The organism is Methylocystis sp. B8, from assembly GCF_005771425.1.
Lineage (GTDB): Bacteria > Pseudomonadota > Alphaproteobacteria > Rhizobiales > Beijerinckiaceae > Methylocystis.
This window is the reverse complement of the sequence record NZ_VBTZ01000007.1, coordinates 110,714-166,232: the sequence shown is the minus strand read 5'-3', so window position 1 is coordinate 166,232 and position 55,519 is coordinate 110,714. Positions and strand designations below refer to the sequence as shown.

Below are 55,519 nucleotides of genomic sequence, written 5' to 3'. Positions count from 1 at the left end.
TTTCGTTTTGATGCGGACGAAACCGTTACGGATTGACCAACGCAGGCACTTCAGCGACCACCAGTGGAAACGCCGCGACAGCCTGTGAGCGCCGGGCGAGTGCGGAGCGAGGATTGCGAGGCCGACAGGAAACATCCAGACCCCGAAGATGGGAAGCGGCGCAAGAATGGTTCCCCCAAGGATTAAGCCTACGCCGACTGGAATGCTCACGTAGCGGGGCGCGCTATGCATACGACGGATAAGCCCTTTCCTGCGGCCGTTGTCAGAATTCCCATTCGTGGCCATCTCGCCTGCGTCTCCTCTGCTTCGCGCCGGCCGTTCCGCTCCCGCAAGGGGTGGTTTATATGGAAGATGCAAGTTTAGCGAGGCAGATAATGGCGACACAGGCGGCTCCCACCAAGTTCATCAAGGGCGCGACCGGCGACTGGGAAGTCGTCATCGGGATGGAGATTCACGCCCAGGTGACGAGCAACGCCAAGCTCTTCTCCGGCGCTTCGGCCGAGTTTGGCGGCGCTCCCAACGATCACGTCTCGCTCGTCGACGCCGCCATGCCGGGCATGCTGCCGGTGATCAATGAGGAGTGCGTCAAACAGGCCATCCGCACGGGTCTCGGTCTTGAGGCCAAGATCAACCTGCGTTCGGTCTTTGATCGTAAGAACTATTTCTATCCGGACCTGCCGCAGGGTTATCAGATCTCCCAGTATAAGTATCCGATCGTCGGTGAGGGCGAGGTCATCGTCGATGTGTCGCCAACCGAGCGCATCATGGTCGGCATCGAGCGTCTGCATCTCGAGCAGGACGCGGGCAAATCGCTGCATGATCTTTCGGCGACTGAGAGCCACGTCGATCTCAATCGCAGCGGCGTCGCGCTGATGGAAATCGTCTCGAAGCCTGACATGCGTTCGGCCGAGGAGGCGCGCGCCTATGTTTCAAAGCTGCGGACGATCTTGCGTTACATCGGCTCCTGTGACGGCAACATGGAGCAGGGCTCGCTGCGCGCCGACGTTAACGTTTCGGTGCGCAAGCCCGGCGACCCGCTCGGCACGCGTTGTGAAATCAAGAATGTGAACTCCATTCGCTTCATCGGCCAGGCGATCGAGGTTGAAGCGCGCCGTCAGATCGGCATTCTGGAAGATGGCGGCTCGATCGAGCAGGAGACCCGTCTTTTCGATCCGAGCAAGGGAGAGACGCGGTCGATGCGCTCCAAGGAGGAGGCGCATGATTACCGCTACTTCCCCGACCCTGATCTGTTGCCGCTCGAGTTCGATCAGCCTTATGTCGACGCCTTGAAGGCGCAATTGCCAGAATTGCCGGACGCAAAGCGCGCGCGCTTCATCGAGCAGTACGGCTTGCCGCCTTATGACGCGGGCGTGCTCGTGATGGAGCGGGCCGCGGCCGATTATTTCGAGGAAACAGCGAAGGGCCGCGACGCCAAGCTTGCGGCGAATTGGGTGATCAACGAGTTGTTCGGCCGCCTGAATAAGGAAGGACTCGACGTTGCGAGCTCGCCCGTGTCTTCGAAGGCCTTGGGCGCGATCGTCGATCTCATTTCGCAGAGCGTCATTTCGGGCAAGATCGCCAAGGATCTTTTCGAGATCGTCTGGACTGAAGGCGGCGACCCGAAGGAGATTGTCGAAGCGCGCGGCATGAAGCAGGTGACCGATACGGGCGCCATCGAAGCCGCCGTCGACGCCGTCATCGCGGCCAATCCCGACAAGGTGGACCAGGCGAAGGCGAAGCCGACCATGCTCGGCTGGTTCGTCGGACAGGTGATGAAGCAGACCGGCGGAAAGGCGAATCCGCAGGCGGTAAACGAGCTGCTCAAGCACAAATTGGGCGTCTGACGTCGCGCATTTCGGCACGAAAACGAATCAGTTTGCGACGCGCGTTGCGCGATTCTTCTCCAAATGGAGGCGTCGCGCGTCGATTTTCTTCGATTCAGCGGCGCTGACCACAATTTTTTTTTCTCCTCCTGCACGCCTTCGTTACGCTCCTGCTCGCGCACGCGGCCTCATGCGGCGCGCGACGCCTTCAGCCGCTCCGCCAGCGCCAATTTGCCTATCTGCCGCAAGCCCATTCCGCAAAATTCTATCGTGCCACGATATGACTCGGATGATCCATCGCGCATGGCGCAAACGCAATGCAACTGTTCGAGGATACAAAGGCAAATCAAGTAATTGAACCTCATTAGCGCCTCCGTCGGCGCATGCGCTAGCACGTCCGAAAACGACTTTGAAGCGGACATCGTCAGCCAATTTCGATCACAGATCGGCGCCAGTAAAAGCGCGCGCGCAAACCTCTCGAGATAGTCTCGTCGAAGCGTTCGCAAAGCAGCTTCATGGTCGTTTTGCTTGTCTCGCGACGGCGCTCAACATGGCTTGCCATGCGTTGCGTTGATCACTTCTGCGCGCGCAGCACTTGAACGAGTGATTAACCGCGTTACGCTATTTGAGCGTATTGTCGGTCGAACATTGCTCCGGCAATTCGGATAAGGGGACTTATTATGGCGAGAGCTACAATGAAGCGTAAGCCGGCCAAGAAGGCTGCGGCGAAGAAGGGTGCGCGTAAAGCCGCGAGGAAGGCTGCGACGAAGAAGTCGACGGCCAAGAAGGGCGCCCGCAAGGCTACGCGAAAGTCCGCTGCGAAGAAGACGGCCCGCAAGGGCGTCCGTAAGGCGGCGACGAAAAAGCGCGGCGGCGCCAGGAAAGCCGGCGCTAAGAAAGGCGCGCGCAAGGGTGCGGCGAAGAAGCGTGCCCCACGAAAGATGAAGGCGCCAACGCCGGCGGCTCCATCGGAAAGCATGTAAGTCGAAGCGCTTGCGCCTGCGCGATTGATCGTTTCGCGTCATCGCAAGCCCGCTTCACGCACTCATCGCCCGGGGGCCGCGCGTCTATGTAAGGCGCGTCCCGGGCGATAGTATTTTCAGCTCACTGCATTTTGGGCGCGGCCGTCGCTTTGCTCGCTTCAGGCGATTAGCGCGTCAAGCATTCCGTCGCGAAATCGCGCCACATCGGCAAGCCTTCTTTTGATTCGCGCTTCATCCTGTCCCATTCCTCGGCGCAGGCGCGCATCTTGGCGCGCGGCGCGCGAGGCAGAGAAGGCGGCGGCTGACTCGTATCGACCGGAGGCGGCGTTTGCGGTGGCGGGAGCGTGCTGACTCCCGGCGGTTGAGCCGGCTGCGGAGCAGGCTTTGCAGTTGGCGGCGGCGGAGCGGCGTCTTGGGGACTAGGCTGACGCGCTGGCTGCCGCATCTCCTGCTGAGGCGAGGGCGTTCCTTGCCTTTGCTGCGCGGGAGCCGATCGTGTCGGCGGAGTCGGCGCCGCGGGCTTGACCTGCGCCAGCGACGCGCTTGCAGTGAGGAAGGCGCCGGCGGCGATCGCCACCTCACGCGCGAAGCGGTTCGAGGAAGGGTTGCGCGAGCCGATTTTCAATGGTTTTTCCTCGCGCAAGCGCAACGGCCGTTATCCCTCTATAGCCTGAAGCCCGTCCGCCTCGGAAGCGGGTCACGGCGATCGGCGGAAGAAAAAGCGCACACATTAGCGAGTGGAGGCAGCGAAGGCGCCATGAACGATGCAGAAAGGCCTGTTGAAGCAGCAGCGCGGCTGAGCTTGCTTCAGCGCCCGCGCAGGAATCGCAAGAGCGAATGGGCGCGCCGCCTCGTCAGAGAAAGCTCGCTCGAGGTTTCGGATCTCATCTGGCCGATCTTCTTGATCGACGGCGCCGCTCGGCGCGAGCCGGTGTCCTCGATGCCCGGCGTGTTCCGTTACTCGGTCGATGCGGCGGTTGAAGCTGTGGCGCAGGCGGCCGCGCTTGGCATTCCTGCTGTTGCGCTCTTTCCCTATACCGACCCCGACTTGCGCGACGAGAGCGCGAGCGCGGCTCTCGATCCAGAAAATCTCGTCTGCCGCGCATGCTGCGCGATCAAGCGCGCTGTTCCTGACATCGGCCTGATTACAGACGTCGCTCTCGATCCCTACACGAGCCATGGGCATGACGGCCTTCTCGTCGGCGACGAGATAGTCAATGACGCGACCGTCGCCGTGCTTGCGCGACAGGCGGTGACCCAGGCGCGCGCCGGCGCGGACATTATCGCGCCCTCGGACATGATGGACGGCAGAGTCGAGGCGATCCGCAAGGCGCTCGACGCCGAGGGTTTTGAGAATGTCCAGATCATGAGCTACGCGGCGAAATATGCATCCGCGTTCTACGGACCCTTCCGCGACGCGATCGGAACAAGCAAGACGCTGCGAGGCGATAAGCGAACCTATCAGATGGATCCCGCCAATTCAGACGAGGCGCTGCGGGAAGTTGGGCTCGATCTAGAGCAGGGCGCCGATATGGTGATGGTGAAACCTGGAATGCCTTATCTCGATATTGTGCGGCGCGTCGTCGACGTCTACCGAGCGCCGACATTCGCCTATCAGGTGTCGGGTGAATACGCGATGCTGACCGCGGCCGCGCAGAACGGCTGGATCGACGGTGAGCGCGCCATGCTTGAAAGCCTGCTTGGCTTTAAGCGTGCAGGCGCTTCGGGCGTTCTGACCTATTTTGCCCTTCGCGCCGCACAGCTTCTGCAGGAGAAGAAGTGACGCGCGAAGCGCCACTTCTTTATAGAGGCGTCACGCCGCGTCGCGCAGGCTGCGCACGCGATCGTGATTTTCCTTCACGCCCTGGTACTGGCGGTGGACTATGGATCTGATCTCGGGCGGGAGAGGCTGCGCGATCGCCTGCTGATAGGCGTCCTTGGCCGCATCCTCGCCGCGTTCGACCTCCTCAAGCACCGCGCGTTCCGATCGGCCGGCCAGCGCGGCCCGCAGATTCGTCCAGGCGCGGTGCATCGCGCCGGTCATGGAGCCGCCTCGCGATGGCTCGCCGCCTAAGCTGACGATCTTCGATTCAAGCTCACGGGCGCCTTCCGCGCAGCGCGCGGCCGCCGTCCGAAACACAGCCTTCAGCGTCGGGTTTTGGACGTCTTCGGCCGCAGCCAGAAACCCTTGCTCGCCGTCGCGGCTGATTTCAGCAAGTTCGTTCAAGGTGGAGATGACTTCAGTTTTATCCATGTCCTGCCTCCCGGGAACGCAAGCGCACACGCGTCCTAAAACAACAGGCGTCTTGCTTTGTTCCGACGGTTGTGGCGTGCAGCTCCGCGGCGGGCAGGGCGCCAAGCTTCGACGTCGCGGGGTGGACAAAGACCACCAAGCATGGTTTGCAGAACCGCCTGCAGCGTCGCGTTGCCGACGCCTTGTCTTCAGCCCCTTCCAGGCCACGCTAAAGATATGATTCGACGCGCCATTCTTGTTGCCGCTCTTACGTTTAGCGCCGCTGGGTCGGCGCGCGCAGACTTTCGTCTGTGCAACAACACGAGCGGGCGAGTGAGCGTCGCCATCGCCTACACCGACGGGCGTAACTGGTTATCGGAAGGCTGGTGGAACCTTCGTCCGAGCGTTTGCGAGACGCTTCTGCGGGGTCCGCTCGCGGCGCAATATTACTATGTCTATGCGATGGACGAACGCGGCGGCGAGTGGAAGGGCAAAGCCTTCATGTGCACGCGCGATCGGGAATTCCGCATTGACGGTAGAGAGGACTGTTTCGCGCGCGGTTTTGATCGAACCGGATTCTTCGAGATCGATACGGGACGGGACGCAAAGAGCTGGACGGTTCAGCTCACCGACCCCAACGCCACGCCGGCGCAATAACCCAGTTCAGGAACGTTTTGATCATGAGAAGGTCGCGGCGCGTCAAGATCATCGCAACGCTTGGACCGGCGACGGTCGACAAGGCGGTCATAGCGGGACTCGTGCGCGCCGGCGCCGATGTCTTCCGCATCAATATGAGCCACACGGATCATGCCGGGCTTGCCAGCTATGTCCGGATGATCCGTGAAATCGAAAACGACATGTCGCGGGCGATCGCCGTGCTTGTCGATCTCCAGGGCCCCAAGCTGCGCATCGGAGCCTTTGAGGAAGGCTCCGTGCATCTGCGCAAGGGCGACGTATTTGTCTTCGACAGTGATCCGAAACCCGGCGACGCAACCCGCGTGCGGCTGCCGCATCCAGAGATCCTAGCCGCGCTCAAGGTCAATGATTCGATCCTCATCGACGATGGGCGGGTGCGGCTTCATGTCGTTGAAACGTCTCCGGAGCGGGCGCACGCCGTCGTCGACGTCGCCGGGCGGCTTTCGAACCGGAAGGGCGTAAGTCTGCCCGACACGGAAATCCCCATTACGTCGATGACGAACAAGGATCGCGCCGATCTCGACGCCGCGCTGAAAGAGGGCGTCGACTGGGTGGCGATTTCCTTCGTCCAGCGTCCTGAAGACGTCCTCGAGGTGAAGCAAATCACCCAAGGCCGAGCGCTGGTCATGGCGAAGATCGAGAAGCCTCAGGCGATTTCGCGGCTTGAAGAAGTGATCGAAGTTTCCGACGCGCTGATGGTGGCGCGCGGCGATCTCGGCGTTGAAGTGCCTCTTGAGCGCGTGCCTGGACTTCAAAAGCGCATCAATCGGTCGGCGCGACGGCTGGGTAAGCCCGTCGTGATCGCGACGCAGATGCTCGAATCCATGATCCTCTCGCCGCTGCCGACGCGCGCCGAAGTGTCCGACGTCGCGACAGCAGTCTTTGAAGGGGCTGACGCCGTCATGCTTTCGGCCGAAAGCGCGGCGGGGCAATATCCTCACGAAGCTGTCGCGACCATGAGCCGGATCGCGGAAGAGGTTGAGACTGACGCGATCTACCGCTCGATCATCAACGCCCAGCGCGGCGAATTGCCTAATCCGACATCAGCCGACGCCATCGCCGTCGCGGCGCGCGACGTCGCGCAGACGCTTCATTCGAAAGCGATCATCGCCTGGACGTCGTCTGGCTCGACGGCATTGCGCATTGCGCGCGAACGGCCGCAGTCGCCGATTCTTGCGCTGACGCCCAAGCGCGACACCGCCCGCCGCTTAGCGCTTGTCTGGGGCGTGCATGCGCTCCAAACGCGCGACGCCACCGACATCGAAGACATGGTCGGGCGCGCCTGCGAATATTCGGAGAGCGAAGGTTTTGGCGTCGCCGGCGACCGTGTGATCATCGTCGCCGGCATGCCTTTCGGCACGCCCGGCGCGACGAACATGATCCGTATTGCGCATCTCGGCGAGCAGGGCTACGCGCCGAAAGGCTAATCCTGCAGTTGCAGCTGATCAGCTGAAGATCTGCCGCTACGCTTATCCACGACGAGTTCGTAAGCAACCTTCTGGCCTTCAGCGAGGCCGTCGAGACCAGCCCGCTCGACAGCGCTGATGTGCACGAAGACATCCTGCCCGCCCGCGTCCGGCTGGATGAATCCGAAGCCCTTTTGTGCGTTGAACCATTTAACCGCGCCTGTAGGCATGGCCTTTTCCTTCTAAATCGTGCGGAACGCTGCGGAATTGCTGCGTTCTCAGTCAGTCGAAGCTTTGGGGAAGGTCAGGCGCCGCGCGTCTTGAGACGAGAGAGCAAGATCGTTCGGCCGAAACTCGATTGCGCAGCCATATTATAGGGCAAGACATTCAATTGAAACCCTGCGCCGCGAGATTGTCATTCTCCCCGCGGGCGCCATTCCATCATGATGGTTTCGCGTCCGGACAACGTGTTGGCGCCCCGCCCGACGCGCAAGAATCCGTTGCTTTCGTAAAAGCGGATGGCGCGAGCGTTGTCGGCGTTGACATCAAGCCGAATAAGATTCGGCGAGACATTTCGCGCTGCGGACAGGAGCGACGCCCCAAAGCCGGCGCCAAATCGATCGGGAGCGACGCAAATCTGATCGAGCCAGCCATCGGTCGGGTTAATCACGACGAAGCCGACAAGCGCCGACTGTGCGTCGAACATGCAGAGCGTCGCCGCCCCCGCCGCTTCGAGTTCTTGAATGTGGCGCACGAGCCAGTCACGGCGCAGATCGAAGTCGATGTCTGGATAAGTGGCCCGCCAGGAAGCGACCCAGACATCGAGAATCGAGGTCCAGTCGTCGTCAACGCGCAAGCGCAGCTTAGGCGGCGTATGTGCGGGCAGGGCGTTCACGCCTTCCTCATTAGGTCGAGCAACTGACGGTGGATCGTCTCGTTGCCCGCACATATCTCGCCCTTCGCAAGCATGTCGGCGCCTCCCGAAAAATCGCTCACGAAGCCGCCGGCTTCGCGCACGAGCACGATTCCTGCCGCCACGTCCCAAGAGTTGATGCCGCGCTCCCAGTAGCCGTCGAAACGGCCGCAGGCGACCATCGCGAGATCGAGCGCGGCGGCGCCCATGCGCCGGATGTTGGCGATTTTCCCCATGCCGGCCGCGAGCTCGCGTTTGAAGGACTCATGATCGCGCGCGCGCGCAAGCGGCGGTATTCCACAGGCGATCATGGACTCGCCTAGCGAGCGTCGCGCCGCGACGCGCATGCGGCGATTGTTGTAATAAGCGCCCTGGCCGAGCTCGGCGACGAACATGTCGTCAGTAGCGGGATTGTAGACAAGGCCGGCGACGAGACGGTCTTCACGCTCCAAGCCGACGGAGATGGCGAAGACCGGTAGGCCATGGAGAAAGTTGGAGGTGCCGTCGAGCGGATCGATCAGCCAGCGATGGCTCTTGTCCGACCCTTCGACAATGCCGCCTTCCTCCATAACAAAGCCGTAGCCGGGGCGCGCCTTTGACAGCTCTTCAAACAGGGTTTTTTCGGCCCGCTTGTCGGCCGCTGTGACGAAATCGCCTGGACCTTTCACCGAGACTTGCAGGTTCTCCACCTCTCCGAAGTCGCGTTTGAGGCCGCGGCCCGCTTTCAGAGCGGCGGCGGTCATCACATTCATCAAGGCGGAGCGAATCATTCGGAAAGAGCCTAGGAGGATGATTGCGGGAGGTTCCGCGCTCTTGAGCGCGGCGGGACGTTCCGGAGGAACGCTAAGGCTTTGTTCAAATGCGCCAGATTTCGCCGCAGGGCCAGTCTCTTTTTTTGCTTCGCGACGGAGGCAAAAACATTTGGAAAAGTCACGATTTCAAGCGGGTGTTAACCCTATATTAATAATTTGTCTTTTAGTTTCGATGTATCCCTTCAGTGGGATGTCCGAGTGGCTTCTTCTCCACTCGTCCTTGATGCCTCCCTGTCAAGAAGCCTTGAGAGCCGCTTTGCGGCTCTCTTTTTGCGCCACTGGGCGAGGCCCAATCCCAATTAAGGTTAAGGAAAGGCTAAGCGCGCGCCGCTCGGTCGCCTGCGCTACTGTCCGCGCATCGAAGGCGCTGTCGCGCCGAACTTGCGTGAGCGTCGTATGGCTAGAGTCACAGGCAGCGCCGGAGAAAAACAGCAGCCGGTCTCTTTCATTGAAAAGCTTGCGGGATCCGAAGGGTTTTGCGCTCTATTCCGCGAGAGCATGACTCTTGTGGAGGAGGCGGCCTTTTATCTCGATGGCGACGGGCGCTTGGAGTCCAAAGCTCTGGCGCGAGTGGAAGCTCTCGCCTATGCGGCCGAGAGCATGCGGCTGACGACCCGGCTGATGCAGATCGCATCCTGGCTCTTGCTACAGAGGGCGGTAAATCAGGGGGAACTGACGCGCCATCAGGCGGCGAGCAATCGCCATCGCGTAAAGCTTCGTGAGCAGGAGCTGGCCTCCGCTCCAGACGTCTTCCAGCGGCTGCCTGAGCGCCTGCGCGAGCTCTCATTGCACTCGCTGCGTCTGCAGGCGCGGATCATTCATCTCGACCGGCTGATCTATGCGCCTCAGCCTGCGTCCGCCGGGCCCGCATCGGCGCTGCGCCCGGTTGAGGCGCAGATCGCAAGGCTGCGAGAAGCCTTCGCCCGCTAATATTCTGACTGGCGATTGGGGCTGCGGTTCATCCGCCGCCCTGTTACTTCTTGCCCTTGTTTCCGCCGAACGAAATATTTCCGAACCGGGAGTTAAAGCGCGACAGCCGGCCGCCGCGGTCGAGGAGCTGGGTCGATCCGCCTGTCCAGGCGGGGTGTGTCTTGGGGTCGATGTCGAGATGCATCGTGTCCCCCTCCTTACCCCATGTGGAGCGGGTCATATATTCCGTGCCGTCGGTCATGACGACCTTGATCGAATGATAATTGGGGTGGATGTCCTTTTTCATGGCGACGCATCCTTACTGCGATAGAAACGGCTGAAAGCCCCGCGCCGCTGCGGCGCGAGGTAGGCCGGTCGAAACAAGCGAATTTGACGGCGCTGATAACGCAATGCGGGCAAATGGGCAAGTTGCCCCTTGGGCGGCGCGCCGAAGCGCCGAAAGCGAGGAACAGAGAAAATGGCCAAATACCGGGCCGATCTACCGCAACTGGAACCCGCTCTCTTTATCAGCGATGGCGGCCTGGAAACGACGCTTATTTTCCATGAGGGCGTCGACCTGCCGCATTTCGCATCTTTCGTTCTGCTCGACAGCGAGGAGGGGCGGACGCGGCTGCGCGACTATTACGAGCGTTACCTGGCCATCGCGCGCCGCCACGGCCTCGGGCTCATCTTGGATACGCCGACTTGGCGGGCCAACCGCGACTGGGGCGCAAAGCTCGGCTACGGCGCGGAAGATTTGAAGCGCATCAACACGTTCTCGATCATGCTGTTGGAAGAACTTCGCGAAGCCTGGGAAACGACGGAAACGCCGATCGTCATTGCCGGGGTCATGGGTCCTCGCGGAGACGGCTACGCCGCAGGGCGCATGAGCGCGAAAGAAGCGGAGGACTACCACGCGCCGCAGATCGCGGCCTTCGCCGAAACAGAGGCCGATATGGTGGCCTCCTATACATTAAATGATGTCGAGGAAGCGATCGGCGTCGCGCGCGCGGCCCGCGCGCTCGGCATGCCATGCTCAATTTCCTTCACCGTGGAGACTGATGGCAAGCTCATCGGCGGCCTTAGCTTGCGCGACGCCATCGAGGCGGTAGACCGCGAGACCCAAACGGCGCCCGCCTATTACATGATCAATTGCGCCCATCCGACGCATTTCGAGCAGGCGCTGTCGGCAGACGAGCCATGGATGAAGCGGCTCTTCGGGGCCAAGGCCAACGCCTCGACAAAGAGTCACGCCGAGCTCGATCGATCGGACACGCTCGATTCCGGCGATCCGCTCGATCTCGGCCGCAGGTGTTCCAAGCTGCGCCAGCATTATCCGGGGTTGCGCATCCTCGGCGGCTGTTGCGGGACAGATGACCGCCACGTCGCGGCGATCTGCGAAGCCTGCGGCTAGCCTAAGCGGCGAGCATCCTCTGCACCTCGGTGACCAGATCCCGCAGATGAAACGGCTTGGAGAGGATTTTTGCCTGTCGCGGCGCGCGACTGTCCGGATTGAGCGCGACGGCGGCGAAGCCGGTGATGAACATGACTTTTATGTCCGGATCGAGCTCAGTCGCGCGGCGGGCGAGTTCGATTCCATCCATCTCAGGCATGACGATGTCGGTCAGGAGAAGTTCGAAGGGCTCGACCCGAAGCTGATCATAGGCGGAAAGCCCATTATCGAACGAGGTGACCGAAAACCCGGCCTGTTGCAAAGCCTTTACTAGAAAACGCCGCATGTCGTTGTCGTCTTCAGCAAGCAGAATTCGTGTAGCCAGCCTATCGTTCATCGCCATCCTCGCGGGTTTTTTGCCATATCGCCTGATATTTCTAAATTTCAGATGAAACCGAGGTGGCGGCGCGTTAACTTAGCGCCCAATATAGCGTGAAGCGCCATCCTTTATCGAGGCCCATCCGCCAGGCCGGCGCTTGATTGAATAAGGCTGTTGCGACGCGGGACCGGGACGAGCGAATGAACGATCGCATGCGCGAATCGCGCGAAACGAAGATGGTGGCGAGTTCTTGCTGTGAGCCGGAGTTCGAGCGCGCCTTCGACACCATCGAGCCAGACGAGCTGACTTCGCCCCTGGTTTTTTCCTCGCCGCATTCGGGCCGGATCTATCCAGCGCATTTTCTCGCCTCATCGCCGCTCGATACGGCGACCTTGCGCCGTTCCGAAGACGCCTATGTCGACGATCTCTTCGCTGCGGCCTCGTCCATCGGGGCGCCTTTGCTGCGGGCGCGCTTTCCTCGCGCTTACCTTGATCTCAATCGCGAACCTTACGAACTCGATCCCAAGCTCTTCGACGGGGCCTTGCCGGCTTTCGCCAACACGCGTTCGCTGCGCGTTGCCGCGGGACTAGGCACGATTCCCCGCGTGGTCGCCGACGCGCGCGAAATCTATGAAAGCCGCCTCACGCTCGACGAGGGGTTGCGGAGGATCGATAGCCTCTACAAGCCATATCATTCCGCCCTGCGTGAATTGATGGAGCGCGCCGCATCTCGTTTTGGCCTCGCCGTGCTGATCGACTGCCATTCGATGCCGTCGACGGGGGCGCGCGATCCGCTGCTGGCGGCGCGAGGCGACAAGCGGCGTATGGATTTCGTTATCGGCGATCGTTACGGCGCGAGCGCCTCCACCGGACTGGTCGACGTTATAGAAGATCGGTTGCGCGCCCGCGGCTATCATGTCATGCGCAACCGTCCTTACGCGGGCGGCTTTATCACCGAGCACTATGGCAAGCCCGCCGCCGGTTGGCACGCGCTGCAGATCGAAGTGTCGCGCGGTCTTTACATGGACGAGTCTACGCTCCAGAAGAACGAGCGCTTCGACACTGTGGCCCGCGATCTCGGAGACGTTCTGGCGGCGGTGGCGCGGCGCGAAGACTTGGGCGAGATTTTGGGCGGCGAACGGCGGGCGGCGGCCGAGTAGCTGGACGCTCGAGGGGCCCGCCTGGAGCTGGCATGACCGCCGTCGATTTTGAGAAATTCGTTGAGCATCTCGCCGATGTTTCGGCGGAAGCGATCATGCCCTTCTTTCGGACGGCGCTCGCCGCCGACGACAAGGCGCATGGCGGGGCTTTCGATCCCGTGACGGAAGCCGATCGCGCCGCAGAACTCGCCATGCGGCGCTTAATCGAAACGACCTTTCCCGGCCACGGCATTTATGGCGAGGAATTCGGCCAGTTACGCGAAGACGCCGAATATGTCTGGGTGCTCGATCCGATCGACGGCACCAAGAGCTTCATCTGCGGCTTGCCGCTCTGGGGCACGCTGATTGGCCTCACCCATGGCGGCCGGCCCTGCTATGGCCTAATGAGCCAGCCGTTCACCCGTGAGCGTTTCTTCGGCGACGGGGAGGCTGCGCATTGGCGCGGCCCGTCGAGGGGGGCGGATGGCGCGCGCGGGGCGCTCGAGACGCGAAGACTTGCAACGCGCTGCTGTTCCAAGCTCGCGCAGGCGACGCTGATGACCACCTCGCCACAGTTGATCGACCCGGCGCTGCGCGACAATTTCCATCGCGTCGAGCGCGCAGCGCGGCTTTCGCGTTATGGGGGCGATTGCTACGCCTATTGCGCGCTCGCCTCTGGCCATGTCGATCTGGTCATCGAGACGAATTTGCAGCCTTACGACATCGTCGCGCTGATTCCGATCATCGAGGGCGCGGGCGGCGTCGTCACCAATTGGGAAGGCGGCGCCGCGGCGCCGGGAGGCGCCATCATTGCAGCGGGCGATCCGGCGCTGCACGAGGAAGCGTTAAAGCTGCTCCGCGCATAGATCACGCTGCATTTAGGCGGAATCGCCCAAATGCAGATAACGTGATCGATCTTAGAAATTTAGAGCGCGCTTTAAGCGAAAAACCGGATTCCACTTTTTCGCAGCGCGCTCTAGGAGACATAAACCTCTCCCGGAATGAAGGCGTCGAAAGCGCGCCAGAACTGGCTGCGAAACTCATCGCGCTCCATCATGAGTTCGTGCTTGGCGCCGGGGATCATCGCGAGAGCGCCGCTATTGAGATTTAGCGCGAAACGTTCAATCGCGGCGTTCGAGACGATCATCTCGCGCCCGCAGCCAAACATCAGGACGGCCGCACGGATTCTGCGCGCGTAGTCGGGCGACTCGAAGCCTCTCATCAGTCGGAATGCGGCGTTTACCCAGCCGATTGTCGGATCGCCGATGGCGAGCTGCGGCGCCGACCTGAGGATCGCCGCGTTTCGTTCGAAGCGAACGGGATCGGTGGTCAAAAGATTCCCTTTGAAGGGCTTCTCGATAAAGGAAGCGCCAGTCCCCCCTGGGATGTACATTCCGCCAAATCCGCACATGTCGAGGGTGTCGGCGAGCCACCGCGTCGCACGCGGAAAGCGCAAATTAGCGAGATCGATCATGGGCGCGGTCAGCACGAAACGCTGGAACGGCGTTCTTCCCGAATGCGCCGCGTCGAGCATGATGGCCGCGCCCATCGAATGGGCGAGGGCGAACCAGGGTTGCGGCCGATCGCTCAGAACATGTGTGATGAAAACATCGAGGTCGCGCTGATATTGCGAGAAGTCGTCAATATGTCCCTTGCGCGGGTCGTCGAGTTCGCGTTCAGAGCCGCCCTGACCGCGCCAGTCGAGCGCGACCACGTCGAGTCGGCGCCTGCGTAAATCCTGGATTGTCTCGAAATATTTCTCGATGAATTCATTGTGGCCCTGAAACAACGCCACTGTGCCGCGCGCCCTCTCGCTGCAAGGGAAAGCAGCGGCGCGCAAGTTGCGTCCGTCCCGCGTCCTCAGAGCATAGACCGCGGCGCCGTCAGGGATAGGATTGTGGGGCGATGCAACAAGTTCTCGCATAGGGTCTCCTCGGCGCTCGACGCCGATTCCTTGCGCGAACATAATGCATTTTGGCGACGAGGCCGAGCGGCGAGGTTTTTTGTCCGCGCGCTCATGCGCCGGAACGACAAGCGGGACGCTCACCCGCTCTTGCGCTCCCGACGCACCAACAGGCCGGCGCCGGCAAGCATGGCGAGGAGCCCCAGACCGCCCGCCCAGGCGCGCCGCGTCGGCGAATCAAGATCGAGGTCGCCGCGCTTCTGGCCGGAGATGCGCTTCAGTTCCGCGCGGAATTCGGCGGCTTCGCGCAGCCGCGTGTCCTCGTCATTGATTTTCGCCGCCGCGCCAATGAGCTGCGACCAGCCCTCGGTATAGGTGTAGCCGCCGGGGTTCATATGCGCGAGCCCCTTATAGTGCTTGATCTGATGGTGCTCCCACATATCGGCGAAGACATATTCGATGGCGCTCGGATTATTGCCCTTCTGCCAGAAGAGCTGGAAGAAGCCGCCGACGTCGTCCTTTTCCGGCGGCGGCGGCGCCGGACGGTTCGTCGTCTGGCCGGGCAGCAGTCTGTCGTTATAGAGCTTTACGAGGACGCTGCGCGCTTTCTCGGTGATGTCGAGACCGGAGATGATGCCCTTATCCATGCCGTCGAGATAGGCGCGCGCGAAACTGTCGGAATGGCAGTTGGAGCAGGTCGAAACCCATGACTCCTTGCGCTGCGTGAACCAAGGGTGGTTCAGGTTTTCCGCGATCTTGGGCATCGGCACGAAGGCCCAGCGCGCCTTGCGCACCATGTTGTGCGTGAACTTACCTTCGTATTCCATGTGGCAGAAGGCGCAGGTCGGGGCGTTCATCTTGCCCTTTTCCATTGCGTCGGCGAGGCGGACGTTCCAGTCCCATGTATCGCCGCGCGTTTGATAGATCGTGCCGTGCTTCGAAAGCATGTAGCCTTCGAATTCATTGTGATCGACGCCGTTGTGACAGATGGCGCAGGCTTGCGGCTTGCGCGCCTGCGCGGCGGAGAATTCATGGCGCGTATGGCAGGAGTTACACGTCGTCTGCGGCGTGTGGCAGAAGGTGCAGCCTTCCGCGACTTCGCGCTGCTCCATCGCCGCCCACACGGCGTTCTCGACATTGGCCTTCATCGATAGCGCATGTGACGGATGGCCCGGCTTCCACTGATCCTGCGGCCAGGTGAAAGTGTCGCGCTCTGACTCGCGTTCGGCGAATTGCTGCACATGGCACTGTCCGCAGGCGGCGGCGTCCGGCATTTTCAGTTCAGTCTTGTGCTGCCCATGCTCCTTGCCGACTCCCATATGGCAGTCGATGCAGCTGACTTCTTTGAGCGTTTCGCCGGCCTTGAGCGTTCCCATCGAGCGGAGATTGTTCTCGACCTCCGTGATCATCGCCTTCTTATAGGCGCGCGCATCCGAGTCGGGCAGATTGCGGATCGCGTCGAGATTGCCGTGCACGCTGCCCTTCCAGCTATGCGTCCAGCCGGGCGTCGCCTGCTGATGGCATTCGACGCATTGCGCGCGCTGCGCATCGACGTCGATCGTCTGCGGCGGCTTATAGAAGTCGTGCGGATTAAGATATTTCGAGATCGGAATCGGCTCCCAATATTTCGAGAGCGATCCTTTGCCGGCCCCTTGCGATTCGTCGTAGTAGCGCTTGGTCAGCGCGTCATAGAGTTCTTTGGGCGAAGCGCTCTTTGAAAGACCAAGCGCCTTGAAAGTTTCGTCCGGCGTCTCGGCATGTGCGGGCGCGATGGTGAAGGTCAGGGCAGACGCAAGGATCAGCGTAAGGCGAGCCGCGCAAATAAAAATCTTTGTCAAATTCCGCATGCTCTCTCTCGCCCGTCCCGTTTCCCCGTTCGGCGTCTGGCTGCATTGTCTGGCGCCAAGGCAGTGAGTGGAAAGAACCACAGACTTCCTCGCCAATGAGGCCACCCTATCCGCCAGGGCGATCGGGTGAAGGGCTCCCTCATCCTGAGGAGCGTGCGCAGCACGCGTCTCGAAGGACGAGGAAGCCCGAATTCGCGTATTTTTTCCTTACCCTCGTCCTTCGAGACGCCGCCATCGATCTCGGGCCCGCCCGAGATCGACGTTAAACCCGCAAGTCGCGTAAACCCGACTTGCGGACGGCTCCTCAGGATGAGGGTAAGGGAAACAATCCTTCATCCGACTGCCTGACCCATCTGCTCGTCGAGGCGCTTCGGGACGGTAAATGAAAGAAGCCATGACGACGCGCTCATTCCCTTCCGCTTTGAGAACCGCCCAGGCGCCGCCCGGCATGCGCCTTTACGCGATCGGCGATATCCATGGCCGCGCCGATCTTCTGCACGTTCTCTCTGAAGCGATCGCGGAAGACCTCGCAGCAAACCCTTGCCGACAGGCGGTGACGATTTTCGTCGGCGACTATATCGACCGCGGATTAGGCCCGAACGGCGTTTTGAAGCGCTTGTCAGTCGGAGATTTCCCCACGCCGATCGTCACGCTGCGCGGCAACCACGAAGAGGCGCTGCTGCGCTTCCTCGACGACTCTGCGGCGCTCGACGATTGGGTGACGAATGGCGCGCTCACGACGTTGCATTCCTATGGCGTCGACGCCGGCCAGGAAGTCGCGCTCGGCGGAGCGTCGCGCGTTCGGCAAAAATTTCTCGCGCATTTTCCGAGCGAGCATCGTCAATTTGTCGAAGAGACCCGGCTGTGGGCGGAATATGGCGGCTATTTCTTCTGCCACGCCGGCGTGCGGCGAAGCCGGCCTCTGCATCTGCAGGACCCTTATGATCTGATGTGGATTCGCGAGGGGTTTCTCGATTGCAGCGAGTCCTTCGGGAAGGTGGTCGTGCACGGGCATACGCCGCATCGCGATGTCGAGGATTTGCCGAACCGGATCAATCTCGACACCCGCGCCGTGAGTAGCGGCGTGCTCACAGCGGTGGCGCTGGAGGGTTTCGAGCGGCGGTTTATCCAGACCTGGTGAGGCCCGCTCTATTCGTCAGCCGACGCGCAGCTCAAAAGCGTTTTCGAGATGACGCGGCAGCCTGCGCGGCGCAACGAAAATGGCGTCGGCCCGCAGCGTATAGGTCATCGCCCAAGGGTTCGCGGCGAGCCAGCGGCCTGCCGCGAGCGAGAAGCGTTTTTGTTTTTGCGGCGTGATCGCGATGATGGCGTTATCGAGATCGCCGCGCGCTTTCACTTCGACGAAGACGATCGTGCGGCCCCGCAGCGCGACGATGTCGATCTCGCCGCCATGCGCCCGAAAATTACGCGCGAGGATTTGATAGAGCCTCGCCCGCAGCCATAAGGTCGCCGCCGTCTCGGCGCGTAGGCCATAGACATGTGCGGCGCGGCGGGAGTTGGAGTCGCTGTTCAAGCAATAAACTCCAATCTAGGACTTGTTATCAGGGCTCGTCATATCCTAGCGCCCAACCGCGACCGATGTGCCAATAGCGTTCAGGAGCGACGATGGATTCGCGCCATTTGAGGCAACGAATAAAGCCCGCCGTTCGCTTCTTAAGCGTTGTCAGCAGACGCTCATTCTCTTCGTTTGTTACTGCAAGATCGCTTTCCGCGTGAACGAAGGCGACCGGACCCAACGATTTTGCTGCGAAGCCGACGCCGTGCCGTGTCACCAAAAGGGCGGGGCCATTTCCAATTTCGCCAGTCCTCTGATTGTTTTTCGGCATAATGGCGGAGGTGACAGCGGTTAAGGGAAACATCAGCCGTCCATCCTTGGCTAGGTTTTCAATCCAAGCGTCTGCAGGGCGGCCCACGCCGAAGTTGACGTATACGACATCCGCCTCTTCTTGAGGCCATTTCGAGCCATAGTCGCGAACGACTGAGACATTGGCGAAGGCGGCCAACGAGATTCGTGCGCGGTCGGCGAGTTCGGCGTCCAGTTCTATCGCTGTCACTTGGCCCGTTGTGCCTACCAGATGAGAAAGGATCGCTGAGTAGTAACCAGTCCCGGCTCCTATGTGCGTGACACGCTCGCCAGGTCGAACTGCGACGGCATGAAGAAGAGCGGCATGAAGGGCAGGGCATCCATTGTTGACGAAACGATGCCCTTGGAGGCTAACCAGCACATCTTGGTACAGAAGAGCCGGATCGTCTGTGATCACGCCTTTCCGATCGAAATAGACGGGAAGTAGCTCCCAGGGTGGCGGTCCCAGAAAGTTCTCTCGGGGAACGGCGGCAAACGCCTCCTCCAACGCTTGGTTATTTCTGATTCCTGCGCGGGCCAGGATTTGACGCGCGTAAATCCGCCGCAGGGCTGACAAATCGATTTTTGAATCCAATGAATCCCTCAATAACTCGGCGTCTCTTCATTTACGTACAGGAATTTAGTCCAACAGTTTGACAGATTTCGCCGGCAAAAAACGTCCGCCAAGGAGCTCACCTAAGACCATCGGAACTTTTTTTGAAGGAACTGGGCGGGCGCACCTAACCTTCGCTGTGCTGCTTCGCAGCCGCGAGCTCCAGCGCCCGTGCGTAAACCTGCCGCCGCGGCTGGCCGGTCGCCGCTGAAACCACGCTTGCAGCGTCCTTCACCGAATGCGCTGTGAGCGCCTCTTCGATTTTGGCGTCGAGATCGGCGGCCGCCGCCTCTGCCGCTCCAGCGCCGGGCGGCGCGACGAGCAGCACGATTTCGCCTTTCGGCGGCTCCTCCTCGGCAAGCGCAACCGCGAGTTCATCAAGCGCGCCGCGCCGGACCGACTCGAACATTTTCGTCAGTTCGCGCGCGATCGCCGCGTCGCGTTTGCCGAGCGCCGCCGCGCAATCGGCGAGCGTTTCGACCAATCGGCGCGGGCTTTCGAAAAACACCAGCGTGCCGGGAATTTGCGCAAGTTCGGCGAGTCGCGCTCGGCGCGGGCCGCTCTTGTGCGGCAGAAAGCCCTCGAAAAAGAAACGGTCGGTCGGTAGTCCGGCGACGACCAGCGCCGCGAGCACTGCGGAAGGGCCGGGCACCGACGTCACATGCACGCCCTTTTCGAGCGCCTCCTGCACGAGTTTGAACCCAGGGTCGGAAACGAGCGGGGTGCCGGCGTCGGAAACGAGCGCGAGCTTCGCGCCGGCCTCGAGCCGCGCCAAAAGATGCGGGCGGATGACCTTGGCGTTGTGCTCATGATAGGCGACGAGCGGCGTTGAAATCCCGTAATGCGCAAGCAGAGTCTTGGTGACTCGCGTATCCTCCGCGATCACCGCGTCCGCGGCGGCGAGGGTTGAAAGAGCGCGAAAGGAAATGTCCTTTAGATTGCCGATCGGCGTCGCGACCAGATGTAGTCCGGGCTCGATTCTCTCGGCTTCGGCCCGCAGGCCGAAGGCGGTGTAGCTCGCGGAAGGCGGGGAAGCAGCCTCGATATTCATGGGCGTCGCCAATGTTCGTTCTTTTTAAGATACCGTGTGTTCGATAAAGAGGACAAGCGCTCACTGCGCGCGAGGCCGCAATTCTTCCAAATGGCCTGTCTATTGACTTTCGGCCAGGGACCCGGACCTTAGCGCACAAATAGCCGCGCCGTGGCGGGAGCCTTGGTCGCAGGGGGATTTCATGCCGACATTGTCTTCTCACGCGCGCGCCAGCGCGCCAAGCCGCTGGGCCGTGATGAAACATGCCGCGCTTCTCGGCTTGGCGGCGCTGCTCGCGGCCTGCAATCCCACAGCCGGACCCTGGGCGCCAGGCGCGCGCGACCTGAAGTTGAGCGCCTCGACGCAGGTCGCGCCTGGGGAAGGCGAAACGATCGGGACCGGCGCGGTGAAGATCGGGCTGATCGTGCCTCTGACGGGCCCATCTGGACCTTCCTCCGTTGGCGCGTCGCTGCTTAACGCCGCAAAGCTCGCCTATGCCGATAGCGGCGAGAATGACGTGACGATCCTCGTCAAAGACGACCGCTCGACGCCGTCGGGCGCCGCCGCGGCGACTCAGGCGGCGATCAATGAGGGCGCCGAAATCATTCTCGGCCCGGTGTTCGGCGCCGGCGTCAAGGAGGCGAGCCGCGTCGCGCGCGCCGCCAACAAGCCGATGATCGCCTTCTCAACCGACTCCTCGGCGGCGGGCCGCGGCAGCTATCTCTTGTCCTTCCCGGTCGAGGGCTATGTCGACCGGGGCGTCAGTTTCGCTTCGCAGCACGGCAAGAAGTCGATCGCGGCGCTCGTTCCCGAAAACGACTATGGGACGCTGGCGATGGCGCAATTTCAGCAAAGCGCCGCGACCTATGGTATCCGCGTGCCGGTAATCGAGCGCTACAAGCCGGGCGCGCCGGGCGACTCGGTGAAGCGTCTCGCCGCCGTGCGCGATCAGTTCGATGCGCTGTTCATTCCGGAACAGGCCGAGGCGATGCAGGTGGTGTCGAAGGAGCTTGTGGCGAACGGCTTCGATTCCAAGAAAGTACAGATTTTCGGCACGGGCCTCTGGAACGACGCGCGCACGCTGAGCCTTCCGGCGCTGCAGGGGGCCTGGTTTACGGCGCCGGAAAACGCCGGCTTCAACGCCTTCGCGCAGCGTTACAAGGCCAAATACGGCTCCGACCCTGCGCGCGTCGCGACGCTCGCCTACGACGCCGTCTCGCTCGCCATAGCGCTGTCGCGCTCGCAAGGATCGCAACGCTATTCGGAAAGCGTGCTGACCAATCCCTCCGGGTTTAACGGCGCTGACGGCGTGTTCCGCTTCAAGCCGGACGGCGGCAATGAGCGCGGCCTGTCGGTGCTGGAGATCGGCGGCGGATCGGCGAAGATCATCTCGCCGGCGCCGCGCAATTTCACCGGCAATGGGGCGTAAACGTTCGCCCCTCCATTTCAACTCAGCTCTCACGATTTTCCTGCGCTGACGCCTCTTGAAGAGCGGCCGCGCTGCTCCCTTTAAGCATCAAGAGCGCGGCCGCGCGCCAATCGCCGCGCAGGGAGCACGGACATGGAAGCAAGCAAAGTTCCCACACCCGAAGAACGGCACGAGCTGCGCGAGGTCGTAGGGGTTTTCGACACGGTCGATAAGCTGCAGTCGGCGATCGACGATCTTCTTACCGGCGGCTTTGACCGTTCGGAGATCAGCCTCCTCGCCGAAGAGGACAAAGTCCGACAGAAGCTCGGCGACAAGGAGGTGAACGCCGGCGAGCTCGAAGACAGTCCGGCGGCTCCGCGCACGCCGTATATCGACACCGAGTCGCTCAATATCGGCAAGGCATCGATCGTCGGCGTTCTCTTCTATGTGGGCGTGATCATTGGCGCGGGGCTCGCCCTGGCGTTTGGCCTATCGCTTACGAGCGCTATCGCCATTGGCCTGCTGACTGGCGGCGCCGCCGGCGTCGCGGGTCTAATGATTTCGAAGGTCGTCGGCGACCGCCAGGCCAATTGGGCGCAGTCGCAGTTGAAACACGGCGGGCTACTGCTTTGGGCCCGTGTCTGGAACGACGAGCGCGAGCGCGCGGCGATGGAGATCATGCAGCGTCACGGCGGACGCGACGTGCATGCCCATGTCGGGGCGTAAGCGCGACCGCTGATTGTCAACTGACCGCATCCTTCCGGCGTTATAAGGCGCTCCGGCCGCCGGGAGCGGCCGGACTCTTGTTTTACGTGGCGCGATGCGTGCGTCGGCGGTTTTATTTGTTTCTTGTTCGGCCATCGCGGCGCCGTCGGCTTGGGCTGGCGCATGGTTGATGCCGTCGGGCAAGGGACAGGCGATCGTCACGACGACGTTCGCAGATGCGCGCAAAGCCTATGACTCTTACGGACGCCTGATCCAGGCGCCCTCCTATCGGAAATTCGAGTCTCGCGTATACGTCGAGCATGGCCTCTTCGACTGGCTGACGATTGTCGGCGAGGGCGGCTACATGAATTTCCACGGCGCCGCGGCGTCGTATGACCGTCTCAGCCTACTCATTGATGAAGCCAAGGCCGGATTGCCGCTGTCGCTGCGCGGCCCGTCGGGCCCGCGTTACGAGGGCTTGGGATTAGGCGCGCTCGGCGCGCGGACGCGGCTTTTCACCTGGGGCGATTATATCGTCTCGCTGCAAGCTGGCGTGCGTGCGGCCTCACCAGCGGCGCGGCGCTTCCTCGATATGCGCGATCCCGTGCAAGCCGACCTGCGGCTGCTCGTCGGCCGGCCTTTTGAAGTTTTCGGCTTGCCCGCGTTCATCGACGCGGAACTCGGCTATCGCTCGCGCGGGCAGAATGGCGAAGAGATCCGGGCGGATTTTACTGCAGGCTTTCGGCCGCTAGCTCCTGTCCTGATTCTTGCGCAAAGCTTTTCAGCCTTCGCGCCGAGGGGCGGCGCTGCGGGCCTGGTCGCTGCGCAAAAGTTTCAACTGAGCGCCATTTACGATGCGACCGCCTCACTCTCTTTACAAATCGGCGCAATCGCCGCCGTCGGCGGCGTGAATTCGCCGGCCGAGCGCGGTCTGATCAGCGCATTGTGGTGGCGATATTAGTCGACGATCTGCTCGACTTTGACCTGCGTCACGCCAGCCGATCTGAAACCGAGACTTTCAGCAGCCGCGATCGACACGTCGATGACGCGGCCGCGCGTGAAGGGGCCGCGATCGTTCACCGTGACGACGACGGAATGATTGTTACGCAAATTGGTCACTCGAACCCGCGAGCCAAAGGGGAGCGTCCGATGCGCGGCCGTGTAGGCCCCGACATGCGCGCCGCTCGCGGTTCGGCCCGTAAGTCGATAGTAAGACGCCTTGCCGACCCACTCGCTTGCCTTCGCTTCAAAGCCGAGAACATTCGCGACGCTGAGAACCAAGAGTGCGGACATCAATTTTTTCAATACTTCGTTCCTTGTTTCAAGTTTCTCGTCAGCTGTTCGGCCAATAGAAATCGCCTGTGACCAAATAAAGGCTGGATCAGAGCCAAAAGACCGACTGCTCGGGCAACAGAACAAGAAGACGGGGCCGATGTTTAATTGAACGTCGTTCAATTGTTGCTTGTTACTATTTTCTCTTGGCGCCAAGACTTCCTCGCGGACCGTCGGTGAAACGTGTTGCATAAGAGCAACACTATCGAATTATTTACGGCGGCGGGCCTGCGGGCCTGCGGGCCTGCGGGCGTCGGGGCGGAGGTCGGATATTCAACAGCTTGAACTGTGCGAGAGGCGCGCAATGTACCTGGCTGCGGAGCAGCGGCGGACACTGAGTGGGGGGACTTATTTCGGTTCGCCAGCGCGTTTCTAGCGAGAGCGGGAAAGGAGCCGGACATGTCTAAATCGATCAAAACGGCGGCGGCGACCGGCGCCCTGCTCATCGGCTTGATGGCCCATTCCGGCGTCGCTAAGGCGCAGCGATGGGACGGATGGCATGGCTTCGGCTGGGGCGGCGGCGGCTTCCGCGGCGCGGTTCTGCCCGGCGTCGGCTGGCGCGGCGGTTGGGGCGGCGATGCGGGCGGCTGGGGCCGGCCTGCGGGCTGGGGCCGGCCTTGGGGCTGGAGCTATTACCGTCCATGGCGGCGCCCCTTTTCGCCCGGCTACGGCGCCGGGCTCGTGGGCGCGGGGGCGGGTTGGGGTTGGCCCTATTATTCGAACGTCGCCTCTGACAGCTGCTATCAGCTCCGTCCCGTATGGACCCATTGGGGCTGGCGGCGCCAGTGGGTGAACGTCTGCTGGGGCGACTACGGCGGCTGGGGCGGATATGGCGGCTGGTAAAGCTCATCTCTTCACCCAAGGCAAACCGCAGGCGGCGATCCCCTCGCGGCTAATCGCCGGGATGTGACTCGCGACGGTGGGACGGACGCGATCTCACTTCAGCCCGAGCGGTTGCGGCGACGTTCATAATGGCTAGATTGCGGGCGTCGTCACTCGCGAGGCCACCTCATGCCGCAGCATGCGCGCGTCATCATTATCGGCTCCGGCCCGGCCGGCTATACGGCGGCGATCTACGCCGCGCGCGCGCTGCTCGAGCCGATGCTCATCGCCGGCTTCGACCAGGGCGGCCAGCTCATGATCACGACCGAGGTCGAGAACTACCCCGGCTTCGCGGAGCCGATCCAGGGGCCATGGCTCATGGAGCAGATGCGCCTGCAAGCCGAACATGTCGGGACAAAGCTCGTCTCCGATCACATCGTCGAGGCCCATCTCGATGAACGGCCCTTTAGGCTCACTGGAGATTCCGGCGCGTCATACACCTGCGATTCGCTGATCGTCGCGACGGGCGCCAAGGCGAAATGGCTCGGTCTGCCGAGCGAGGAGAAGTTCAAGGGCTTCGGCGTCTCCGCCTGCGCGACCTGCGACGGCTTCTTCTTCCGCGGCAAGAAAGTGCTCGTCGTCGGCGGCGGCAACAGCGCGGTCGAGGAAGCGCTGTATCTTTCAAATCTCGCGTCGCATGTGACGATCATCCACCGCCGCGATGAATTCCGCAGCGAGCGCGTCTTGGTGAAGCGTCTGCTCGCGCAGGAAAACGTTTCGATTCTCTTCAATCACGTGATTGAGGAGATCGTCGGGGAGGAGAATCCGCTGAGCGTCACGGGAGCGCGCGTCAAGAATGTCGCGACTGGCGCGATCCACACGCTCGAAGCGGACGGCGTCTTCGTCGCGATCGGCCATTCGCCGGCCTCCGAACTCTTCCGCGGCCAATTGACGATCAAGCCTTCCGGCTACATCGCCGTCGAGCCTGGAACGACGCGCACGAGCATGCCTGGCGTCTACGCCGCCGGCGACGTCGCCGACGAAATCTATCGTCAGGCGGTCACCGCCGCGGGGCTCGGCTGCATGGCGGCGCTCGAAGTGGAAAAGTTTCTGCTCGACGCGCCGAACTCGGCGGTCAAGGAAATCGCCTAGATTCATTGCGGCTGCGGAGACCACCCTCCCCTTGACGGGGAGGGTCGCGCCGGAGGCGCGGGGTGGGGTGACGCCAACCACCGCTCGCGCGCTCGACACCTTGCGAAGCTCGCTATACGAAACCTTTCAACCAAGCGCGCGCCTCCCGCGGCAAGTGGGGGGAGGGGGAATAGTCTCCGCCAATGCCCGATCTGCTTTTCGAACTATTCTCCGAAGAAATTCCGGCGCGCATGCAGCGTCAGGCGGCTGACGACCTGAAGCGGCTTGTCACCAATGCGCTTGTCGAGCGCGGACTGACCTATGAGGGCGCCGCCGCCTATGCGACGCCGCGCCGCCTTGCTCTGCAAGTTGTCGGCCTGCCTTCGCGCCAGCCCGATCTTCGCGAAGAGCGCAAAGGTCCGCGCGTCGGCGCGCCGGAGGCGGCGATCGCCGGTTTTCTCAAAAGCGCCGGTCTCGCGTCGCTCGATCAGGCGAAGATCGAGAAGGACCCGAAGAAGGGCGAGTTCTATGTCGCCGTGATCGAGCGCGCCGGCGCCGAGACGATCGACGTGCTCGCCGAAATTCTCCCCGAGATCGTCAAAAGCTTTCCCTGGCCCAAATCGATGCGCTGGGGCGCGGCCTCCGAGCGCCCGGATTCGCTGCGCTGGGTGCGGCCGCTCCATTCCATCGTCGCGACTTTCGGACCTGAAACCGAAACGCCCGACGTCGTGGTTTTCGAGGTCGACGGCGTTACGTCGGGCAATGTGACCCACGGCCATCGCTTCATGGCGCCTTATGCGATCCAGGTGAAGCGCTTCGACGATTACGCGCTGGCGCTCGAACGCTCGAAGGTCGTCATCGATCCGGCGCGCCGGCGCGACATCATTCTGCATGACGCAAAAGACCTCGCCTTCGCGCAAGGCTTGGAGCTGGTCGAAGATGCAGGTCTTCTCGAAGAAGTCGCGGGACTCGTCGAATGGCCCGTGACGCTCATGGGGTCGTTTGACGAGAGTTTCCTCTCAGTTCCAGCGGAAGTCATCCGCGCGACGATCCGCGTCAATCAGAAATGCTTCGTCTTGCGCCAGAACGGGGAGCTCACCAACCGCTTCATCCTCGTCGCCAACATCGAGGCCTCGGACGGCGGCGCGACGATCGTCGCCGGCAATGAGCGCCCCATCGCCGCGAGGTTGTCGGACGCGAAGTTCTTCTACGAGACCGATCTCAAGTTGAGGCTCGAAGAGCGTCTGCCAAAGCTCGACGCCATCGTCTTTCACGAAAAACTTGGGACGCAGGGCGAGCGCGTGAAGCGCATCGCTGCGCTCGCAAAGGAGCTTGCGCCGATCGTCGGCGCCGACGCCTTTCTGGCGGAACGCGCGGCGACGCTCTGCAAGGCCGATCTCGTTTCCGAAATGGTCGGCGAGTTTCCTGAACTGCAAGGACTGATGGGCCGCTATTACGCAGCCGCGCAAGGCGAAGACGCCAGCGTCGCCGCGGCGATCGAGGAGCATTACAAGCCGCAGGGGCCGAACGACCGTATCCCGACCGATCCGACATCGATCGCCGTTGCGCTCGCCGACAAGCTCGACACGCTCGTCGGCTTTTGGGCGATCGACGAAAAACCGACGGGGAGCAAGGACCCGTATGCGCTGCGCCGCGCGGCGTTAGGGGTCATTCGGATTGTGTTGGAGAATGAGCTGCGGTTGCCGCTTCATGGCGTCATGGCCGGGCTTGTCCCGGCCATCCACGGGCGACACAAGAGCGTTGATGCCCGGAACAAGTCCGGGCATGACGTTGCAGCGGACCTCCTCGAGTTTTTCATCGATCGCCTGAAGGTCTACTTGCGCGACAAGGGGGCGCGATACGATCTGATAGATGCGGCGCTTGGCGCCGTCGCCTTCGCCGACTCCGAGAAGGAGGAAGCGACAAGCGCTCCGCTACAGGACGATCTGCTCATGATCACGCGCAAGGTCGACGCGCTCGACAAATTCCTTGCAACCGACGACGGCAGAAATCTGCTCGCGGGTTTCCGCCGCGCCGTCAATATTCTTAAGATTGAAGAGAAGAAGGACGGGCCGGAGGCCTATGCGCAGCGCCACGCGCCGAATCTGCGCATCGAGCCGCAGGAGCATAAGCTTGCCGCGGCGATCGCCCGCGCGCGCGAAGAGACCGCGGAACATTTGAAGACGGAAGATTTCGCCGGCGCCATGCGCGCGCTGTCAAAACTTCGCGCGCCGGTCGACGCCTTCTTCGACGATGTGACGGTCAATGCCGAGAACGCCGATTTGCGCTTGAACCGCTTGCGGCTCCTCGCCGAGCTGCGCCGCGTGATGATGGGCGTCGCCGATTTCGGCAAGATCGCGGGGGAAGCTACTGCGTCGTAGGAAAAACCGCCTTCCGTGCAAGGTCCAGGATGAGGGGCCCTTGTTGCGCCCTACTAGCCTGGATCGCCATCCTGGTAACGGTCCGATACAGTGTCGCATTCTTGGCACATGTATTTCGATCCCACGGGAAAAACTGTCCTGCTACCGCATACCGTACATGGTTCATCAAGGTAATGAAGCGAATGGGATAAATCACGCCGCTCATTCATGTACTCATCACGGAGAAGTTGAATTTTTTCAGCAGTCCGGGCTCGATTGCGTCTCTTTTCAAGATTTGAAAAATAGATTTTTGCAGACTCCATGCTGATCCCGGCTTGAACCGAAATATCAGAAGCGCTAACTGCTTTTTCTGCGATTTCATCATTTATGAGGAAAGCCGTCGCAAATACGCCGGCCTGATGCTCGCCAGATTCATACGGCTTCAGCCAAAAATGCTTCGTGTTGCCCGTGGCAACGCGAAGCATTTCTGAGCTTTCATGCATGACCCCGTGGGCGATCTCATGGGCACAAGTGTGTCGCGCACGTCCGACTCCATATTTCGCATCTTCGAAAACGCTGTGTTTGATTTGAATGGATACCTCTTCAGAGGTAACAGTTGTCTTGCCGTCGTCGTCACCCATCTCGGCATCGGGTACGACTGAGAAGCGAAGAGGCTTGACCCCCCTAATGGTCCAAATCGATTTGGACTTTAGGCATTCGATTATGTCAATCCGGCTTGCGGCAGATTGCCCAAATGCGTCACGCGCCTGTTTAGCGTAGCGACAAACCTGTTCGTCTGACAGCGGTTTCGCACGGAAGTCGTGGGGCATACGCCATACTCCTTGATATTTTGCTTGTCCTTCCCCACAAGCGCGTTGTTTCTCAGATCATTCCTTCGCTCAACTACACCCCGTCGTGGCGCCACACGTCTCGCACTTCAAACAAGTGCCGTTGCGCACCAGCGTGAAATTGGCGCATTCGGGGCAGGCTTCGCCGACATAGCCCTTCATGCGCGCTTCGGCGCGTTTCTCGGCGACGCCAGTGACCGTCTTCGTCGGCTCGGTCCAGCCGAGCGACGACAGCGCCTCCGCCTCGCGCACGGCCTCCGGCGTTGGCTCCGCCTTCAAAGCGACCGCGCCGCCGCCTTGCACCACCATCAGCCTGTCGGTCTTGGAGCGTAAGAGGCCGCGCGAGACGACGGAATTCGTCTCGGGCGCCTTGCCTTCATGCTGGCCCTTTCCGAGCACGTCATGACCGATGTCGTCCGGCGACACATGCGCAAGATCGTTGCGGCCGAGATAGGAGACGGCAAGCTCGCGGAACACATAGTCGAGGATCGACGTCGCGTTCTTGATCGCGTCATTGCCCTGCACCGGACCCGCGGGCTCGAAGCGGGTGAAGGTGAAGGCGTCGACATATTCTTCGAGCGGCACGCCATATTGCAGGCCGAGCGAAATCGCGATGGCGAAATTATTCATCAACGAACGGAAGGCCGCGCCTTCCTTGTGCATGTCGATGAAGATTTCGCCCAGGCGCCCGTCGGCATATTCGCCGGTGCGCAGATAGACCTTGTGGCCGCCGACCGCCGCCTTCTGCGTATAGCCCTTGCGGCGATCCGGCAGCTTCTCGCGCTCGCGGATCAACTGATGCACGACGCGCTCGACGACGCGTTCGGCGATCGTCGCGGCCCGCGCCGGCATGTTGGCGGTTACGACTTCCTCGACGGCGTCCATCGCGTCGATGTCGTCGTCGCCGGCGATGAGCTGCGCCGAGAGCGGCTGCGAGAGCTTGGAGCCGTCGCGGTAGAGCGCATTAGCCTTGAGCGCGAGGCGCCATGAAAGCAGATAGGCCTGTTCGCAATCCTCGATCGACGCGTCATTCGGCATATTGATGGTCTTGCTGATCGCGCCCGAGATGAAGGGCTGCGCCGCCGCCATCATGCGAATATGCGACTCGACCGTAAGATAGCGCTTGCCGGTGCGCCCGCAGGGATTGGCGCAGTCGAACACCGGATAGTGCTCGCGATTCAGATAGGGCGCTCCCTCGAGAGTCATCGCGCCGCAGACATGAATATTCGCCGCTTCGATCTCGGACTTGGCGAAGCCGAGATGAGTCAGAAGATCGAAATTCTTGTCGTCGAGCGACGCCGCCGGAACTTTCAGCGTGTCGGTGAGGAAGTCGGGCCCAAGCGTCCATTTGTTGAAGACGAATTTGATGTCGAAGGCGGACGGCAGCGCCGCTTCTACCGCTGCGATCTTTTCGTCGGTGAAGCCGCGCGCGCGCAGGCTCGCGGTGTTGATCGCCGGCGCATTGGAGAGGGTGGCGTGGCCGACGGCATAGGCCTCGATCTCGGCGATCTCGCTTTCGCGATAGCCGAGCGCGCGCAGTCCCTCTGGCACGGCGCGGTTGACGATCTTGAGATAGCCGCCGCCCGCAAGCTTCTTGAACTTAACGAGCGCGAAATCGGGCTCGATGCCGGTCGTATCGCAATCCATCACGAGGCCGATGGTGCCGGTTGGCGCGACGACAGTGACCTGCGCATTGCGATAGCCATAGAGCTCGCCTTGCGCGAGCGCTCTGTCCCAAGCGGCGCCGGCGCGCTCGATCAATGTCTGATCGGGGCACGCGGTCTTGTCGAGCGGCACCGGCGCAATCGCGAGCTGCTCATAGCCAACGCGTTCGCCATGCGCGGCGCGGCGATGATTGCGGATGACCCGCAGCATCGCTTCGCGATTTTCCATGAAGCGCACGAAGGGTCCGCGCTCCTTGGCCATTTCGGCGGAGGTCGCATAGCAGACGCCGGTCATGATCGCCGAAAGCGCGCCGGCGATGGCGCGGCCCGCCTCGCTGTCATAGGCGACGCCGGACGACATCAAGAGGCCGCCGACATTAGCGAAGCCGAGGCCGAGCGTGCGGTAGTCGTAGGAAAGCTGCGCGATCTCCTTCGACGGGAATTGCGCCATCAGCACCGAGATTTCGAGCACGATGGTCCACAGCCGCACGGCGTGCTCGTATGAGTCGACGTCGATGCGCTTGGTCTCGAGGTCGCGGAACTGCAGCAGATTGAGCGAGGCGAGGTTACAGGCCGTGTCGTCGAGGAACATATATTCCGAACACGGATTCGACGCCCGAATAGGGCCGCCCGCCGGGCAAGTGTGCCAGTCGTTGATCGTCGTGTGAAATTGGATGCCCGGATCGGCGGAAGCCCAGGCCGCGTAGCCGATCTTCTCCCACAGGTCGCGCGCTTTCAGCGTCTTCGCCGGTTTGCCATCGAGGCGCTTGATGAGAGTCCAGTCGCCGTCCTTCTCCACCGCTTGCAAGAACTCGTCCGTCACGCGCACGGAGTTGTTGGAGTTCTGGCCTGAGACGGTGAGATAGGCTTCGCTGTCCCAGTCCGTGTCATAGGTGTCGAACTGGATGTCCTTGTAGCCTTGCTTGGCGAACTGAATGACGCGCTTGATGTAATTGTCCGGCACTTCGTTGCGGCGCGCGAGCTTGATCTCGCGTTTCAGCGCCGGATTGATCTCTGGGTTAAAGCAGTCGTCGCCGGGGCCCTCGCAGTTCACGCAGGCGCGCATGATCGCCTTCAAATGCTTCTTGACGATCTTGGAGCCCGTGACGAGCGATGCGACCTTCTCCTCCTCCTTCACCTTCCAGTCGATGAATTGCTCGACGTCGGGATGATCGATGTCGACGACGACCATTTTCGCCGCGCGCCGCGTCGTGCCGCCGGATTTGATCGCGCCCGCCGCGCGGTCGCCAATCTTGAGGAAGGACATGAGGCCCGATGAAGAGCCGCCGCCCGAAAGCTTTTCCTTCTCGCCGCGCAGCTTCGAGAAATTGGTGCCGGTGCCCGAGCCATATTTGAAGAGCCGCGCCTCGCGCACCCAGAGGTCCATGATGCCGCCGTCATTGACGAGATCGTCGGCGATCGACTGGATGAAGCAGGCGTGCGGCTGCGGATGCTCATAAGCCGATTTCGACTTCACCATCTTGCCGTTGGCGTAGTCGACGTAGAAATGGCCCTGGCTCGGCCCGTCGACGCCGTAAGCCCAGTGCAGGCCGGTGTTGAACCATTGCGGGGAATTCGGCGCCGCCATTTGCATGGCGAGCATGTAGCGAAGCTCGTCGCTGAAAGCCTGGGCGTCTTCCTCCGTGTCGAAATAGCCGCCCTTCCAGCCCCAATAGGTCCAGGCGCCGGCGAGACGGTCGAAGACCTGCTTGGCGGAGGTCTCGGAGCCATTGCGCTGGTCCTTGGGCAGTTCTGCGAGCGCCTCCGTATCGGCGACGGAGCGCCACAGGAAGGAGGGAACGGCGTTCTCCTCGACGCGCTTCAGGCGCGCCGGCACGCCGGCCCTACGGAAATATTTCTGCGCCAGAACGTCGGCCGCGACCTGGCTCCACTGATTGGGGACTTCGATATTGTCGAGGGAGAAGACGATGGAGCCATCGGGATTGCGGATCTCGCTCTTCGTCGTGCGGAACGGAACGTTCGCATAAGGAGATTCGCCCGCCTTGGTGTAGCGCCGCTCAATTTTCATCGTTCCATCCCCTCAAAGCGCAGGCGTCCGCCCGCGCGCAGCCGTTCGCCGGCCCGCGACGCAATTCTTGCCAAATCCGGAACTCGAAAGACACGCGCCCCGGTCACACGGAAAGCCTTTCCGCGGCTGAAGGACGCTCCGAAACGAAAATTGCCTTCACGCAAAGTGACGCTCACGTCCGGCTGGCGCCGGGGACGGCCAAACTCCCTTGGGAAGGTTCGCCGCGTCGTCATTCCGTGATGCCTCCAGACTGCGCGAGTCTTCCGACGGCGTCAAGATGTAGTGGTCAAAAATTAATAGAACGACAATATGTGGATAATTTAGTGGATAAAGGCGAAAATTCCAGCCGGGCCCTAAGGAGGGTCCGTCATCTCGCGAGATTCGGCAAGCCGGACTTTTAGCGTTCGTTAGTGGCGGCGCGCCGGCCCCTCACCCTTCGAGACGGCCTCTTCGAGGCCTCCTCAGGATGAGGGGCCGGATTACGCTGATTGATTGTCCTGCGGCGCGGAAACTATTTGCAAGCCTTTTCAGGCGCGGCTTTCAGCAGAAAATCGCGGTTCTGCGCATCGCTCGGGCTCAGATAAAGAAACGGCCCCACGTCTGAGCCCGTCTGCGGCAGCTCCAACGTCTCCAGCACGATAACGACCAACGCTCCGCCTGGACGCGGCGCGATGCGAAAGCGACCCGAATGCGCGTCGTCGATCCGGCAATCGCGAACGCCTGGCGTCTTCGTCTTGCAGACACGCGTCTCGGCGGCTGAATCGGAGCCGTTGCAGACGAGGCCGTCGGCCTCGGACCAGCAGGCGCCAAGCGAGTCAAAGCTCTTCTTCTGTTCTCCCGTCCATATCTGCAGGAGCGCGTCGGCGATGGGCGGCTTTGCGCCGCTTTCCGACGGCGACACCGAAGTTGGCGCAATCTTCAGTCGCACATGGCGCACGATCTGATGGCGATGCGCGCCAAGATGCGCTTCGTCATAGATTCGTTCGTAGCAGCCGGCGAGCGGCGTCTCAGCGCGCGCTTGCGTTGCGGCGAGACAGATCGCCGCGCCGGCGCGCCGCAATCTTTTCATCATGGTCGCTCTCATTGGTTTTCTCGCCTTGTACATGCGCTTACATGCGCCAGATCCGCAACTCGAGCGGCGCAGCAGCAATCGTCGCGTCACAAAAGCTTCGCCTCACCGTGATCTTCAATCAGATGGATCGTAGCGGAGCGACTCGCACATGTGGACGGTTAACGCGGACTTCGGTCAGTCGATCTTCGCCCTCGTCAATTTTCCGCAAACTGCTTCGAAAAGGCCGAAAGAGACTAAAAAAGCGCTCAGCGATGCGCTTGGCCGTTTGGGTGCGCTCGAAGTGCGTCTCGCGCGCGGCAAGAGGGAAGTGCGCAAGGCTCAGCGCCTGCGCTACCAGGTCTTTTACAAAGAAGGCGGCGCCATTCCCGACGCCCGCACGGCCTTCACCCGCCGCGACGCTGACCGGTTCGATAAATTCTGCGATCATCTCATCGTTATTGATCACGCGGCGCAGACCCGCCTCGGCAAGATCAGGCCAAAAATCGTCGGCGCCTATCGGCTGATGCGCGACGACATGGCGCGGAAGGCCGGCGGCTTCTATTCCGAAAGCGAATATGACGTCGCTCCGCTCCTCGCGCGCCATGTTGGCATGCGCGCGCTGGAGCTCGGGCGCTCCTGCGTGCTCGCCCCCTATCGCAGCAAGCGCACGATCGAACTTCTGTGGCGCGGGCTTCTCGCCTATGTGCGGGCGCATGACATCGACGTGATGTTCGGCTGCGCAAGCTTGCACGGCGCCAATCCGCTCGCCCATGCGCAGGCGTTGAGCTATCTCGCGCATTACGCGCCCGCGGAGGAAGAGTGGCGCGTCAGCGCGCGAGAAGAACTGCATACGCCGATGCGTATGCTCGCGCGCGACGCCTTCGACCCGCGCAAGGCGCGCGACGCGCTCTCGCCGCTGATCAAGGGCTATTTGCGGCTCGGCGCGCGTTTCGGCGACGGCGCCGTCGTCGACCGCAAATTCAACACGACCGATGTCTTTGTGGTGATGCCCGTCGCAGAAATTGACGCGCGCTATCTGGAATTCTTCGGCGGCGCGTCCCATCGCCGCGCGGCGTAGCGCTTCTGTCATTCCCGATGCGCACAGCGCGATCGGGAATCCAGCGCGAACGCAAGAGATTGGGGTCGCAACTCCGAATTCCCGATCAGGCCTTCAGCCTGTCGGGAGTGACAGCCGCAAATCGAAACGGCTCCTCGTCCTTCGAGACGCGTGCTGTGCACGCTCCTCAGGATGAGGAGCCTTGGGTTGCGCAAATTGATTTCGCTTGAACCGCCACAAGCAGTCCTCATCCTGAGGAGCCGCCCGTAAGTCGCGGTTTACCCGACTTGCGCATTAGATGCGATCTCGGGCAAGCCCGAGATCGAAGCGGCGTCTCGAAGGACGAGGACTGCGATGCTTTCCGGTTGCCCTAAAGCGACGCCAGCAACTTCTGCACACACGCGCGCGTCTCGGTCGCGAGCGTCTTGCGATCCTTGCCGGTCGTCTCAATTGGCGGGCCAAACGCGACGTGGCACTGTGAGCGGCCGCGCTTCATGAGACTCCATAGATGCGGCAAGAATGTCATGTCGCCATACCAGCCGACATCGATCTTACGCGCGCCGTCGGAGTAGGCGATCGCCACGGGCGCAAGCGTCGGCGCTTCGCCCCGCGCAGCCATCGCTTCCAGCGGCGCGAAATGCGCCGAGCGAAACGGCAGAACCTCGGCGCCGTCGCTCGACGTGCCTTCGGGAAAGACGACGAGATCGCCGCCCGCGCGCAGCACATCGGCGAGCGCGTCATTCACCCGCGCGACGTCCTGCCTCGAACCCCGCTCGACGAAGACGGTGCCTTGGAGCCGCGCAAGCAGACCGAGCGCTGGCCAGCTTGCGACTTCGCTCTTCGCCAGGAAGACGAAAGGGTAGAGGCTCGCGAGCGCAATAATGTCGGTCCAGGACACATGATTGGCGACGACAAAGCGCGGCGCAGGCGAAGGCAGGGCGCCGCGCGCGTCGACCTGAATGCCGAGGACCGCGCAGACCGCGCGGCAGAAGCGCGTCTGGATAACGTGCTGAATCGGCCAGCCGCGCCGGCGCGCCAGCGCCTGTAGCGGGACGAGAAAGACGAAAGCGCCCGTCAGCGTGAAGGCGAAGGCGAGCGCGCGCAGATAGGGCATGGCGCGCAGATGGCGCGCTCGTAAGACGAATGTGTGACGGTTTTCAAGGATGTCCTCACTGGCGTTCTCCTGCGTATTAAAGCTCGGGCTTGTTCGGCGGGCCGCATCAGCGCAGAATGAGCTTTGATATTCAGGACGGACCGGGGATATCGGCCGAACAATTTGAAAGCGCCGTTATGATCCATGCGCAGCAGTTTTTCTTCAACGTTCTGCGAGTAATTGCTGCAGTTCGGTCGCATTGGCCGAGATGGCGTGGATTTGCTGCGGCGGCGATCATTGCGCTCGTCGCAAGTCACGGTCCATCCTACGCGCAACAAGCGCCGTCAAACGGCGTTCTCGCTGATGGCAATGCTGTGGTGACGGGGTTTTCCGGCGCGCAGCCGCCCAGGCTCATCGCGCCGCAGGCCAATCCAGCCGACCAAACTTTTATCGATCTTAACGGGCCGGCGCTACGCGTAATCGATCTTCAGGGACCCCTAGCGCCGCCGCGGACTCAGCTTCTGCAGGCTCCGAAGCCTTTCACCCTAACCGCCGGCCGGATTGGCCAGGTGTTCGCGGTCGCTTTGGACAATGCGTCGCCGCCGAACATTTACGCCGCTTCGACCTCCGCCTACGGGCTGCCGATCGTCGTGGCGAACGCCGGCGGCGAGGGCGCGCCGGTTCGCGCGAAGCAGGGCGCGCCAAACGCGAGCTTCATGCCGGGACTGTTTGGCCCCTCAACGCTTCAGGGCGGCCCCGGCTCGATCTGGCGAATCGATGGCGTAACAGGCGAAACGCGGCTCTTCGCCAATGTGACGCTGGGCGGGGCGCCAAATCCGGGCCCCGCGCTCGGCGGGCTCGCTTTCGACGCAGCCTCAAGCAATCTGTTTGTGGCCGACCGCGGCACCGGCATGATTCACCGCCTCGACATGACCGGGGCGGAGCGCAGCCACTACGACCACGGCGCGCAGGGGCGGCCGAGCGCAGGCCTGCCGGCGGCGCCATTCAATCCGGCCAATCGTCTCGACATCGCCAGCGCGCAATTCCACACCGACGACCCGGCGACGTGGGGGTATGCGCCGCCGGAACGACGTATCTTTGGCCTCGCGGTTCACGCCGGACGACTTTATTACGCCGTCGCGGAACGCCTGCAGATTTGGTCTGTTGCGATTATGCCGGACGGGACGTTCGCCGCCGATGCGCGCATCGAGGTCACGGTTGCACCCGGCGCGGGCGCGACCGAAATCTCCAAGATCGCCTTCGATGACCAGGGGCGAATGCTGCTGGCCGAGCGCGCCGCCCCGACCGGAGCTTATGACTTTGGCGCGTTGGCGCAGCCCGGGATCGGCCGTGTCCTGCGTTACGCGCCGACGGCGTCCGTTGAAGCAGGCGCCGCCTGGCAGGCGGCTCCCGACGAATATGCGATCGGTTTCTTCGGAGAGATGAAAAACGGAGATGGCGGCGTCGCGCTCGGCTACAGCTATGATCCGGCCGGCAAGCTTAATCGCGCTTCCTGCGGCGGCTTCCTTTGGTCGACGGGCGAGCAGTTGCGCGTTTCCGCCGATTCTGGTCTCGCCGCCCGACTGGCCCAGGGCGGGCCTGTCAGCGTCAATGGCCTGCAAGGCAATGGCGCCGACCTTGTTCGACCAGCAAATGCGCCGCCACTCGCAAGTTATTTTGTTGATTATGATGATCGCTTCGACGATCCGAACGCCCGCGGCGGGCTCGGCGATATTGCAATTAGACGGAATTGCGCGCCGCCGTCCGGACCGCCAGGGGCGCCGCCGCCCGAACCGGCGCCCGGTCCCGCTCCAGGGCCGGGGCCTGGGCCGGCTCCTGGACCAGCGCCCGCGCCTGGTCCCGGACCGGGGTTCGGAGGTGAGGAAGGGGGCTTACCGCCTTGGATCGATGAAGGCGGCCCAGGCCCATGGTGGGACGATGGTCCGCCGCCGCCGCCGCCAATTTGCCCGCCGGGCTCGCACCTTGCGACCAACGCCTTGCAATGCTGCCCAGTGGGCCAGATTCCGGGTTTCGGAGGCGTGTGTCAGCCGATATGCCCCAACGGCGCCGCCGGCCTTGAATGCTGGCACGGATTCCAGCCTGGCCACGGTCCGGGGCCAGGAGGGCCGGGGATTTGCTGGAATGGCGCGGCCCCGACGAAAATCCCGGGCTGTGCGCCGAACACGCTTGCGTGCAACAAATGCCCGAAGTCGCCCCTGAAGAAGTGCCCCACCGGGTTCAATTTGATCACCGCCCCGCCGGGCGTCCCAACCGCCGCCTGGCTCTGGAGCAATGCGACATGCGTAGCAACGCCGGCGCAGGCGGCATGTTCGGCGGGAACGACGTTTTGCGCAGCGTGGGGGACGTGCGCAGCCGGTGGCCAGATAGGCTTGGACGGCCTTTGCCACGCCGCCATGTGTCCGGGCGGCCAGACAGCTTATCCTGTGAACAAATGCTGTCTAAACGGCGCCGCGCCAAATGCGCTCGGCCAGTGTCCAGGCATTCCAGCGCCTCCAGTCTGGTTTTTGGACTATCTGGCCACAGGAACGGGCCCCTGCATTCCGCCGAACTGCTCCTATTACGAGTTCACCGTTACTGGGCGCGAGCATTTCGGTCGCGGCTCGCTCACCCAGCGCATCACTCTGCCGTCGGGATCCGACTTTCCAGAAGCGCGCGTGACCCGGGCGCCCAAATATTGCGCAGCTTCGAGGTGGTCCTGCTCGAAGGAGGGCGACGTCTTCACTTGCGGCGTTGAAGATTGCGGGCTCGCGCCCGGCGACGAGGTGGTGGTGCGGCTTGAAGGAAAGGTCGCCCCGAACCTGACGGAGCCGCCGCCGGCGCCCATCGAGAAGACCGCTTGCGGCGTACTCGAATGGCGCGAGATGACCGGTCGTAGCCCCGCCTCGGCCATTGAGCAGTCCGGCGGCGAGGCGCGCAAGGCGCCGACGCCGCAACGAGAAGCGCAACAGGAAACGGGGGGCGGCGTCGTTACGCCCACCAAGCAAGCCTGTTGGACGATCCGCATAGCGGGTAAGACGCCAACGGCGCCAGTTTGTCCCCCGAATTACGCATCCACCGCAGACGGCCAATGTTGTCTGAGCAGCCAGATCACGACGGGCGGCGCGTGCTGTCCCGCCGGCCAGCAACCGGACGCACAGAAATCAACTTGCGTCGGCGTCTGCACAGGCGGCCGCGTTTGGAACGGCGCGGCCTGCGCCTGTCCGCCCGGCACGACCGAGCGGCGCGGGAAGTGCGTCGGGAAAATCACGCCGGCGCTTCCGGAGCCGCACGTTCCGCCGGTCATCGAGCGCCAGCCTTGCCCGCCGGGCACGATCGGCAAATGGCAGCCGAATTGTCAGCCGATCGTCGTGAGGCAGCCATGCCCGCCGGGGACGATCGGCAAATGGCAGCCGAATTGCCGGCCGATTGTCGTGAGGCAGCCGTGCCCGCCGGGGACGATCGGCAAATGGCAGCCGAATTGCCGGCCGATTGTCGTGAGACAGCCATGCCCGCCGGGCACGATCGGCAAATGGCAGCCGAATTGCCGGCCGATCATTGTGAGGCAGCCTTGCCCGCCGGGCACGATCGGCAAATGGCAGCCGAATTGCCGGCCGATCGTCGTGAGGCAGCCTTGTCCTCCAGGCACGATCGGCAGATGGCAGCCAAATTGCCGGCCGATCATTCGGCAGCAATGTCCTCTGGGAACCGTCGGCACGCCTCCAAACTGCCGTCCAATTTTGAGACGGCCGACGCCAGGATTGCAAACGCCGGGATGGCCGGCGCAGAGATCGCTGACGCCCAGATGACCGGAGATGGTCTTCGCTTGACGCCGCCGCTTTAGGCGCCCTTATGTCCGCCTGCCGCCCCTGCGGTGGCGGCGAGGTCAGGCTTCTCGGGAGAACCTAATGACGTTTGTGCTTGCGCGCCGCGCATTTGCTGCTGCGGCCCTGTCGCTTCTTTCCGCCGGGCTGCTCGCTGGGCAGGCCTTCGCGCATGGCCCATCGCGCCAAAAGGTGGTCGAAAAGATCGAGATCAACGCACCGGCCGCGAAGGTCTGGGAGATCATCGGCAATTTTCAGAACATGAGCTGGCATCCCGATATCGCCAAGACGGAAGGGACGGGCGACAACGGACCCGACGCCAAGCGCAAGCTGACCCTCAAGAACGGCGGCGTCATCGACGAGACGCTCACGAAATACGACGCTGAGGGCAAGTCGATCAGCTACAAGATCGACGCCGTCGACGTGAAGGTATTGCCGGTCAACAATTACTCATCGACGATTTCGGTGAAGGACGAAGGCGGCAAGAGCGTCGTTGAATGGAAGGGCGCCTTTTATCGCGGCTTCATGAATAATGATCCGCCGCCGGAGCTTTCCGACGAGGCGGGCGTGAAGGCTGTATCCGACATCTACAAGTCTGGTCTCGCCGCGTTGAAGGCGAAGGCGGAGGGCAAGTAAGCGCGCGCCATGCGCAAAGGGTCGGCAAACATCGCCGTAACGCGACGGCTCTTTCTTGGCGCCGCGGCGGCGCTCGCTTCGTTCCTGCCGATCACCGCTCTTGCGGCGCATGGCGCTTCGCCGCTGAAAGTGGTCGAAACAACGATCGTTGATGCGCCGCCCGAAAAAGTCTGGGCGGTCGTCAGCGATTTCGCGCGCGCCGACTGGCTGCCGGGCGTCGCCCGCGTCGAAGCGTCTGGCGATGACGTTCCCGATCAGGCGCGGCGCAGGCTGGTCATGGCCGACGGCGGCGCAATCGAAGAACTGCTGACCAAGCGCGACGCCGAGCGGATGATGCTGGGCCTGCATCGCGAAGGCGACGACGTGAAGCGTCTGCCGGCGACGAATTACACGGCGCTCATCACCTTAAGACCGGCTGAGGGCGGCAAGACGGAAGTCGAATGGAAGGCGCGTTTCTATCGCGGTCATCCGACGAATGATCCGCCGCCGGAATTGAACGACGACGTCGCCCTTGTGGCGGTGACGAAGCTCCAGCGCGCCTATCTCGCGGCGTTGAAGGCGAAGGTGGAACAGAGGTGAGGCTTAAACCCGTTATGCCCGCGCTTGTCGCGGGCATCCACGCCAAGGCGATGCGACGCGTTGCAAGAAAAGCGGCGAAGCGCTTCGCGCTCGCGTGGATGGCCGGGTCAAGCCCGGCCATGACGGCGACATTGTTTCTCTCCATCGCCATCGCCCCACCCGTATCCGCGGCGGAAGCCTTCGTCACGGCGCAAGGCGCCGATGCGCTGTCGATCGTCGATCTCGCCAAAATGGAGACCGTCGCGACACTGCCTATCGGCGGCAAGCCAGCGGGAATCGCCGTGTCGCGTGATGGCGCGCGCGCCTTCGTCACCAGCCCCGAGGGCAAATTTCTCACAATCGTCGATGCCGTGACGCGCAAGATTGAGAAACGCATTCCAGTTGAGGGCGGACCGCTCGGCGTCGCCGCTAGCCCTGACGGAAAGCGCGTCTATGTCGCCGATCTTTACGGTCGGCGCCTTGTCGAGATTGATCTCGCAAGCGGCGCGCAGCGCAGCGTCGGCGTTGGCGCAATGGCGTCGGGCGTCGCCGTCGCGCCGGACGGCAAGATAATTGTCGTCGCCGACCGTGACGACAACGCGCTTTCACTCATCGACGCGGCGACATTTTCCCGCGTCGGGACGATACCAGTCGGTAAGCATCCTTTCGGCGTCACGGTCGATGCTTCCAGCGCGCGCGCCTATTCAGCCAATGTGGAATCGGACGACGTCAGCATCGTCGATCTACGCGCGCGCAAAGTCATCGCGACGCTTAAATGCGGCAGCCGGCCTTACACTGTGGCGCTCGCCAAGGGCCGCATTTTCGTCGCCAATCAGCATGGCGACAGCGTCAGCGTCTTCGACGCCGAGACATTGGCGCCGCTCGATACTTTGAAAGTCGGCGAATATCCGGAAGGCCTTGCCGCGAGCGGCGACGGCGCGCGCGTTTACGTCGCAAACTGGTTTTCGAACGAGCTATGGGCGCTCGACGCGGAAACGCTCAAAGTTCTCGGAAAAGCGGAGACGGGCGACGGCCCGCGCGCCTTCGGCGCTTTTATTCGCGACGCTGATTAATCGATATCACGTCGCGATATGCTCGGGCCGAACGCCGAGGCCGATAAGCCGCGCCGGCAATCGGCGCAGCAACGGCGCTGCGTTGAGTAGTCGCAGCGCCAGCGGCGCCTCAAAAGACTTGTCGGCGGCGAGCACGCTGCGGACGACGCGATTTTGGATGGCGAGCTGAAGGCGCTGCGTCACGCGCACGGGGAATTCGCGCCGCCGCTGCATGGCCGCGAGATCGTCGTCCGTGACCGTTCCCAGGCGCAGCTTCGTGGCGAGGAGATTGGCGGCCGCGACGGCATCCTGAATGGCGAGATTTACGCCGACGCCGCCGACTGGCGACATGGCGTGCGCCGCGTCGCCGATGCACAGCAGTCCGGGCCTGCTCCATGTCTTCGCGCGATTGACCTGAACGGTGAGCAGATTGATCTGCGTCCAGTCGGTGAGCGTTCCGACGCGGTCGGCGAGGAAGGGCGTCGCCTTGGCGATGGAGTCGAGGAAAGCCTCCAGGCCCTTCTGGCGTAATTCCTCCGCGCCGCCCTTGGGAATGACGCAGCCGCACTGCCAATAGGAGCCGCGGTCGATCATGATGAGCATGCGTCCCGGCACGATACGGCCGAAAGTCTCGTCGGGGTCACTCTCCTCGCGCGGCAGCTTGAACCACAACACGTCCATCGGCGCGCCGAGATCTTCGACATCAAGATGGGCCTCGGCGCGCGTATGCGAGCCGCGTCCGTCGGCGGCGATGACGAGAGGAGCGGAGATTTCGAGCGGCCCTTCGGGTCCGGTCGCCTTGACGCCGACGACGCGGTCGCCGTTCCAGACGAGATCCTCGGCGGAAGTCTGCATCAGCAGCTTGAAATTTGGCAGCGCGCGGGCGTGCGCGGCGATGAAGTCGAGAAAGTCCCATTGCGGCATAAAGGCGATGAAATTGCATCTTCCGCCGAGGCTTCTGAAATCGGCGGCTTTATATTTCCGCTCGCCGATCCAGGCCGCGAGTTCATAGGCCTTGTGATGGGGCAGGCGCAGAAATTCGTCGAGCAGCCCGAGCTCTTCCATCAGCCGCAGCGTCGAGGGATGGATCGTGTCGCCGCGAAAGTCTCGCAGGAAATCGCCATGCTTTTCGAGCACGATCACGTCGACGCCGGCGCGGGCGAGGAGAAATCCGGCCATCAGCCCGGCAGGGCCGCCGCCGACGACACAGCATTGGGCGGACAGGGTCGCGGACATGGACGTTTCTCCGACGCAGCTCCAGGCTGCACTAGCTTAGCGTGGCTGGAATGGCTGGATAGCGTCAAGCTCGCGCGCCGCGCTGGACATTGACGCCGCCAGACGCAATAAGGGGCCACGAAATTCGAGGACGGCTCGATACATGTCCTACATCATTCGCTTCTTCACCTGGTGGAACCGCGCGACGCTCAGCACCGGCCTGTGGACGCTGCTTTACGGCGAACGCGTCGGGGAGGACGAATTCGGCAATGTTTATTACCGTCGGCGCGGCGGCAAGATCGATCCGGCGTTGGGGTTTGAACGGCGCTGGGTGATCTATAAGAGCTATTGCGAGGGTTCAGCCACGCCGCCCGGATGGTACGGCTGGCTTCACCACACGGTGGATACGCCTCCGACGGAGGAGAGCTATCGGCCGCGGTCGTGGGAGCTTCCCTATCAGCCAAATTTGACGGGCACGCCCCAGGCCTATCGGCCGCCCGGCTCGCAGCTCGCGCTCGGCGAGCGCCCCCCGACCGGTGGCGATTACGCCGCCTGGCGGCCTGAAGGCTGAGCGGCGCTTTTCCTTGGAAACGCCTTTGTTGCCTGTTTTGGTCTGCCGCCTTTTTCCGGCGGAGACTCATGCGGTGATTGGATGAAATTGCGCTTGTCACTGGCGCCAGCGGCGGTCGGCGCGTGGGCGTTTCTTATAATCGGCGCTTCAGCCGAGCCGATCCGGCACCCCAGCGCGGTTTTCGCGGGTCTCGACAAGACCACGGGACGGATCATCAATTTCGACGTCGCCATCGACGAAACCGTGCAGTTCGGCGCGCTGCAGGTGACGCCGCGCGTTTGCAACACGCGTCCTCAGACCGAAACGCCGCAGACGACGAGCTTCGTCGAGGTGGACGAACTCGTTCTCAAGTCGGAGCCTGGGACAAACCCGAAGCCTGAAAGCGTCAAGGTCGACGCCAAACAGGAAGCAAAGCGCATCTTCTCGGGCTGGATGTTCGCCGCGAGTCCAGGCCTCCATGGCGTCGAGCATCCAGTCTATGACGTCTGGCTCGTCGACTGTAAAGGCGGCAAGGAGACGGTCGCGCAGCCCGCCGAAGCGACGGCGCCTATGGCTCCGCCTGCCGAGGCCGAGGCGGTTTCTCCTCCCGAAGGCGGCAAGAAGCGCCGCTCACGCAGAGTTGAGCCCACAGCGCCGCCTCCGATGGAAAATCAGCCCATCGGGCCCGCCGATCAGGCCGCGCCGGTCCCCGTCGATCCCGAGGCTATGGTTCCCCCTGGAGAGATTCCGGCTGCGCCTTCGCGGAAGAAAAAGCGGCGCGGCGAACAGGCGACTCCCGCCGCAGCGCCAGCGGGAGCCCCAGCTCAGCCTTTCTAGCCGGAGAGCGCCGCCAGCGCCTGCGTTCCCATCACTCCCGCGTTTTTCGGCCAGACATTGAAGTCGGCCTTTGCCGACAGCGCCTGTTCGAGCGCGCGATGATATTCTTCGCGCGAGATCTCGACAGCCCCGAGCGAGGCGAGATGCGGCGTAATAAATTGAGTATCGAGCAGTTGGAAGCCGCCTGCTCTCAACCGAGCGACGAGATGGGTGAGAGCCACCTTCGAGGCGTCGCGTTCCAGATGGAACATGCTCTCACCGAAAAAGGCGCCCCCCAAAGCGACGCCATATAGCCCGCCAACAAGGCGTCCTTCTCTACGGCATTCTACGGTATGTGCGAATCCGAGTTCGAACAGCTCGCGATAAAGCCTGCGGATTTCGGCGTTGATCCAGGTCCGCTCGCGGCGAAAGGCGGGAGCGGCGCAAGCGTCGATCACAGCGTCAAAGTCTAGGTCGACTCCGACGTCGAAACGATCGGACTTCACGGTCTTGGCTAAGGAGCGCGATATGGCGAAGCCGTCGAGCGGAAAGATCGCGCGCCGCTCAGGATCAACCCAGTAAAGCTGATCGTCCTCGGCGCTTTCGGCCATCGGAAAAAGTCCGATTGAATAAGCGCGTAGCAGAAGATGCGGCGTGATCGCGTAAGGGGCGTTGAGGCGGGACATCTTCTCAAGGATAGCGGCGCTAGAACGCCGCGCCACCCTCGGCCGCCGACTTTCTTTCGAGAAGTCGAATTATTTCTTGATTGTGCAGTTGAGCTTCTCTCCGCGCCATTGGACCAACTCGTGATCCTTAGCTCTTAAAAGTCGGGCTCAATGCCGCCTGTCGCCAGAAAATGCTCCAGCCAATGAATGTCGTAAATTCCGTTCTGAACGTCAGCGTTGCGCACCAGCGTTCGAAACAGTGGAAGCGTCGTGTCGATGCCGTCGACGATGAATTCATCGAGCGCGCGCCGCAGGCGCATCAGCGCCTCCGTTCGGTTGCGCCCGTGAACAATCAGCTTGCCGATGAGGGAGTCGTAGTTCGGCGGAATCGTATAGCCCTGATAGACCGCCGAATCGACGCGCACGCCGACGCCGCCTGGCGGATGATAATAGGCAATGCGTCCCGGCGAAGGCCTGAAGCTCACGGGATGCTCGGCGTTTACGCGGCACTCGATGGCGTGGCCGTAAAACCAGATGTCTTGCTGGCGCAATGAGAGCGGGGAGCCGGCCGCCACTCTGATCTGTTCGCACACGAGATCGACGCCGGTGATCGATTCCGTCACTGGATGCTCGACCTGAATGCGCGTGTTCATCTCGATGAAATAGAATTCGCCGTTTTCGTAGAGAAACTCGATCGTGCCGGCGCCGGCGTATTGCATGTCGCGCATGGCGCTTGCGCAGATCTCGCCGATCTCCATGCGCTGCGCGTCGTTGAGCGCGGGCGAGGGGCTTTCTTCCCAGACCTTCTGATGGCGACGCTGAAGCGAGCAATCGCGTTCGCCGAGGTGCACGGCTTGGCCCATTCCGTCGCCGAAAATCTGAATTTCGATATGGCGCGGCTTCTCGAGAAATTTCTCGATGTAAACCGTGTCGTCGCCGAACGCGGCCTTGGCCTCGGTGCGCGCGGTGGCGATGGCGATAGAAAGATCATGCTTATCGCGCGCGACCTTCATCCCGCGGCCGCCGCCGCCGGACGCCGCCTTCACCAGCACGGGAAAGCCGATCTTTTCGGCGACCTTTAACGCATCCTTCTCGCTCAAGATCGGCCCGTCGGATCCCGGAACGCAGGGAATGCCGAGCTTCTTTGCGGTCGCCTTCGCCTCGATCTTATCGCCCATCAGTCGAATATGCTCTGACTTCGGACCGATGAAGGTGATGTTATGCTCTTCAAGGATTTCGGCGAAGCGCGCGTTTTCTGAAAGGAAGCCATAGCCCGGATGCACGGCGTCCGCGCCAGTGATCTCGCAGGCGGAGAGCAGGGCAGGAATATTGAGATAGGAGTCGCGCGCGGGCGCCGGCCCAATGCAGACCGACTCGTCGGCAAGTTTGACATGCATGGCGTCGGCGTCCGCGGTTGAATGCACGGCGACTGTCGCGACGCCCAATTCCTTAGCTGCGCGCAAGATGCGCAGCGCGATTTCGCCGCGGTTGGCGATAAGGATTTTGTCGAACATCCTTTGCCGCCGCTACTCGATGACCAAGAGAGGTTCGCCATATTCGACGGGCTGGCCGTCTTCGACCAATATGGCGGTCACCACGCCGGACTTTGGGGCGACGATATCATTGAAGGTCTTCATTGCTTCGATCAGCAAGAGTTTGTCGCCGACCGAAACGCGCGCGCCGATCTCGATGAATGGCTTGGCGTCCGGATTTGGTCGAAGATAGGCGGTGCCGACCATGGGCGATTTCACCGCGTCGACGAATTCGGCGGCGCGCTCGGCTAAGGCCGGAGCAGGCGTCGCTGCAGGCCTTGGCGTCGACGTGGGCTGCAGATGCTGGACTACCGCCGCAGGCGCCGCGACGACGCTTGCAACCGCGGCGGCCGGCGTGCGCGCCGCGCGAATGCGCAGATCGCCCTTCTCCACCTCGAATTCAGTCAAATCGCTGCCTGCGACGAGTTCCGCGACCGCGCGCAGCAAATCCGCGTCGATGACGGGCGCGCTCGCCGAAGTCGATTTGCGGCGGGAAGCGGTGTGAGGCGGTTGAGCTTTGCGCGCCATAAGTGTCTCAGCTCTTTCTCAGTTCGTTTTCAAAGATAGCTTCAAGGGCCAGGACGTACGACAACGGACCAAATCCGGCGATGACGCCGCGCGCCGCCGGCGAGATGAAGGAGCGGCTGCGAAAGCTTTCGCGGGCGTGCACGTTTGAAAGATGCACTTCGATAACGAAAGCGTCCGCGCCTTTGATCGCGTCATAGAGAGCGATGGAGGTGTGCGTCAGCGCACCGGCGTTCAGAATAACGGGCGCGCCGGCGACGCCGGCCTCCTGAATCCATTCGACGAGATCGCCTTCGTGATTGGATTGCCGGAAGACGAGCGACATGCCACGTTCGGCGCAAAGCTTCTCCAGCATTGCGCGGATGTCGTCGAGAGTCGCGGTTCCGTAGATCGCCGGTTCGCGCCTGCCAAGAAGATTGAGATTGGGACCGTTAAGCACGTGGACGGCTGACATAGCGCTTCCGAAACGTTCCCGAAAATCTCAAAGCCGGCAGGCCGTCTCTCTTAGCCTTAATGCCGCCGCAAAGGAAGCCCGTCGCCCGCTAGCACACGGTTTTCCCGCATTTGCGCATGTTCTCGACTTTGGCCTTCATCTGAGCGTAGGGCAGGGCGCCGATGACCGCCTCCTTGCCAATCACCCAGGCGGGCGTTCCGTCGAACCGCAGCTCATCGGCGAGCGTGGCGACTTCCTTTAATGCGGCTTTGGTCTCAGGGCTCGACATGTCCTTCTCGAGACGGGGCATGTCCGCGCCGACCTCCTTAGCCGCCGCAAGCGCCTGTTGCTTGCCGATGTGGCCGCGCGTCGAAAGCAGCTTGCGATGGAAATCCCAGAACTTCTGGTTGTCGAGTTGCATGCGCGCGGCTGTTGCGACCTGCGCCGCCTCGACGGAGTCTGGCCCAAGAACCGGAAAATCTTTAAGCACCACGCGAAGCTTGGGATCGGCTTCGATCAGCTTGGCGACGGAATTGAGCGACTGTTTGCAGTAACCACAATTGTAATCAAAGAATTCGACGAGCGTGACATCTCCGTTGGGATTGCCCACGACGGCCTGGTTGGGCGAGTTCACAATTTTGTCGCCATGCTGGCTGACCGCCTTTTCGCGCGTCGCGGCCTCAGCGACCTTCTCGCGCTTGCCTAGCTCGTCGATAGCGTCCTTGATGACCTCCGGATTGGAAATGAGATAGTCGTGCACGACTTTCTCAATCTCAACCTTCTGCTGACCCGAAAACTCCTCTGCATAGAGCGGCGTTGTCGTCCCCATGGCGAGAAGCGCGCCGGCGGCGAGCGAGTTGATAAAGCTCATTGCATTCTCCCTTTGCGCAACAGCGCGTTTGGTGTCGGCGCCCCATGTCGCGCCGCTTGTATCATGGCGCGCGGCAGGCGTCCTCCTGACGCTGAAGTATCAACTAGGTCGCTCAGCGCGTCGCGCGCACGCCATCATCCGCCAGAAGCGAGCCAATCCCCCGGTTGAACTTTACTTCGCCCAGCGTGCGCAGCTGCAGCGTGACCATCACGGTTTGATACCGCGCCGGCAGGCCCGTGCTGGGTTGAGGCTGATAGGCTTGCGTATAATTGATTGAAAGTGTTGTGCACTCGTCGCGATAGCCGATGCCGGCCCCAAGAGTCGCGATGGAGAACAGAGGTGCCGAGCCGGCGACGTTGACGCCGGTCAGCGTCCCGGTGAATGGAAGATTCGTTGGATTGGTGAGGGAATTATAAAGATAGCGGCTCATGTCGAAGGTTACAGCGCCGTTCAGGAAGTAGTTTTTTGTGATGTTATATTGCGCCGAGGCAAAGAGGCCTTGCCGGCGCATATCGAAGCCGATGGCCTGCTGCGACGCGTAATTGGCGTATTGCAGCTGAACCGAGATCGGATCCAGGTTTAATGTTGCGACCAGGTCGATGCGGCGCCCGCGCAAGCTATTCTTATCGAAGCGACCCTTGGCGACAAAGCTGAGGAGTGATGAAGGCGCAAAGGCGAAGCGGCCAACGATGTCCGATGTGCGGGAGTTAAGGCCAGAATTGAGGCCGACATTGGCTGCGTCAATCTGCGCGTAGGGATTGGCGCCGGCGATCTGGCTCGACTGACCGATCATCGTATTGATGAAGCCGCCATTGGGCAGCGACATCGTCGCCTGGCCGCCGTAGTTGAGGCGCACGCCTGTCTCGAACCGGTCATAGCCAGAGAATTTGCTCCATTCGAATAAGGTCGAATCGTCAAACACCAAGCTTTGCGCGTCGATGTTGACTAGCGAAGGGATGGAGGTCTGATTGGGGCGCGCGACGAGCTGGGCGATAGGTTCAAAGACGATATCGCCGAAAACGCTTCTGGCCAGGATAGGGTAGCGCCATTCGGCACCGGCGCCAGGCAGCGCCTGACCGCGGAAACGATTGTCTAAGCCACCCAAGAATTGGGCTTGCGCGCCGTCGGGAATTGGCGACTGCATCTGGTTGAAGACTGGGTATAGACCTTGTTGGTCATAGTCGAGATAGCTGCCGACAAATCGCGCAAAGGCGAAGGGGGTCCACACGCCGCCCACGGGATCGATGAATTTGCGCTTCCAGGCGCCGCTGATGGTCGCGTGCTCATAATTGCCGCCGACCCCCCGCAACAGGCAGGTGCTCCGCGCCGGGTCGGAAGCGCGCGCATAAAGCTGGCAAACGTTGTAGAGACCGTAGTTCCGATCGAATGTGCGCGGCTGTATCGATTCGAAGTTGGCGACATTTTCGGACGTGCTCGTCATATTAGCGTCGACTTCGAGCTGGCCGCCGATGCCTGCCGTCGCCGCCGGATCAATGTCGATTACACGGTTGTAATCGATCACTGGATGGACGACGGGCTGCTGCGCCTGCAAGTCGGCGGGCGACAGGACCTGGAAATAATATCCGCGCATGTCAAAGAAGCTACGCGGCCCCTGGCCGGTCAGATAGATCGTCGATGACGCTTCGCGGAAGAAATAGTTCTGCAGAAGGTAATTGTATTGATTGTAATCCTGGAGGAAGTATCGATCCGATAAGGCCGTGATGTCCCAGCCCGCGCGCCAACGGTCGTTCAGCCAGAACTCGCCGAAGGACTGAACGGCGCCGCGCCACCTTCTGTCACGGGCGCCGTATGGCGCGGGTGCGAACGCGCTACTATCCCCCACATGCGTTCCTTCGGCCCGAATTGTATAGCCGCCGTTGTCAAAGCGCTGGCGGAACTCGGCCGTGACGAAGGGTCCTTGCCGCGTAAAATACATTGGCGTGACGGTGAGGTCGTAGTCCGGCGCAATGGCCCAGAAATAAGGTATGCCAAAGCCGGTGCCGAGCTGCGGGCGATACATGGAGAACGGCGACAGAAAGCCCGACTTGCGCTTGACCGACGGATCGGGCGAGGACCAGAACGGCACATAAGCGATCGGCATGCCGAGCAGCTCGAATGAGGCGTCCTCGTAATAGACCATCTTCTCGACGTTGTCGTGGATGATCCGCTTGGCGCGGATCTGCCATGTGCGTGGCTTCGCGGGATCGTCGCGACAGGCCTCGCATGCCGTGTAGGTGCCCATATCAAAAGTGGTCGTGTCGCCGGCCCGCTCGGCCCTGGGCGCAGTGAAATGTGTGTTGTTGGGAGTGTCGACCTGCAGGCTCTCGATGAAGCCGGTCTTGAAATCGTCGGTGAGGTCAAAACGCTCGGCGCGCGCGATGGTGCCATCCCTTTCGGTCACCTTGGCGTGGCCCTCGGCATAAACGCGCGAAGTGTTGCGGTCATAGACGACGCTGTCAGCTTCGAGCAGCCGGCCTTTGTAATAAATCTGCACGTCGCCGCGCGCGGTGACGACGTTCCTTTTCTCGTCGTAGACGAGCTCCTTCGCCTCGACGACCATGCGCTCGCCCGACGCAGGAGCGGGTTGCGCCGCCGCAAGCGAGAAATTTGCGAAGGCCGCCTCGGCGAGAGCGAGCGCGGCCGCAAGAAGGGAAAGACGCCGGGAGGGGCTGGCGAGCGCCATCAACCATCCTCCGAATACAGCAAGATCACCGTGCCCAACATGCTCCCGACAAGCGCAGGCGACCAAGCGGCCACGACAGGGCTGATCATGCCCGCGCCGCCGAGATCCGAGAGGACTTTGGTAACGATATAAAGCACGAAGCCTGCGGCCACGCCACCTGAAAGGGTTTTCGCGACGCCGCCAAATCGAAAGAATCTTAATGAAAAGGAAGCAGCGACGAGAACCATCGCGACAAGGAGCAGCGGGCGCGCGAGAAGCGTCTGAAATTGGAGCCTGTAGCCCGTCGCGTCGAGACCTGCTTCGGCGGTGCGCGCCGTCATTTCCGGCAGCGACCAGAACGGCGTGCCCTGCGGAGGCGTTGTCGCCGCCGCGACTTGCTCCGGCGTCAAGTCCGTCGCGAGCATGTAAGACCCGACCTTGCGCGCCGCCTCTCCCGGCAGACTCACCTGCGCATTTTCGAGCACCCAAACGCCCGGTTCGAGACGCGCGCGCTCCGCTTCTATGCGCTCGAGGAAACCGCCGCGCGGCGCGTAAATATTCACGCTGACCTGCGCCAGCACCGCGCCGCCGTTGGAGGAATTCATGGCGTGCATAATGGCGAGGCCGTCGACGCCATGCTGGCGCAGCCAAACGCCATGATCGATGCGCAGACTTCCCGGAACGCCGAAAAGATCCCACTCCATCTGCTCGGAACGCTGCTTCATCGATGTCGAAAGCGGATTATAGATTGCGACCGACACCACCCCGATAAGCAGCGCCGTGAGCGCCGGCGGCGCGATGAATTGCCAGACCGACATGCCGGCGGCGCGGGCGACAATCAGTTCAAGCTTTCTCGTAAGATCGACGAACGTCGCCATGGACCCGAAGAGAACGGCGAAGGGCAGGATCATCTCCGCGGCTGCAGGGACGCGCATGGCCGTCATCAGAGCGACGGTCGCGGCGCCCGCCTCTGGATTATCGCTTGCGCGTCGCAGCATTTCGACGAAAACCACCACAAACATCAGGCAGAAAATCGTAAAAAAAATCGCCAAGATCGTTCGCGTGAAGCGCAGCGCGAAATAGCGCGTGATCGTCGCCCCGATCATGGCTGCGGCTTTCCCCTTTTTGTTTTGGCGCGCCGCCCCCAGAGCGCCGATGATAAAGGCTCAGTTAACGATCGCTAGACGCTCGCTTCTTTGCGCGCAAGCGTCGCGGGGGCTTTCAGAGCCGCGCCAACACATTCAATTTGCGAGCGTTGCTTTTGCGCCACGTCGGATTTCTGCGTAACGATCGCGGCGATTCCACGGCGGTGAAATGAAGCCTAAAACGGCTCCAAAAGCGGCCGGTCGCGATTGACCCCCGACGCCCGCCGGAAGATAGTGCGCCCCAATCCCGTCAAATTGCGCGCCGGGCGCCCCGGCCGGCGCTAACTTTCTAAAAAATCGACGTATTCACGCCAGAAAGGCGTTCGCTTCGTCGAAGGAGGCAAGAGGCCCTGATGCTCGTCAACGCGAAATATGAACTCCAGCCCTTCGACGCCGCCGAGGCGCTGCTCCGCCATCCGGAAGAGGAGGGGCATCCACGCACGCTCGTCGCTTTCGTCGGCCGCGATCTGGTTATGGGCGAGCGGGCCGGGAGCATTCTGATGGATGCCGACGCTCATCTAAAGCGCGCGGCTGCGGCGGCCAAATTCAAGGGCAAATCAGGAACGTCCCTGGAAGTTCTCGCAGCGCCCGGCGCGCCCGCGAGCAGGGTCATCCTAATGGGCCTCGGCAAAGGGGACGAGTCCGAAGGAGACGGAGAAGCCTCCAAGCCCTTTGACGACTTTTTCACGCTCGGCGGGCAGACGGCCGCAAAAATCGGTCCCGGGGCGCGAGCCGTTGTGCTGTTCGACCTTCCGGAAAGCATCCCCGCCGCTCACGACTCGGCGGCGCAGTTTACCCTCGGCGGCTGGCTCCGCGTCTACAAATTCGATCATTACAAGACCAAGAAAAAAGACGAGGCGGATCGTGAAGGACCGATGGAGGTCGTCGTCGCCCTCGCCGATCCCGAAAGCGTCGGCGCCACGATGGCCGACGCCAGTCATTTGGCCGAAGCCGTTATTCTTGCCAGAACTCTCGTCAATGAGCCTGCGAATGTCCTGACTCCGCCTGAATTCGCTCGCCGCGCCTCCGAGCTGATGAAGCTTGGAGTCGAAGTCGAGGTCCTTGACGAGAAGGCGATGGCAGAACTTGGCATGCGGGCGCTACTTGGCGTCGGGCAGGGATCGGAAGCCGGCAGCCGGCTCGTCGTGCTGCGCTGGAGCGGCGGCGCCGAGGGCGCGGCGCCAGTCGCCTTCGTCGGCAAGGGCGTCGTCTTCGACTCCGGCGGCATTTCCATCAAGCCCGCCGCCTCGATGGAAGACATGAAGGGCGATATGGCCGGCGCCGCGGCGGTGACGGGCGCCATGTACGCGATCGCCGCAAGGAAGGCGAAGGCCAATGTCGTGGGCGTGCTTGGCCTCGTCGAGAACATGCCGGACGGCAAGGCGCAGCGGCCAGGCGACATCGTCAAATCCATGTCGGGCCAAACGATCGAAATCGTCAACACCGACGCCGAAGGGCGGCTCGTCCTTGCCGACGCGCTCACTTACGTCATCGACAAACACAAGCCCGCCGCGGTCGTCGATCTCGCGACGCTCACCGGCGCCATTCTCATCGCCTTGGGACAGGAATATTGCGGACTGTTCTCGAATAATGATGAACTCGCCGATCGTCTGACCAAAGCTGGAACCCATATCGGCGAGAAGCTGTGGCGCATGCCCATGGGCCCGGCATACGACAAGCTGATCGACTCCAAGTTCGCCGATATGAAGAACACCGGCGGCCGCCACGCCGGTTCGATCACTGCGGCGCATTTCCTGCAGCGCTTCGTCGGCAAGACGCCCTGGGCGCATCTCGACATCGCCGGCACCGGCATGGGCTCGCCGACGAGCGACACCAACCAAAGCTGGGGGGCCGGCTGGGGCGTGCGGCTCCTAGACCGGCTGGTGCGCGATTATTACGAGGGCTGAGCGGTTGATGTGTGGCGGCGCCACGCATAGGCGCCGCCGTTTTTCGCGCCGCGCTCGGCGTCCAGAGCGCAAGATCACATGTTAAATTAACTGCGCATCGAAGCCTGAGTATAGTTGTTTTATCTATAGCCTATCAATTCATGGCGCCTTGCCATCTAATATCCTAAAGCTTTGCATATCGCGCACGTTTGCGTTTCCTTTCCAATTTTTTAATTGTAAATGCTTCTTTGCCGCCCAATCTGATGCTCAACGCAGTTCGTCCTGGACTGAAAGGAACGCATCATGATTGAGACTCACTGGAACGCCAACTTTATAGCGACCATTCTGGGCGTTATCTTCGTGGCGGTCGGCCTGCTCGGATTCATCCCCAATCCTCTCGTATATGACGGCGGCTTTTTCCACGTGAATGCAGCGCATAACTTCGTCCGCCTGATCACCGGCGCGCTTCTGCTCCTCAGCCCCTATTTCGGGGTCCCCGTCGTAATGATTCGCGTGCTGGCTATCGTTTACGCGGCGGTGGCTATTCTCGGTTTCATTGCGCCGAACGTGGTTGAGCTCGGCGGACTGATTGCGATGAACGTCGCCGATCAATGGCTACATGCGGCTGTCGCGGTCGTCCTGCTCGCCATTGGCTTTGCGCAGCCCATGGAACATTCGGTGACGACAGCCCATATGTGAGCTGAAAGCGTGCGCCGCGGCCTTCTCGCCGCGGCGCTTTTGGCTGAGGCTGCGATGACTGGCATGGACACAGTGGGGGTGCGCGCCGCCGTCCGTGAGGCTTTGGATAAGAGCGGCGTGGCGGACCCCAAAGCGATCTCCATCGAAATCGAGGGCGATGAAGTCGTGCTGAAGGGCTCCGTCGCCTCGGCGGCTGAATGGATGGAGGCGGAATATGCCGCTTCAACGGCCGCTTCGCCAACGAAAGTCAGAAACGCTTTGACCATCAGCGTGGTCTGGGAGGCGCCGAAAGACGACGTCTACCAGGCCGGGGTCGAATCTTTTCCGGCGAGCGATCCGCCATCCTGGACGCCGGGCGAGACTTAGGGCGCCAAAACTCCATCCGCCTCGTGCGTCGCCAGCCCTTGGTTGGGACTCGTGACCGACGCAATCTCTGAACTCTTTTGGGACCGCAGCACGCGATCGAGATAGCGATTGAGTCCGGTGAGATCGCTTCCGTCGCCACGCGCGGCGACCACCTGATCCGGACGGATCAAAACCCAACCCGGGGCTTGCTGACGATAGCGCGCACGTACTTGTTTGTCGGGGTCGTTCTCTGGGGTCAGGCGAAGGATAGCCAACCGCGTATCAGTGAAGTCGATCAGTTCCGACGCATCAAACGGCGACTCGGCGTCTTCGAAAAGCAGCAGGGTATGGCGTGGTTCGCTGAGGAGCGGCCATAGAGGCTGGCGCTGACCCGCGACGGTAATGATGGCGTCGCGCGCCCGCGCGCCAACATCGGTGCGGCGTGCATTGTGCGGCGGAGCGCCGAGCGTGACGAGCGGGCCGTCTCGGTAGACAATTTCTGTCTCGGACAATTCGACCTGGAGCCGCTTCTGAACGATGGACAGATTGCCGAAGATTGAGACGGCGATGTCCTTGATGATCCGCATCGCGTCGCCGGAACTGAATGCGAGATGCAGCTTCTGTTCGGCGGCCTTGACCACGTCGCGCGCGATGGCGCGCCGCTC

Annotated in this window: 52 protein-coding genes (1 of these 52 only partly in view); 26 read left to right on the top strand and 26 right to left on the bottom strand. The window is 62.1% G+C overall.

Annotated features, from left to right (window positions below; translation table 11 throughout):
- The first annotated feature begins 374 nt into the window (after positions 1-374).
- Both gatB and FEV16_RS12810 read left to right on the top strand, forming a co-directional pair.
- Positions 375-1,844 (top strand): Asp-tRNA(Asn)/Glu-tRNA(Gln) amidotransferase subunit GatB, encoded by a 1,470-nt coding sequence (gene gatB / locus FEV16_RS12815; RefSeq protein WP_138168025.1) that lies wholly within the window; start codon positions 375-377, stop codon positions 1,842-1,844.
- Between the two features lie 674 nt (positions 1,845-2,518).
- Positions 2,519-2,806 carry a histone gene (locus FEV16_RS12810; protein WP_138168024.1) on the top strand — a complete coding sequence of 96 codons (288 nt, stop codon included), beginning with the start codon at positions 2,519-2,521 and terminating at the stop codon, positions 2,804-2,806.
- A 166-nt stretch (positions 2,807-2,972) separates the two neighbouring features.
- Here FEV16_RS12810 and FEV16_RS12805 read toward each other — a convergent pair whose 3' ends face one another.
- Complete coding sequence (locus FEV16_RS12805) at positions 2,973-3,431, bottom strand: hypothetical protein (RefSeq protein WP_138168023.1); 459 nt, start codon at positions 3,429-3,431, stop codon at positions 2,973-2,975.
- Positions 3,432-3,563: 132 nt separating this feature from the next.
- On the opposite strand from FEV16_RS12805, the gene hemB reads away from it, so the two are divergent.
- Positions 3,564-4,589 (top strand): porphobilinogen synthase, encoded by a 1,026-nt coding sequence (gene hemB, locus FEV16_RS12800; RefSeq protein ID WP_138168022.1) that lies wholly within the window; start codon positions 3,564-3,566, stop codon positions 4,587-4,589.
- A gap of 30 nt (positions 4,590-4,619) precedes the next feature.
- Here the strand turns inward: hemB and FEV16_RS12795 are convergent, their stop codons facing one another.
- Positions 4,620-5,060, bottom strand: a complete 441-nt coding sequence (locus FEV16_RS12795; RefSeq protein WP_138168021.1) for a PA2169 family four-helix-bundle protein — start codon at positions 5,058-5,060, stop codon at positions 4,620-4,622.
- Positions 5,061-5,276: 216 nt separating this feature from the next.
- On the opposite strand from FEV16_RS12795, the gene FEV16_RS12790 reads away from it, so the two are divergent.
- The gene (locus tag FEV16_RS12790) at positions 5,277-5,696 is read left to right on the top strand and encodes a DUF1036 domain-containing protein (RefSeq protein ID WP_138168020.1); all 420 of its coding nucleotides are present in this window, start codon (positions 5,277-5,279) and stop codon (positions 5,694-5,696) included.
- Positions 5,697-5,719: 23 nt separating this feature from the next.
- Entirely contained in the window at positions 5,720-7,162 is a 1,443-nt protein-coding gene (gene pyk, locus FEV16_RS12785) for a pyruvate kinase (protein WP_138168019.1), read from the top strand.
- Here the strand turns inward: pyk and FEV16_RS12780 are convergent.
- From FEV16_RS12780 to FEV16_RS12770, 3 genes are all read right to left on the bottom strand, one after another.
- The gene (locus FEV16_RS12780) at positions 7,159-7,371 is read right to left on the bottom strand and encodes a cold-shock protein (RefSeq protein WP_138168018.1); all 213 of its coding nucleotides are present in this window, start codon (positions 7,369-7,371) and stop codon (positions 7,159-7,161) included. The two genes, pyk and FEV16_RS12780, sit on opposite strands and share 4 nt — an antisense overlap.
- Positions 7,372-7,556: 185 nt before the next feature.
- On the bottom strand, positions 7,557-8,036 hold the full coding sequence (locus FEV16_RS12775; protein WP_246657312.1) for a GNAT family N-acetyltransferase: 480 nt from the start codon (positions 8,034-8,036) through the stop codon (positions 7,557-7,559).
- Positions 8,033-8,824 carry an inositol monophosphatase family protein gene (locus FEV16_RS12770; RefSeq protein ID WP_138168016.1) on the bottom strand — a complete coding sequence of 264 codons (792 nt, stop codon included), beginning with the start codon at positions 8,822-8,824 and terminating at the stop codon, positions 8,033-8,035. The genes FEV16_RS12775 and FEV16_RS12770 overlap by 4 nt, the downstream gene beginning before the upstream one ends.
- A gap of 438 nt (positions 8,825-9,262) precedes the next feature.
- On the opposite strand from FEV16_RS12770, the gene FEV16_RS12765 reads away from it, so the two are divergent.
- Positions 9,263-9,796 carry a DUF1465 family protein gene (locus FEV16_RS12765; RefSeq protein WP_138168015.1) on the top strand — a complete coding sequence of 178 codons (534 nt, stop codon included), beginning with the start codon at positions 9,263-9,265 and terminating at the stop codon, positions 9,794-9,796.
- A 43-nt stretch (positions 9,797-9,839) separates the two neighbouring features.
- On the opposite strand, the gene rpmE is transcribed toward FEV16_RS12765, so the two are convergent.
- Positions 9,840-10,082, bottom strand: a complete 243-nt coding sequence (gene rpmE / locus FEV16_RS12760; RefSeq protein WP_138168014.1) for a 50S ribosomal protein L31 — start codon at positions 10,080-10,082, stop codon at positions 9,840-9,842.
- A gap of 171 nt (positions 10,083-10,253) precedes the next feature.
- On the opposite strand from rpmE, the gene FEV16_RS12755 reads away from it, so the two are divergent.
- Positions 10,254-11,189 carry a homocysteine S-methyltransferase family protein gene (locus tag FEV16_RS12755; protein ID WP_138168013.1) on the top strand — a complete coding sequence of 312 codons (936 nt, stop codon included), beginning with the start codon at positions 10,254-10,256 and terminating at the stop codon, positions 11,187-11,189.
- A gap of 1 nt (position 11,190) precedes the next feature.
- Here FEV16_RS12755 and FEV16_RS12750 read toward each other — a convergent pair whose 3' ends face one another.
- Positions 11,191-11,565: a response regulator gene (locus tag FEV16_RS12750; protein ID WP_171015222.1), complete on the bottom strand. Its 375-nt coding sequence runs from the start codon at positions 11,563-11,565 to the stop codon at positions 11,191-11,193.
- Positions 11,566-11,747: 182 nt separating this feature from the next.
- On the opposite strand from FEV16_RS12750, the gene FEV16_RS12745 reads away from it, so the two are divergent.
- Entirely contained in the window at positions 11,748-12,707 is a 960-nt protein-coding gene (locus FEV16_RS12745) for an N-formylglutamate amidohydrolase (protein WP_138168012.1), read from the top strand.
- A gap of 32 nt (positions 12,708-12,739) precedes the next feature.
- Entirely contained in the window at positions 12,740-13,552 is an 813-nt protein-coding gene (gene hisN, locus FEV16_RS12740; protein ID WP_138168011.1) for a histidinol-phosphatase, read from the top strand.
- A 110-nt stretch (positions 13,553-13,662) separates the two neighbouring features.
- On the opposite strand, the gene FEV16_RS12730 is transcribed toward hisN, so the two are convergent.
- Both FEV16_RS12730 and FEV16_RS12725 read right to left on the bottom strand, forming a co-directional pair.
- Positions 13,663-14,610 (bottom strand): alpha/beta hydrolase, encoded by a 948-nt coding sequence (locus FEV16_RS12730; RefSeq protein ID WP_138168010.1) that lies wholly within the window; start codon positions 14,608-14,610, stop codon positions 13,663-13,665.
- 119 nt (positions 14,611-14,729) lie between these two features.
- Positions 14,730-16,436 (bottom strand): multiheme c-type cytochrome, encoded by a 1,707-nt coding sequence (locus FEV16_RS12725; protein ID WP_138168009.1) that lies wholly within the window; start codon positions 16,434-16,436, stop codon positions 14,730-14,732.
- Between the two features lie 394 nt (positions 16,437-16,830).
- Here FEV16_RS12725 and FEV16_RS12720 point away from each other — a divergent pair, with 394 nt between their 5' ends.
- Positions 16,831-17,577, top strand: a complete 747-nt coding sequence (locus tag FEV16_RS12720) for a metallophosphoesterase (protein WP_138168008.1) — start codon at positions 16,831-16,833, stop codon at positions 17,575-17,577.
- Between the two features lie 15 nt (positions 17,578-17,592).
- Here the strand turns inward: FEV16_RS12720 and FEV16_RS12715 are convergent, their stop codons facing one another.
- The 3 genes from FEV16_RS12715 to rsmI form a co-directional block, all read right to left on the bottom strand.
- Entirely contained in the window at positions 17,593-17,970 is a 378-nt protein-coding gene (locus FEV16_RS12715) for a YraN family protein (RefSeq protein ID WP_138168007.1), read from the bottom strand.
- Positions 17,971-17,998: 28 nt separating this feature from the next.
- Positions 17,999-18,877 (bottom strand): protein-L-isoaspartate O-methyltransferase, encoded by an 879-nt coding sequence (locus tag FEV16_RS12710; protein ID WP_281404857.1) that lies wholly within the window; start codon positions 18,875-18,877, stop codon positions 17,999-18,001.
- A 163-nt stretch (positions 18,878-19,040) separates the two neighbouring features.
- Positions 19,041-19,964 carry a 16S rRNA (cytidine(1402)-2'-O)-methyltransferase gene (rsmI, locus tag FEV16_RS12705; protein WP_138168005.1) on the bottom strand — a complete coding sequence of 308 codons (924 nt, stop codon included), beginning with the start codon at positions 19,962-19,964 and terminating at the stop codon, positions 19,041-19,043.
- Positions 19,965-20,145: 181 nt separating this feature from the next.
- On the opposite strand from rsmI, the gene FEV16_RS12700 reads away from it, so the two are divergent.
- The 3 genes from FEV16_RS12700 to FEV16_RS12690 all read left to right on the top strand — a co-directional run bounded on the left by FEV16_RS12700 (position 20,146) and on the right by FEV16_RS12690 (position 23,017).
- Positions 20,146-21,372 carry a penicillin-binding protein activator gene (locus tag FEV16_RS12700; RefSeq protein ID WP_138168004.1) on the top strand — a complete coding sequence of 409 codons (1,227 nt, stop codon included), beginning with the start codon at positions 20,146-20,148 and terminating at the stop codon, positions 21,370-21,372.
- Between the two features lie 132 nt (positions 21,373-21,504).
- Positions 21,505-22,077, top strand: coding sequence for a hypothetical protein (locus FEV16_RS12695; RefSeq protein WP_138168003.1), 573 nt, complete (start codon positions 21,505-21,507; stop codon positions 22,075-22,077).
- A 169-nt stretch (positions 22,078-22,246) separates the two neighbouring features.
- Positions 22,247-23,017, top strand: a complete 771-nt coding sequence (locus FEV16_RS12690; protein WP_246657311.1) for a hypothetical protein — start codon at positions 22,247-22,249, stop codon at positions 23,015-23,017.
- Here the strand turns inward: FEV16_RS12690 and FEV16_RS12685 are convergent.
- Complete coding sequence (locus tag FEV16_RS12685) at positions 23,014-23,349, bottom strand: septal ring lytic transglycosylase RlpA family protein (protein WP_138168001.1); 336 nt, start codon at positions 23,347-23,349, stop codon at positions 23,014-23,016. The genes FEV16_RS12690 and FEV16_RS12685 overlap by 4 nt on opposite strands.
- A 438-nt stretch (positions 23,350-23,787) precedes the next feature.
- Here FEV16_RS12685 and FEV16_RS12680 point away from each other — a divergent pair, with 438 nt between their 5' ends.
- The 3 genes from FEV16_RS12680 (at position 23,788) to glyS (ending at position 27,722) form a co-directional block, all read left to right on the top strand.
- Positions 23,788-24,231 carry a hypothetical protein gene (locus FEV16_RS12680; RefSeq protein ID WP_138168000.1) on the top strand — a complete coding sequence of 148 codons (444 nt, stop codon included), beginning with the start codon at positions 23,788-23,790 and terminating at the stop codon, positions 24,229-24,231.
- 168 nt (positions 24,232-24,399) lie between these two features.
- Positions 24,400-25,362: a thioredoxin-disulfide reductase gene (gene trxB / locus FEV16_RS12675; protein ID WP_138167999.1), complete on the top strand. Its 963-nt coding sequence runs from the start codon at positions 24,400-24,402 to the stop codon at positions 25,360-25,362.
- Between the two features lie 182 nt (positions 25,363-25,544).
- Complete coding sequence (gene glyS / locus FEV16_RS12670) at positions 25,545-27,722, top strand: glycine--tRNA ligase subunit beta (protein ID WP_138167998.1); 2,178 nt, start codon at positions 25,545-25,547, stop codon at positions 27,720-27,722.
- Between the two features lie 53 nt (positions 27,723-27,775).
- Here glyS and FEV16_RS12665 read toward each other — a convergent pair whose 3' ends face one another.
- From FEV16_RS12665 to FEV16_RS12655, 3 genes are all read right to left on the bottom strand, one after another.
- The gene (locus FEV16_RS12665) at positions 27,776-28,531 is read right to left on the bottom strand and encodes an ImmA/IrrE family metallo-endopeptidase (RefSeq protein ID WP_138167997.1); all 756 of its coding nucleotides are present in this window, start codon (positions 28,529-28,531) and stop codon (positions 27,776-27,778) included.
- 69 nt (positions 28,532-28,600) lie between these two features.
- Entirely contained in the window at positions 28,601-32,242 is a 3,642-nt protein-coding gene (locus FEV16_RS12660; protein ID WP_138167996.1) for a vitamin B12-dependent ribonucleotide reductase, read from the bottom strand.
- Between the two features lie 511 nt (positions 32,243-32,753).
- Positions 32,754-33,314, bottom strand: coding sequence for a hypothetical protein (locus FEV16_RS12655; RefSeq protein ID WP_138167995.1), 561 nt, complete (start codon positions 33,312-33,314; stop codon positions 32,754-32,756).
- A gap of 148 nt (positions 33,315-33,462) precedes the next feature.
- Between FEV16_RS12655 and FEV16_RS12650 the strand changes: the two genes are divergently transcribed.
- Positions 33,463-34,371, top strand: coding sequence for a GNAT family N-acyltransferase (locus FEV16_RS12650; protein WP_138167994.1), 909 nt, complete (start codon positions 33,463-33,465; stop codon positions 34,369-34,371).
- Positions 34,372-34,720: 349 nt separating this feature from the next.
- Here FEV16_RS12650 and FEV16_RS12645 read toward each other — a convergent pair whose 3' ends face one another.
- A complete protein-coding gene (locus tag FEV16_RS12645) occupies positions 34,721-35,464 on the bottom strand; it encodes a lysophospholipid acyltransferase family protein (protein ID WP_138167993.1) in 744 nt (247 codons plus the stop codon).
- Between the two features lie 116 nt (positions 35,465-35,580).
- On the opposite strand from FEV16_RS12645, the gene FEV16_RS12640 reads away from it, so the two are divergent.
- The 4 genes from FEV16_RS12640 (at position 35,581) to FEV16_RS12625 (ending at position 41,531) form a co-directional block, all read left to right on the top strand.
- Positions 35,581-39,249, top strand: coding sequence for a hypothetical protein (locus FEV16_RS12640; protein ID WP_138167992.1), 3,669 nt, complete (start codon positions 35,581-35,583; stop codon positions 39,247-39,249).
- A gap of 99 nt (positions 39,250-39,348) precedes the next feature.
- A complete protein-coding gene (locus FEV16_RS12635) occupies positions 39,349-39,900 on the top strand; it encodes an SRPBCC family protein (RefSeq protein ID WP_138167991.1) in 552 nt (183 codons plus the stop codon).
- Between the two features lie 9 nt (positions 39,901-39,909).
- A complete protein-coding gene (locus FEV16_RS12630; protein ID WP_138167990.1) occupies positions 39,910-40,479 on the top strand; it encodes an SRPBCC family protein in 570 nt (189 codons plus the stop codon).
- The gene (locus FEV16_RS12625) at positions 40,476-41,531 is read left to right on the top strand and encodes a YncE family protein (protein ID WP_246657310.1); all 1,056 of its coding nucleotides are present in this window, start codon (positions 40,476-40,478) and stop codon (positions 41,529-41,531) included. Before FEV16_RS12630 ends, FEV16_RS12625 begins: the two co-directional genes overlap by 4 nt.
- A gap of 6 nt (positions 41,532-41,537) precedes the next feature.
- On the opposite strand, the gene FEV16_RS12620 is transcribed toward FEV16_RS12625, so the two are convergent.
- A complete protein-coding gene (locus tag FEV16_RS12620) occupies positions 41,538-42,746 on the bottom strand; it encodes an FAD-dependent oxidoreductase (RefSeq protein WP_138167989.1) in 1,209 nt (402 codons plus the stop codon).
- A 142-nt stretch (positions 42,747-42,888) separates the two neighbouring features.
- On the opposite strand from FEV16_RS12620, the gene FEV16_RS12615 reads away from it, so the two are divergent.
- Positions 42,889-43,296 carry an NADH:ubiquinone oxidoreductase subunit NDUFA12 gene (locus FEV16_RS12615; protein WP_138167988.1) on the top strand — a complete coding sequence of 136 codons (408 nt, stop codon included), beginning with the start codon at positions 42,889-42,891 and terminating at the stop codon, positions 43,294-43,296.
- 81 nt (positions 43,297-43,377) lie between these two features.
- Positions 43,378-44,112 carry a DUF2155 domain-containing protein gene (locus tag FEV16_RS12610; protein ID WP_138167987.1) on the top strand — a complete coding sequence of 245 codons (735 nt, stop codon included), beginning with the start codon at positions 43,378-43,380 and terminating at the stop codon, positions 44,110-44,112.
- On the opposite strand, the gene aat is transcribed toward FEV16_RS12610, so the two are convergent.
- The 7 genes from aat to lptG all read right to left on the bottom strand — a co-directional run bounded on the left by aat (position 44,109) and on the right by lptG (position 51,885).
- Positions 44,109-44,777 carry a leucyl/phenylalanyl-tRNA--protein transferase gene (gene aat, locus FEV16_RS12605; protein WP_138167986.1) on the bottom strand — a complete coding sequence of 223 codons (669 nt, stop codon included), beginning with the start codon at positions 44,775-44,777 and terminating at the stop codon, positions 44,109-44,111. The genes FEV16_RS12610 and aat overlap by 4 nt on opposite strands.
- Before the next feature lie 134 nt (positions 44,778-44,911).
- Entirely contained in the window at positions 44,912-46,270 is a 1,359-nt protein-coding gene (gene accC / locus FEV16_RS12600) for an acetyl-CoA carboxylase biotin carboxylase subunit (protein WP_138167985.1), read from the bottom strand.
- Between the two features lie 12 nt (positions 46,271-46,282).
- Entirely contained in the window at positions 46,283-46,816 is a 534-nt protein-coding gene (gene accB / locus FEV16_RS12595) for an acetyl-CoA carboxylase biotin carboxyl carrier protein (protein ID WP_138167984.1), read from the bottom strand.
- Between the two features lie 7 nt (positions 46,817-46,823).
- A complete protein-coding gene (aroQ, locus tag FEV16_RS12590) occupies positions 46,824-47,267 on the bottom strand; it encodes a type II 3-dehydroquinate dehydratase (protein WP_138167983.1) in 444 nt (147 codons plus the stop codon).
- 88 nt (positions 47,268-47,355) lie between these two features.
- Positions 47,356-48,117, bottom strand: a complete 762-nt coding sequence (locus FEV16_RS12585; protein ID WP_138167982.1) for a DsbA family protein — start codon at positions 48,115-48,117, stop codon at positions 47,356-47,358.
- 112 nt (positions 48,118-48,229) lie between these two features.
- Positions 48,230-50,800, bottom strand: coding sequence for an LPS assembly protein LptD (lptD, locus tag FEV16_RS12580; RefSeq protein ID WP_138167981.1), 2,571 nt, complete (start codon positions 50,798-50,800; stop codon positions 48,230-48,232).
- Positions 50,800-51,885, bottom strand: a complete 1,086-nt coding sequence (lptG, locus tag FEV16_RS12575; protein WP_138167980.1) for an LPS export ABC transporter permease LptG — start codon at positions 51,883-51,885, stop codon at positions 50,800-50,802. Before lptG ends, lptD begins: the two co-directional genes overlap by 1 nt.
- Positions 51,886-52,277: 392 nt before the next feature.
- On the opposite strand from lptG, the gene FEV16_RS12570 reads away from it, so the two are divergent.
- The 3 genes from FEV16_RS12570 to FEV16_RS12560 all read left to right on the top strand — a co-directional run bounded on the left by FEV16_RS12570 (position 52,278) and on the right by FEV16_RS12560 (position 54,875).
- A complete protein-coding gene (locus tag FEV16_RS12570) occupies positions 52,278-53,831 on the top strand; it encodes a leucyl aminopeptidase (protein ID WP_138167979.1) in 1,554 nt (517 codons plus the stop codon).
- A 282-nt stretch (positions 53,832-54,113) separates the two neighbouring features.
- The gene (locus FEV16_RS12565) at positions 54,114-54,509 is read left to right on the top strand and encodes a DUF4383 domain-containing protein (protein WP_138167978.1); all 396 of its coding nucleotides are present in this window, start codon (positions 54,114-54,116) and stop codon (positions 54,507-54,509) included.
- Positions 54,510-54,518: 9 nt separating this feature from the next.
- A complete protein-coding gene (locus FEV16_RS12560; RefSeq protein WP_246657309.1) occupies positions 54,519-54,875 on the top strand; it encodes a BON domain-containing protein in 357 nt (118 codons plus the stop codon).
- Here the strand turns inward: FEV16_RS12560 and FEV16_RS12555 are convergent.
- Positions 54,872-55,519: the end of an FAD-dependent monooxygenase gene (locus FEV16_RS12555; RefSeq protein ID WP_138167977.1), read on the bottom strand. Its footprint extends 1,002 nt past the window's final position; 648 of the gene's 1,650 nt are visible here — the last part of the coding sequence; the start codon falls outside the window, past its right edge; it ends in the stop codon at positions 54,872-54,874. The two genes, FEV16_RS12560 and FEV16_RS12555, sit on opposite strands and share 4 nt — an antisense overlap.

Excerpts from the sequence above, each read along its gene's own strand:
- FEV16_RS12755 (WP_138168013.1), top strand. The coding sequence starts at position 10,254 with ATGGCCAAATACCGGGCCGATCTACCGCAACTGGAACCCGCTCTCTTT.
- accC (WP_138167985.1), bottom strand. The coding sequence starts at position 46,270 with ATGTTCGACAAAATCCTTATCGCCAACCGCGGCGAAATCGCGCTGCGC.
- FEV16_RS12650 (WP_138167994.1), top strand. The coding sequence starts at position 33,463 with ATGTGGACGGTTAACGCGGACTTCGGTCAGTCGATCTTCGCCCTCGTC.
- FEV16_RS12660 (WP_138167996.1), bottom strand. The coding sequence starts at position 32,242 with ATGAAAATTGAGCGGCGCTACACCAAGGCGGGCGAATCTCCTTATGCG.
- FEV16_RS12745 (WP_138168012.1), top strand. The coding sequence starts at position 11,748 with ATGAACGATCGCATGCGCGAATCGCGCGAAACGAAGATGGTGGCGAGT.
- FEV16_RS12585 (WP_138167982.1), bottom strand. The coding sequence starts at position 48,117 with ATGAGCTTTATCAACTCGCTCGCCGCCGGCGCGCTTCTCGCCATGGGG.
- accB (WP_138167984.1), bottom strand. The coding sequence starts at position 46,816 with ATGGCGCGCAAAGCTCAACCGCCTCACACCGCTTCCCGCCGCAAATCG.
- glyS (WP_138167998.1), top strand. The coding sequence starts at position 25,545 with ATGCCCGATCTGCTTTTCGAACTATTCTCCGAAGAAATTCCGGCGCGC.
- FEV16_RS12565 (WP_138167978.1), top strand. The coding sequence starts at position 54,114 with ATGATTGAGACTCACTGGAACGCCAACTTTATAGCGACCATTCTGGGC.
- rsmI (WP_138168005.1), bottom strand. The coding sequence starts at position 19,964 with ATGAATATCGAGGCTGCTTCCCCGCCTTCCGCGAGCTACACCGCCTTC.
- FEV16_RS12665 (WP_138167997.1), bottom strand. The coding sequence starts at position 28,531 with ATGCCCCACGACTTCCGTGCGAAACCGCTGTCAGACGAACAGGTTTGT.
- FEV16_RS12620 (WP_138167989.1), bottom strand. The coding sequence starts at position 42,746 with ATGTCCGCGACCCTGTCCGCCCAATGCTGTGTCGTCGGCGGCGGCCCT.
- lptD (WP_138167981.1), bottom strand. The coding sequence starts at position 50,800 with ATGGCGCTCGCCAGCCCCTCCCGGCGTCTTTCCCTTCTTGCGGCCGCG.
- FEV16_RS12730 (WP_138168010.1), bottom strand. The coding sequence starts at position 14,610 with ATGCGAGAACTTGTTGCATCGCCCCACAATCCTATCCCTGACGGCGCC.
- FEV16_RS12680 (WP_138168000.1), top strand. The coding sequence starts at position 23,788 with ATGTCTAAATCGATCAAAACGGCGGCGGCGACCGGCGCCCTGCTCATC.
- FEV16_RS12615 (WP_138167988.1), top strand. The coding sequence starts at position 42,889 with ATGTCCTACATCATTCGCTTCTTCACCTGGTGGAACCGCGCGACGCTC.
- rpmE (WP_138168014.1), bottom strand. The coding sequence starts at position 10,082 with ATGAAAAAGGACATCCACCCCAATTATCATTCGATCAAGGTCGTCATG.
- FEV16_RS12685 (WP_138168001.1), bottom strand. The coding sequence starts at position 23,349 with ATGTCCGCACTCTTGGTTCTCAGCGTCGCGAATGTTCTCGGCTTTGAA.
- pyk (WP_138168019.1), top strand. The coding sequence starts at position 5,720 with ATGAGAAGGTCGCGGCGCGTCAAGATCATCGCAACGCTTGGACCGGCG.
- lptG (WP_138167980.1), bottom strand. The coding sequence starts at position 51,885 with ATGATCGGGGCGACGATCACGCGCTATTTCGCGCTGCGCTTCACGCGA.
- FEV16_RS12795 (WP_138168021.1), bottom strand. The coding sequence starts at position 5,060 with ATGGATAAAACTGAAGTCATCTCCACCTTGAACGAACTTGCTGAAATC.
- aat (WP_138167986.1), bottom strand. The coding sequence starts at position 44,777 with ATGTCCCGCCTCAACGCCCCTTACGCGATCACGCCGCATCTTCTGCTA.
- FEV16_RS12630 (WP_138167990.1), top strand. The coding sequence starts at position 39,910 with ATGCGCAAAGGGTCGGCAAACATCGCCGTAACGCGACGGCTCTTTCTT.
- FEV16_RS12610 (WP_138167987.1), top strand. The coding sequence starts at position 43,378 with ATGAAATTGCGCTTGTCACTGGCGCCAGCGGCGGTCGGCGCGTGGGCG.
- FEV16_RS12765 (WP_138168015.1), top strand. The coding sequence starts at position 9,263 with ATGGCTAGAGTCACAGGCAGCGCCGGAGAAAAACAGCAGCCGGTCTCT.
- FEV16_RS12695 (WP_138168003.1), top strand. The coding sequence starts at position 21,505 with ATGGAAGCAAGCAAAGTTCCCACACCCGAAGAACGGCACGAGCTGCGC.
- gatB (WP_138168025.1), top strand. The coding sequence starts at position 375 with ATGGCGACACAGGCGGCTCCCACCAAGTTCATCAAGGGCGCGACCGGC.
- FEV16_RS12780 (WP_138168018.1), bottom strand. The coding sequence starts at position 7,371 with ATGCCTACAGGCGCGGTTAAATGGTTCAACGCACAAAAGGGCTTCGGA.
- FEV16_RS12720 (WP_138168008.1), top strand. The coding sequence starts at position 16,831 with ATGACGACGCGCTCATTCCCTTCCGCTTTGAGAACCGCCCAGGCGCCG.
- FEV16_RS12635 (WP_138167991.1), top strand. The coding sequence starts at position 39,349 with ATGACGTTTGTGCTTGCGCGCCGCGCATTTGCTGCTGCGGCCCTGTCG.
- FEV16_RS12570 (WP_138167979.1), top strand. The coding sequence starts at position 52,278 with ATGCTCGTCAACGCGAAATATGAACTCCAGCCCTTCGACGCCGCCGAG.
- hisN (WP_138168011.1), top strand. The coding sequence starts at position 12,740 with ATGACCGCCGTCGATTTTGAGAAATTCGTTGAGCATCTCGCCGATGTT.
- FEV16_RS12725 (WP_138168009.1), bottom strand. The coding sequence starts at position 16,436 with ATGCGGAATTTGACAAAGATTTTTATTTGCGCGGCTCGCCTTACGCTG.
- FEV16_RS12810 (WP_138168024.1), top strand. The coding sequence starts at position 2,519 with ATGAAGCGTAAGCCGGCCAAGAAGGCTGCGGCGAAGAAGGGTGCGCGT.
- trxB (WP_138167999.1), top strand. The coding sequence starts at position 24,400 with ATGCCGCAGCATGCGCGCGTCATCATTATCGGCTCCGGCCCGGCCGGC.
- FEV16_RS12645 (WP_138167993.1), bottom strand. The coding sequence starts at position 35,464 with ATGCCCTATCTGCGCGCGCTCGCCTTCGCCTTCACGCTGACGGGCGCT.
- FEV16_RS12640 (WP_138167992.1), top strand. The coding sequence starts at position 35,581 with ATGAGCTTTGATATTCAGGACGGACCGGGGATATCGGCCGAACAATTT.
- FEV16_RS12655 (WP_138167995.1), bottom strand. The coding sequence starts at position 33,314 with ATGATGAAAAGATTGCGGCGCGCCGGCGCGGCGATCTGTCTCGCCGCA.
- FEV16_RS12750 (WP_171015222.1), bottom strand. The coding sequence starts at position 11,565 with ATGAACGATAGGCTGGCTACACGAATTCTGCTTGCTGAAGACGACAAC.
- FEV16_RS12770 (WP_138168016.1), bottom strand. The coding sequence starts at position 8,824 with ATGATTCGCTCCGCCTTGATGAATGTGATGACCGCCGCCGCTCTGAAA.
- aroQ (WP_138167983.1), bottom strand. The coding sequence starts at position 47,267 with ATGTCAGCCGTCCACGTGCTTAACGGTCCCAATCTCAATCTTCTTGGC.
- hemB (WP_138168022.1), top strand. The coding sequence starts at position 3,564 with ATGAACGATGCAGAAAGGCCTGTTGAAGCAGCAGCGCGGCTGAGCTTG.
- FEV16_RS12790 (WP_138168020.1), top strand. The coding sequence starts at position 5,277 with ATGATTCGACGCGCCATTCTTGTTGCCGCTCTTACGTTTAGCGCCGCT.
- FEV16_RS12690 (WP_246657311.1), top strand. The coding sequence starts at position 22,247 with ATGCCGTCGGGCAAGGGACAGGCGATCGTCACGACGACGTTCGCAGAT.
- FEV16_RS12700 (WP_138168004.1), top strand. The coding sequence starts at position 20,146 with ATGCCGACATTGTCTTCTCACGCGCGCGCCAGCGCGCCAAGCCGCTGG.